General features: G+C 72.7%; 43 protein-coding genes and 2 pseudogenes (2 of these 45 only partly in view). 19 read left to right on the forward strand and 26 right to left on the reverse strand.

Annotated elements, in window-relative coordinates:
• The 13 genes from AC6I72_RS20760 to AC6I72_RS20820 all read right to left on the reverse strand — a co-directional run.
• On the reverse strand, positions 1-139 hold the start of the coding sequence (locus tag AC6I72_RS20760; RefSeq protein WP_498002607.1) for a vWA domain-containing protein. Its footprint begins 1,208 nt before the window's first position; the window shows 139 of its 1,347 coding nt (coding positions 1-139); the start codon lies at positions 137-139; its stop codon lies beyond the left edge, outside the window.
• Positions 140-431: 292 nt separating this feature from the next.
• Entirely contained in the window at positions 432-1,937 is a 1,506-nt protein-coding gene (locus AC6I72_RS20765; RefSeq protein WP_498002608.1) for a PP2C family protein-serine/threonine phosphatase, read from the reverse strand.
• A gap of 3 nt (positions 1,938-1,940) precedes the next feature.
• Positions 1,941-4,544: a serine/threonine-protein kinase gene (locus tag AC6I72_RS20770; RefSeq protein ID WP_498002611.1), complete on the reverse strand. Its 2,604-nt coding sequence runs from the start codon at positions 4,542-4,544 to the stop codon at positions 1,941-1,943.
• Positions 4,541-5,872: a hypothetical protein gene (locus tag AC6I72_RS20775; protein ID WP_498002613.1), complete on the reverse strand. Its 1,332-nt coding sequence runs from the start codon at positions 5,870-5,872 to the stop codon at positions 4,541-4,543. Before AC6I72_RS20775 ends, AC6I72_RS20770 begins: the two co-directional genes overlap by 4 nt.
• A gap of 90 nt (positions 5,873-5,962) precedes the next feature.
• Positions 5,963-6,982 carry a glutamate ABC transporter substrate-binding protein gene (locus tag AC6I72_RS20780; RefSeq protein WP_498002614.1) on the reverse strand — a complete coding sequence of 340 codons (1,020 nt, stop codon included), beginning with the start codon at positions 6,980-6,982 and terminating at the stop codon, positions 5,963-5,965.
• Between the two features lie 35 nt (positions 6,983-7,017).
• Complete coding sequence (locus tag AC6I72_RS20785; protein ID WP_498002615.1) at positions 7,018-8,469, reverse strand: GlnX family signal transduction membrane protein; 1,452 nt, start codon at positions 8,467-8,469, stop codon at positions 7,018-7,020.
• A gap of 296 nt (positions 8,470-8,765) precedes the next feature.
• Positions 8,766-9,737, reverse strand: a complete 972-nt coding sequence (locus tag AC6I72_RS20790; RefSeq protein ID WP_498002617.1) for an N-acetylglucosamine kinase — start codon at positions 9,735-9,737, stop codon at positions 8,766-8,768.
• Positions 9,728-10,993: a 6-phospho-beta-glucosidase gene (locus tag AC6I72_RS20795; RefSeq protein ID WP_498002619.1), complete on the reverse strand. Its 1,266-nt coding sequence runs from the start codon at positions 10,991-10,993 to the stop codon at positions 9,728-9,730. Before AC6I72_RS20795 ends, AC6I72_RS20790 begins: the two co-directional genes overlap by 10 nt.
• Before the next feature lie 5 nt (positions 10,994-10,998).
• Complete coding sequence (locus AC6I72_RS20800) at positions 10,999-11,895, reverse strand: carbohydrate ABC transporter permease (protein WP_498002620.1); 897 nt, start codon at positions 11,893-11,895, stop codon at positions 10,999-11,001.
• A gap of 2 nt (positions 11,896-11,897) precedes the next feature.
• Entirely contained in the window at positions 11,898-12,839 is a 942-nt protein-coding gene (locus AC6I72_RS20805) for a carbohydrate ABC transporter permease (RefSeq protein ID WP_498002621.1), read from the reverse strand.
• Between the two features lie 7 nt (positions 12,840-12,846).
• Entirely contained in the window at positions 12,847-14,184 is a 1,338-nt protein-coding gene (locus AC6I72_RS20810) for an ABC transporter substrate-binding protein (RefSeq protein WP_498002622.1), read from the reverse strand.
• 97 nt (positions 14,185-14,281) lie between these two features.
• Positions 14,282-15,493, reverse strand: a complete 1,212-nt coding sequence (locus AC6I72_RS20815; protein WP_498002623.1) for an ROK family transcriptional regulator — start codon at positions 15,491-15,493, stop codon at positions 14,282-14,284.
• A 371-nt stretch (positions 15,494-15,864) separates the two neighbouring features.
• Entirely contained in the window at positions 15,865-16,968 is a 1,104-nt protein-coding gene (locus AC6I72_RS20820) for a mechanosensitive ion channel family protein (protein WP_498002625.1), read from the reverse strand.
• A gap of 347 nt (positions 16,969-17,315) precedes the next feature.
• On the opposite strand from AC6I72_RS20820, the gene AC6I72_RS20825 reads away from it, so the two are divergent.
• The 4 genes from AC6I72_RS20825 (at position 17,316) to AC6I72_RS20840 (ending at position 21,085) form a co-directional block, all read left to right on the forward strand.
• Positions 17,316-17,852, forward strand: coding sequence for an HNH endonuclease (locus AC6I72_RS20825; RefSeq protein WP_498002626.1), 537 nt, complete (start codon positions 17,316-17,318; stop codon positions 17,850-17,852).
• 364 nt (positions 17,853-18,216) lie between these two features.
• On the forward strand, positions 18,217-18,495 hold the full coding sequence (locus AC6I72_RS20830; RefSeq protein WP_498004756.1) for a hypothetical protein: 279 nt from the start codon (positions 18,217-18,219) through the stop codon (positions 18,493-18,495).
• Positions 18,496-20,742: a 4-alpha-glucanotransferase gene (malQ, locus tag AC6I72_RS20835; RefSeq protein ID WP_498002627.1), complete on the forward strand. Its 2,247-nt coding sequence runs from the start codon at positions 18,496-18,498 to the stop codon at positions 20,740-20,742. It abuts the gene before it with no gap.
• Positions 20,743-20,824: 82 nt separating this feature from the next.
• Positions 20,825-21,085, forward strand: a complete 261-nt coding sequence (locus tag AC6I72_RS20840; protein WP_498002629.1) for a hypothetical protein — start codon at positions 20,825-20,827, stop codon at positions 21,083-21,085.
• Positions 21,086-21,243: 158 nt separating this feature from the next.
• Here the strand turns inward: AC6I72_RS20840 and AC6I72_RS20845 are convergent, their stop codons facing one another.
• A complete protein-coding gene (locus AC6I72_RS20845) occupies positions 21,244-21,891 on the reverse strand; it encodes a TetR/AcrR family transcriptional regulator (RefSeq protein ID WP_498002630.1) in 648 nt (215 codons plus the stop codon).
• Between the two features lie 592 nt (positions 21,892-22,483).
• On the opposite strand from AC6I72_RS20845, the gene AC6I72_RS20850 reads away from it, so the two are divergent.
• From AC6I72_RS20850 to AC6I72_RS20860, 3 genes are all read left to right on the forward strand, one after another.
• Positions 22,484-24,010, forward strand: a complete 1,527-nt coding sequence (locus AC6I72_RS20850; RefSeq protein ID WP_498002632.1) for an FAD-dependent monooxygenase — start codon at positions 22,484-22,486, stop codon at positions 24,008-24,010.
• 401 nt (positions 24,011-24,411) lie between these two features.
• Positions 24,412-25,236 carry a DMT family transporter gene (locus AC6I72_RS20855; protein WP_498004757.1) on the forward strand — a complete coding sequence of 275 codons (825 nt, stop codon included), beginning with the start codon at positions 24,412-24,414 and terminating at the stop codon, positions 25,234-25,236.
• Positions 25,237-25,285: 49 nt separating this feature from the next.
• A complete protein-coding gene (locus AC6I72_RS20860) occupies positions 25,286-26,206 on the forward strand; it encodes a LysR family transcriptional regulator (RefSeq protein ID WP_498002633.1) in 921 nt (306 codons plus the stop codon).
• A 336-nt stretch (positions 26,207-26,542) separates the two neighbouring features.
• Here AC6I72_RS20860 and pepN (AC6I72_RS20865) read toward each other — a convergent pair whose 3' ends face one another.
• Entirely contained in the window at positions 26,543-29,122 is a 2,580-nt protein-coding gene (gene pepN, locus AC6I72_RS20865; RefSeq protein ID WP_498002634.1) for an aminopeptidase N, read from the reverse strand.
• 112 nt (positions 29,123-29,234) lie between these two features.
• Here pepN (AC6I72_RS20865) and AC6I72_RS20870 point away from each other — a divergent pair, with 112 nt between their 5' ends.
• The gene (locus AC6I72_RS20870; protein ID WP_498002635.1) at positions 29,235-29,795 is read left to right on the forward strand and encodes a DUF1203 domain-containing protein; all 561 of its coding nucleotides are present in this window, start codon (positions 29,235-29,237) and stop codon (positions 29,793-29,795) included.
• A gap of 26 nt (positions 29,796-29,821) precedes the next feature.
• Here AC6I72_RS20870 and AC6I72_RS20875 read toward each other — a convergent pair whose 3' ends face one another.
• Both AC6I72_RS20875 and AC6I72_RS20880 read right to left on the reverse strand, forming a co-directional pair.
• Positions 29,822-30,838 (reverse strand): aspartate-semialdehyde dehydrogenase, encoded by a 1,017-nt coding sequence (locus tag AC6I72_RS20875; RefSeq protein WP_498002636.1) that lies wholly within the window; start codon positions 30,836-30,838, stop codon positions 29,822-29,824.
• 552 nt (positions 30,839-31,390) lie between these two features.
• On the reverse strand, positions 31,391-34,708 hold the full coding sequence (locus AC6I72_RS20880; protein ID WP_498002637.1) for a S8 family serine peptidase: 3,318 nt from the start codon (positions 34,706-34,708) through the stop codon (positions 31,391-31,393).
• 487 nt (positions 34,709-35,195) lie between these two features.
• Here AC6I72_RS20880 and AC6I72_RS20885 point away from each other — a divergent pair, with 487 nt between their 5' ends.
• Together AC6I72_RS20885 and AC6I72_RS20890 are read left to right on the forward strand one after the other, a co-directional pair.
• Complete coding sequence (locus AC6I72_RS20885; RefSeq protein WP_498002638.1) at positions 35,196-35,663, forward strand: NUDIX hydrolase; 468 nt, start codon at positions 35,196-35,198, stop codon at positions 35,661-35,663.
• A gap of 100 nt (positions 35,664-35,763) precedes the next feature.
• Positions 35,764-36,909: a serine hydrolase domain-containing protein gene (locus tag AC6I72_RS20890; protein ID WP_498002639.1), complete on the forward strand. Its 1,146-nt coding sequence runs from the start codon at positions 35,764-35,766 to the stop codon at positions 36,907-36,909.
• 81 nt (positions 36,910-36,990) lie between these two features.
• Here AC6I72_RS20890 and AC6I72_RS20895 read toward each other — a convergent pair whose 3' ends face one another.
• Together AC6I72_RS20895 and pepN (AC6I72_RS20900) are read right to left on the reverse strand one after the other, a co-directional pair.
• A complete protein-coding gene (locus AC6I72_RS20895) occupies positions 36,991-38,049 on the reverse strand; it encodes a hypothetical protein (protein ID WP_498002640.1) in 1,059 nt (352 codons plus the stop codon).
• Positions 38,050-38,255: 206 nt separating this feature from the next.
• Complete coding sequence (gene pepN / locus AC6I72_RS20900; protein WP_498002642.1) at positions 38,256-40,841, reverse strand: aminopeptidase N; 2,586 nt, start codon at positions 40,839-40,841, stop codon at positions 38,256-38,258.
• Positions 40,842-41,005: 164 nt separating this feature from the next.
• On the opposite strand from pepN (AC6I72_RS20900), the gene AC6I72_RS20905 reads away from it, so the two are divergent.
• On the forward strand, positions 41,006-41,677 hold the full coding sequence (locus AC6I72_RS20905; protein WP_498002643.1) for a mycothiol-dependent nitroreductase Rv2466c family protein: 672 nt from the start codon (positions 41,006-41,008) through the stop codon (positions 41,675-41,677).
• 173 nt (positions 41,678-41,850) lie between these two features.
• Here the strand turns inward: AC6I72_RS20905 and AC6I72_RS20910 are convergent, their stop codons facing one another.
• From AC6I72_RS20910 to AC6I72_RS20930, 5 genes and pseudogenes are all read right to left on the reverse strand, one after another.
• Positions 41,851-42,492: a superoxide dismutase gene (locus tag AC6I72_RS20910; protein WP_498002645.1), complete on the reverse strand. Its 642-nt coding sequence runs from the start codon at positions 42,490-42,492 to the stop codon at positions 41,851-41,853.
• Positions 42,493-42,732: 240 nt separating this feature from the next.
• Entirely contained in the window at positions 42,733-44,130 is a 1,398-nt protein-coding gene (locus tag AC6I72_RS20915) for an amino acid permease (protein ID WP_498002647.1), read from the reverse strand.
• A gap of 123 nt (positions 44,131-44,253) precedes the next feature.
• Entirely contained in the window at positions 44,254-45,159 is a 906-nt protein-coding gene (locus tag AC6I72_RS20920) for a TauD/TfdA dioxygenase family protein (RefSeq protein ID WP_498002648.1), read from the reverse strand.
• Between the two features lie 79 nt (positions 45,160-45,238).
• Positions 45,239-45,721: pseudogene (locus AC6I72_RS20925) on the reverse strand (type 2 periplasmic-binding domain-containing protein); the annotation flags it as partial.
• A gap of 283 nt (positions 45,722-46,004) precedes the next feature.
• Positions 46,005-46,472: pseudogene (locus tag AC6I72_RS20930) on the reverse strand (sugar kinase); the annotation flags it as partial.
• A 773-nt stretch (positions 46,473-47,245) separates the two neighbouring features.
• On the opposite strand from AC6I72_RS20930, the gene AC6I72_RS20935 reads away from it, so the two are divergent.
• Positions 47,246-47,827 (forward strand): biotin transporter BioY, encoded by a 582-nt coding sequence (locus AC6I72_RS20935; RefSeq protein ID WP_366728768.1) that lies wholly within the window; start codon positions 47,246-47,248, stop codon positions 47,825-47,827.
• 82 nt (positions 47,828-47,909) lie between these two features.
• Here AC6I72_RS20935 and AC6I72_RS20940 read toward each other — a convergent pair whose 3' ends face one another.
• Positions 47,910-49,388 (reverse strand): amino acid permease, encoded by a 1,479-nt coding sequence (locus tag AC6I72_RS20940; RefSeq protein ID WP_498002649.1) that lies wholly within the window; start codon positions 49,386-49,388, stop codon positions 47,910-47,912.
• A gap of 293 nt (positions 49,389-49,681) precedes the next feature.
• Between AC6I72_RS20940 and AC6I72_RS20945 the strand changes: the two genes are divergently transcribed.
• Together AC6I72_RS20945 and AC6I72_RS20950 are read left to right on the forward strand one after the other, a co-directional pair.
• Positions 49,682-50,167 (forward strand): ribose-5-phosphate isomerase, encoded by a 486-nt coding sequence (locus AC6I72_RS20945; RefSeq protein WP_366728766.1) that lies wholly within the window; start codon positions 49,682-49,684, stop codon positions 50,165-50,167.
• Positions 50,168-50,706: 539 nt separating this feature from the next.
• Entirely contained in the window at positions 50,707-51,516 is an 810-nt protein-coding gene (locus tag AC6I72_RS20950) for an Fpg/Nei family DNA glycosylase (RefSeq protein ID WP_498002650.1), read from the forward strand.
• A gap of 39 nt (positions 51,517-51,555) precedes the next feature.
• Here the strand turns inward: AC6I72_RS20950 and AC6I72_RS20955 are convergent, their stop codons facing one another.
• The gene (locus tag AC6I72_RS20955) at positions 51,556-52,797 is read right to left on the reverse strand and encodes a GNAT family N-acetyltransferase (RefSeq protein ID WP_498002651.1); all 1,242 of its coding nucleotides are present in this window, start codon (positions 52,795-52,797) and stop codon (positions 51,556-51,558) included.
• 162 nt (positions 52,798-52,959) lie between these two features.
• Here AC6I72_RS20955 and AC6I72_RS20960 point away from each other — a divergent pair, with 162 nt between their 5' ends.
• The 5 genes from AC6I72_RS20960 to AC6I72_RS20980 all read left to right on the forward strand — a co-directional run.
• The gene (locus AC6I72_RS20960) at positions 52,960-54,135 is read left to right on the forward strand and encodes a SpoIIE family protein phosphatase (protein ID WP_498002652.1); all 1,176 of its coding nucleotides are present in this window, start codon (positions 52,960-52,962) and stop codon (positions 54,133-54,135) included.
• 177 nt (positions 54,136-54,312) lie between these two features.
• Positions 54,313-54,639, forward strand: coding sequence for a hypothetical protein (locus tag AC6I72_RS20965; RefSeq protein ID WP_498002534.1), 327 nt, complete (start codon positions 54,313-54,315; stop codon positions 54,637-54,639).
• 75 nt (positions 54,640-54,714) lie between these two features.
• On the forward strand, positions 54,715-55,029 hold the full coding sequence (locus tag AC6I72_RS20970) for a pore-forming ESAT-6 family protein (RefSeq protein WP_498004754.1): 315 nt from the start codon (positions 54,715-54,717) through the stop codon (positions 55,027-55,029).
• 195 nt (positions 55,030-55,224) lie between these two features.
• The gene (locus AC6I72_RS20975) at positions 55,225-55,620 is read left to right on the forward strand and encodes a DUF6507 family protein (RefSeq protein ID WP_498002654.1); all 396 of its coding nucleotides are present in this window, start codon (positions 55,225-55,227) and stop codon (positions 55,618-55,620) included.
• Positions 55,617-57,671: the 5' portion of an ADP-ribosyltransferase gene (locus tag AC6I72_RS20980; RefSeq protein ID WP_498002655.1), read on the forward strand. Its footprint extends 519 nt past the window's final position; 2,055 of the gene's 2,574 nt are visible here — the first part of the coding sequence; its start codon is at positions 55,617-55,619; the stop codon falls past the right edge of the window. The genes AC6I72_RS20975 and AC6I72_RS20980 overlap by 4 nt, the downstream gene beginning before the upstream one ends.

Consider the following 57,671-nt stretch of genomic DNA (forward strand, 5'->3'; position numbering starts at 1 on the left):
CCGGGCTCCCCAGGGTGCCGCCGCCGGTCGCCGTCACCGTGACGATGGCGTTGACCTCCCGGCCGCCCTGGGGCAGGTACTCGTTCTGGTACACGTCCACCGAGAAGCGCGGCACGCTGGACTTCGAGAAATTGGCCATGTCTTCCCAGATCCCCCTCTGGGCCCCGCGAGCGGGGCTGACGACTGTACGGCTCTGCCGGGCCGGCCCCCCTGCCGCCCCCTCCGGCCCTGCGGTCCTCCGGCCCGGTGCGGCCGTCGGGACTCCCCGGGACTCCGGCTCTTCCGTTCACCGGCTGCCGGTCCTTCGCCCCTTGACCCTCGGGCCCTTGACCCTTGGGCCCTTGACCCTTGGGCCCTTGACCCTCGGGCCCGCCCGTGCGGAGGCACCGGACCGGGCGCGCCCCGTCGCGCGGTCCGGTCGGTCCCGTGTCTCAGCTCGATCCTGCCCCCTGCGGCGGCGCCGGGAACGGCACGAGCGCCACTGTTACGTTGTCGTGGCCCCCGCCGTCGAGCGCGTGGCCGACCAGGACCCGGGCGCCGTGCAGCGGGCGCACGGCCGCGTCCAGGGGCAGCACCTCGGCCATCTCCTGGGCCGTCTCGGCGTAGTTCCACAGGCCGTCCGTGCAGACCACGACCACGCCGGCCCGGTCCGGCTTGAACGAGGCGGTGTGCGGCTCCAGTTCGTAGGCGTCCGCGCCGAGCCAGCCGGTGATCGCGTGGGCGCGCTCGTCGGCGTACGCCTGTGCCTCGCTCATCAGGCCCGCGGCGACCATCTGCGCGGCCCACGAGTCGTCCTCGGTGAGCCGGGCCGGCGGTGCCGTGCGGTCCACCGGCACCCAGTAGACGCGGCTGTCGCCGACCCAGCCGACGATCAGCAGCCCGGCGGTGACCACCGCGCCGACGAGCGTGCAGGCGGGGGAGTTCTGCTGGGGGGCGTGCTCGCGGGCGCCCGCCGGCTCCTCGGCGAGCGCGTCGACCGCCCGCGCGGCGGCGACGATGGCGTCGTGCATGGCCCGCTGCGGGTGCGTGCCCTGCGGCAGGGCGGCCAGCAGGCTGTCGATCGCCGCCCGGGACGCGGCGAGGGAGGCCTCGTCTGGACGGGTCGCGGAGGACACGCCGTCGCAGACGACGGCCACCGACGCGGCCGAGCCGTCGGGCAGGACCGCGTTGCCGACCGCGAAGGCGTCCTCGTTGCGGTGGTGGCGCCGGCCCCGGTCGCTGACCGCGGCGACCGGACCCGACTCCCGCTCCATGTGGTCGCGTTCCCGGGGCTGGGCGTGCCCGCAGTTCTCGCAGTACCCGTCGCTGTCGACCCGTCCCGCCCGGCAGGCCACGCAGACGGCGGCGGCCCCTGCGGGTGCGGCGCTCCCGCCTGGCACGGAGACCTCGCCGGGCCCCCCGGCGACCGCCGCCGGGCCACCGTACGCGACCGCACCACCGGCCGCGGCGCCCCCGGCGCCCTCAGCACCGGGCACGTCCGCCGCACCGGTCACGCCGTCCGCACCGGCCGAGTCCTCGCCGGCGGCGGCCGATCGCGGGTCCGGGGCCTGCAGCGGGTACTCCTCGGGCTCCGCCGCCGGACCGGGCCCCGCGCCCGGGGCCGGTGGCGCCGGTTCCGGTTGCCGGCCCTGCGCGGGCAGCGGCGCGCCGCCCGGTCCGGTGCCCGCGACGTCCGCGGGGCGTTGCCCGCGCGCGGCTCCGGGACCGTCCGGCTGGGGGGCGAGCGGCCATGCGCCGCCCCCCGCAGCGCTCTCGGCCGGTGCGGAGGGGCGCGGCACGGCGCCGCCGTTCATCTGGACCGTCGGCGTGTCGTGCGCGGGCGCGACGGCCACGGACAGGTCGTATCCGCAGGCGCCGCAGAAACGGTCACCCGACTCAAGCGGCTCCGCGCAGCTCGGGCAGTTCGACAAGGCGGCCTGCTGGGGCATCTGCGACATCAACTACACCCATGTCCGGGGGCGGTAACGGTTGGCACGTTCCACCAGGTCGATCCTCTCCTCGCCGCCGGGCGCCAGCCGGGCCAGCGTGCGGTACGTACGCTCCAGGCCGAAGCGGAGTCCCCGCTCGTCCAGGTCGCTGCCGAGCAGCACCCGCCGCGAGGACGGGTCGGTGGCCCGGCCCCCGGAGAGTACCCAGTCCAGCGCGCAGCCGAGTACCTCCGCCGACAGCAGCTCGCGCCGCGCCGGGTCCAGACCGTACGCCCGCAGCGCCTCCACCTGCCCGGCGGCGGCCGTCAGATCCTCCAGGAACGGCGTGTCGGAGGCGAGCGCCGAACGGTGGCGCAGCCGCGCACGGACCGCCGCCACCCGGGCCGCCGTGTAGTGGATGGAGGCCTCCGGGACCGACTCCAGGGTCCGCACCGCCGCCCGGCGGTCGCCGCCGGCGAGCTGGACCCGGGCCAGCCCGAAGGCCGCGCTGACGTGGCTGGGGTCGGTCGCCCAGACCAGCCGGTAGTACTCGGCCGCGTTGTCGAGCTGGCCGAGGACCTCCGCGCACAGGCCGAGCGCCAGCTTCGGCGCGATCTCGCCCGGGAAGGCGTCGTAGATCGCGTCGAAGGCGAGCGCCGCCTCCTCGTGGTCGGCGGTGACCAGGGACGCCAGGCCCCGGTACCAGACGACCCGCCAGTCGTCGGGGTGCTGCTCCTCCAGCGCGCGCAGCACCCGCAGGGCGGTCGCCGTCTCGCCGGTCTCCAGCCGGGCGCGGACCTCGCGCAGCCGGGTCTCGGCCGACCGGGCGGGCGCGGCGGCCAGGGCGTGGATCAGCTCGGCGGGCGCGGAGGCCAGCAGGCCCGCCAGGAAACCCGCGTCGGGGTCGGCGGGGTCGACGTGCGGGACGGGCAGGGCGAGCGCCGCCGCCGGCGCACCGGCCGGCTTGACGGGCACCGGCACGGCGGCCGGGGCGCCGGCGGGTGCGGCAGGGACGTGCGCGGGCACGGGCGCCGGGCCGGGAGCGCCGACGGCGGCGAGGGCTGCGGCCGGGCCGGGAGGCGCGGTGCCGGGTGCGGGCGCCGAAGCGGCGGCCGGGGCCCCGCGGCCGCGCCGGGCCCGCGTCCCCAGCCGGGACACGTCCCCCTCCAGCGGCGGGAACAACTCCGTGTCCGTGACCTTGGTCTCGGGACCGAAGAGCGTGGACAGCGCCGGACGCGCCCGGCCCGTCTGCAGCGACACCACCTCCCGCAGCACACCTGTCAACTGCTCGGCCATCTCCTGCGCGGAGGCGAACCTGCGGTCCGGATCGGGGTCGGTGGCGCGCACCAGCAGCCGGTAGAAGGACTCGTAGCGGCGGAACACCTCGACGGTGTCCGGGTCGGGCAGGCAGTCCACGAAGACGTTCGTGTAGCCCTGGAAGTCGAAGGTGAGCACGGCGAGCGTACGGCCCACCGTGTACAGGTCGCTGGCCACCGACGGGCCGGTCTCGGCGACCTCGGGCGCCTGGTAGCCGACCGTGCCGTAGATGGCCGACTCCTCGTCGTCCGTGCGGCGCACCGCGCCCATGTCGATCAGCTTCAGCTCGTCCTCGGTCTGGATCGCGTTGTCGACCTTGAAGTCGCAGTACAGCAGGTTGCGGCTGTGCAGGTGGGCGAGCGCCTCCAGGGCCTCGATGCCGTACGCGCACGCCTGCTCCACGGGCAGCGGATCGCGTCTGCCGTCGGCGGTGCGGCGGGCGTTGGCGATCTCCTTGAGCGACTTGCCGCCGACGTACTCCATGACGATGTAGCCGTCGAGGGACCCGGTGCGCTGGTCCAGGTGCTCCACGAAGTTGTAGATCCGCACGATGTTGGCGTGCTCGATCTCCGCGAGGAAGCGCCGCTCGGAGATGGCCGCCGCCATCGCGTCCTGGTCGCCGGTGTCCAGCAGGCCCTTGAGGACCACCCACCGGTCGGACACGGCCCGGTCCACGGCCAGGTAGATCCAGCCCAGACCGCCGTGCGCGAGGCAGCCCACGACCTCGTACTGGCCGTGCACCACGTCCCCGGCCTTCAGCTTGGGCACGAAGGAGTACGGGTGCCCGCACTTGGTGCAGAAGCCCTCCGTACGGCCCGGCCGCTCACCGCGGGCCCGGCCCACCGGCGCCCCGCAGTCCGCACGCGAGCAGAACCGCTTGCGCTCGGGCACCTCGGGGCCGGCCAGCACCATCGACCGCGGGTCGGGGCGCGGCACCTGCGGCACCTGGACGAGACCGGCCCCCAGCCGGTTGCGGCCGGAGGAGTTCGCCGCCGAACCGGAACCGCGCACCGACACCGAGCGGCTGGTGGACCGGCCCGACAGGGAACGCGAGAGCCGCCCGGACACGGAGCGGCGCGACTTCGAGGACTGCGACGACGTGCCCGCGCCGCGGCCACCGCCCGCGCCGGTGCCCGAACTCCCGCTGCCCGCCGACCCCCTGCCGCCACCGGCGACCCCGGTGGGCGCCGAGGCGACCATGCCGGTCGCCGACACCACCGGCGCCAGACCGCACGTGTCGCAGTACAGCTCGCCGCCGCCCACGTCCTCGTACGCGCCGCCGCAGGCCGGCCGCTGGCAGGTCTGCCCCGCCTGGCTCATGACTCCCCCCTGTCCTCGTCGTCGCGCGGGCCGCCCTGGCGGGGCACCCGCGCCGCGGCGAGCAGTTCGGCCGCCGCCCGCTGGTAGCGCAGCACCGCCTGCTCGGCCACCCGCAGGTCGCAGGGCGCGCTCCACAGCATGCGGCGCGCCGCGTCGTACCGCTCGACCAGCAGCGGGTCCTCCGCCAGACCGCTGTGCGCCACCTTCGCCCGGTACGCGTCCAGCCGGCCGCGCAGCTCGGCGCGGACCGCCAGCGGCGCGGTCACCGCCGTCAACGACTCGCGAGCCCGCAGCAGTTCGTCCTCCGCCTTCTGCTCCAGTGCCTCCAGGAGCGGCGACAGGCGGTGCCACTGGGCCTGCCTGCGGTACTCGGCGGCCGTAGCCAACTGCTCCTGCAGCGCGGTCGGCGGGCCGCTGACCACCGGCACCTCGGTGGCGGCGATCTTCGCCAGCACCTCACCGCGCGCGGTGCGTGCCTCGGCGAGCGTGCGGTCCGCGCGCGAGAGCACGTCCCGCAGCCGGATCAGCCGCTGCTCGGCGTCCTGCCGCACCCCGAGCACGGCGTCGATCTCCCGGCGCACCTCCTCCAGCGCGCGTGCCTCCCGGTCGTACACCGTGGTGTCCGGCCGGCCGCCGCCCGGCGCCGAACTGCCCTGCGCGGGCACCCAGTGGGCGAGCGGGTCGCTGATCACCTGCTCGCGCAGGGCGGTGAGGGTGCGGGTGATGTGTTCCAGGTCGTCGCCCGCCGGGTGTTCGCCGGGGCGGACGCCGACCGAGTGCGCCAGGCGGCGGGTGCGCTGCAGTTCGGCGGCGAGCAGATCGATCCGGGCGGGCAGCGCCGACCACACGGCGTCGGCGGCGACCACCGTGTCCAGGCTGCTCGCGTACAGCTCGTTCATCCGGTCCACCAGCGCGGCCAGCGAGAAGCTGTGGCTGAGCCGGCCCGGACCCGCCGGGCCCTGCGCGTTCGCCGCGGCGGTGGCCGAGCCGGGGACCGTGACGGACTCGCCGCGCAGCAGCTCGGTCAGTTCCACCAGGTCCTCGCGACTGGACCAGCGGCGCCGGGAGCGGATCTCCCGTGCGGTGCGCAGCGCTGCCGTGTAGGCGTCGAAGTACGCCCACAGCAGCGTGATCGACGCCTCCGCCGCCGCCCAGCGCTCCTGGGTGACGCCGGTGAGCCGGGCGCCTTCGAGGAGTCTGCGGCCCGCGTGGTCCTGCAGGGCGAGGAGGGAGGTCTCGATCGCCTCGTGCTCCGCGCCGAGCCGCGCCAGCGCACGGTCCACCTCGTCCCGGTCCAGCACCGGCCCGGCGGGGTCCGCGCCGCCCATCGATCACCTCTCGCTGCTCTTCGTGTTCCGTCGGTCGTACGCCGTCCGGTGGCGTCCCCGGTCATCGCCCGTGCGGGCGCCGGGTGCCGGTCACCGGTGGCCGGCCGTCGGCGGAGTCGCCGACTCCGAATCCTTACCCAGCGTGCGGGACAGCCAGTGGTCGTACGCCTGCTTCCAGCCCCCGTCCTTGCGGTAGTCCTCCAGTATCCGGTTGACCTGACGTACCAGATCGTCGGCGCCCCGCTTCATCGCCACGCCGTAGTACTCCTTGGTGAAGGTGGGGCCCTTCAGCTCCACCGCCGGGTCCTGCGCGGCCTGGCTGGCGGCGAGGGCGCCGTCGGTCACCACCGCGTCCACCTCGCCGAGTTGCAGCCGCACCAGGCAGTCCAGCTGGTTGGGCACGGTGGTGGAGATGTCGGTGGAGGCGGGCAGGGTGCCGTTCTCCTTGTCGGCGGCCAGGTGGTCGTAGGCCGTCGAACCGGTCGCGGAGCAGACCTTCTTCCCGGCGAGCGACTTGTCGTAGCCGGTGACCGGGGACGTGCGCGGCGCGAGGACCTGCTGCCCGGTCAGGAAGTACGGGGCGGAGAACGCCACCTTCTCCAGACGCTTGCAGGTGATGGTCATGGTGCGGACCACCATGTCGACCCGGCCGGAGTCGACCGCGTGCTCGCGCTCGTTGGTGGGGATGGCCCGGAACGTGATCTTCCCCGCGTCGCCGAGGAGTTCCCTGGCGATGCGGCGGGCCAGGGCGATGTCGAAGCCGTCCAGGTCGTCGGAGGCGTCGTTCGGGTTGCGGTAGCCCCAGCCGTAGCTGTTCTGGTCGACGCCGACCACGAGGGTGCCGCGCTTCCTGATCGCGCTGACGGCGGGGCCGTCGGTGTCCGCGGGCGGCAGGCTGAGGTTCTGGGCGTCGCCGTCCACGCAGTCCCCGGCCCTGGCCTGCACGCCCTGGGCGGTCCGCGCGGCGCCGGCGGCCCGGGGGGTGCGGCGGCCGTGCGTCTGGGTGCTGGGCAGCACCAGGGCGAACGCCAGCGCCAGGACGCAGACGACGGCCATCGCGCCGACCCCGCCCCAGCCCTCGAGACCGGACCGCAGTTGCCGCACTCGCATCCGCACGCCTCCTTCCACCCCTGTCCCGCCCTCTCTCACCGGTACTCCGACAGCCGCCGCCCGATGCCCAGCAGAGCACCGGCGGCGCCGAGCAGGGCGAGCACCGCGGAGCCGGCCGGCAGGTAGCTCATCGCGTCCAGCCCGTCCTTGGCGGCGCTCTCGAACTCCTGTGTCTCGTGGGCGAGCGCCGTCGCGAGGGAGGCGTCGACGTCGTCGAAGCACTCGCCCGTCGCCTGCGCCGTCGCGCCCGTGCCGATGACCCGGTCGCGGGCGGCCCGGTAGTCCCCGGCGTCGTCCGCCTTGCGGGCCAGCGCGTGGCGGGACCTCCAGACCTTCACCGACTCGCTCGCCGCCCGCACCGGATCGCGGCCCGCCGGCTCGTCGGCGAGCGACTCCGCCCGCGCCAGGGTCCTGGCGAGGTCGCCGATCTCCTGGTCGTACTTCCAGTCGTAGGCGTCCATGACCGTGCCGTCCGGCAGGGTCCGGGTCTCCGCGCCGCGGCTGACCAGGGTGAGGTTCTCGTCGCCGCGGGCCTTGAGGGAGGCGATCCGGGCGTCGTGCAGCACGTTGAGCGACTCCACGCCGTGCCGGGAGTCGTCGAGGCCCGCGCGGGCGACGCCGTGGCCGACGACCAGCCACAGCAGGACGACGGCGGTCGCCGCCGCGGCGGCCACCAGGCCCTGGTTCAGCACCCGGTTGGTCCGCCGGTAGTCGCGGTGCTGGGCCCAGCCGAGGGCGGCCAGGGCGAGCACCCCGAGGGCGATGGCCGCCCACGGGTAGGGGGTCGCGTCACCGTAGTCCGCGCTGCGCTGCCTGTTCTCCGTGCGGTACAGCGTCTCGGCGGCCGGGAGCATCCGGTCCTGCATCGTGGTGTTGGCGGCCCGCAGGTAGGCGCCGCCGACCGGGAAGCCCTGGCGGTTGTTGGCGCGGGCCGACTCGACCAGGCCCTTGTAGCGCGGCAGCAGCTCGTTGAGGTCGCCGATGGTCTTCGCGGAGGGTGAGCCGGGTGCGGAGTTGGCGGCGGCGGTGACCAGGCCCTGGGCGGCGGTGCGGATGTCCGCCTCGTAGCGCTCGCGGGTGGCGCGCGTCTCCTGGATACCCGCCAGGTACCCGCTGCTCGCCATGGTGTTGGCGTCGGCGAGGGAGCGGAAGATCGCGGCGGCCTCGGAGCTGAGGGGCTGGCTGTGGTGCAGCACGTCGTCGGCGGCCGACTGCCGGCTGGTGCTCTGCCAGGCGGCGACGGCGCCGAACGCGACGACCAGCAGCGCCAGCAGCGCGCCGATCAGACGCAGCCGGCCGGGCTCGGTGACGGCGGCGGCGCGCAGCCGGTCGACGCCCTCGGCGAACGCCGTGCGGCGCGGCGGCGCGGGGACCGGAGCCGCCGGCGCGTTCGGCCGGACGGGTGCGGAGGGCTGCGGCGGCACGGCGGGCAGCACGGGCGCGCCGGGGCCCGGTGGCGCCGCGCTGCTGTTCGGCGAGTGTGTCACTGCTGACCCCCCGTGGTCATCGGTCGCCGCAAGTATCCCTTCCCGGACCGGCATCCGCACCGGCCTTCACTGGATCTTGATCCGATCGCGGCGGGGTCGCCCGGCCGCGCCCACGACGAACGCCCCGCACCACCCCCTGCCCATGAATACGCGGCCCGGGCCGGTCCGGTTCCCGCGCGCGGCGGCCGTGACCCGCCCGGGCCGGGCGCGGCACGCGTGACGGGCAGGACCCCTCGTGGTGTCCTGCCCGTCCCACGCGCCGCGCGTACGCGGTCCGTTCGGCCTTCTGGGCGCGCTCAGCGTTCGAAGTACGCCCGTACCCTTTCCTGGACCTCTGCCGGTGCCCCCACGTGGTCCAGGCCCAGCAGGGCCGCGCCGAGCACCGGGCGGGCCGTGACCACCTGCGGGACGGCCTTCGGAGCGCGGGCGGCCAGGCGTTCGCGCAGGGCCGCGTCGAGCTGCGGGTGGCGGGCGGCCAGGACGCTGCCGCCCAGGAGCACGGGCGTCTCCTCCCCGAGGAGGTCGAGACGGGTCAGCGCGACCGCCGCCATGGCCACGACCTCGTCCGCCAGGCGTTCCACGATCGAGCGGGCGATCGGGTCGCCCCCGGCGGCCGTCGCGAACAGGACGGGTGTCAGTTCGTGACGGCGGTCCTGGTCGACGTGGTCGAGGTGCAACGCCTCGATCAGGGCGTACATGGACGTGAGCCCGAAGTGGCCGGGCAGCGTGCGGGCCAGCGCGGTCGGCTCGCCGCGGCCGTCCTCCGCGCGCGCGGCGAACCACAGCGCCTCCTCCGCCAGGCCCCACCCGCCGCCCCAGTCGCCGGAGATGCGGCCTATCGCCGGGAAGCGGGCCGTACGGCCGTCCGGGCGCATGCCGACGCAGTTGATGCCCGCGCCGCAGACCACCGCCACTCCGCGCGGCTCGGCCACGCCCGCGCGCAGGACGGCGAACGTGTCGTTGCGGACCTCCACCGTCGTGCCCCACGCGCGCGCGTGCAGGGCCGACGCGAGCTGTTCCTCCTCCACGGGCAGGTCGGCGTTGGCCAGACAGGCCGAGACGTGCGCGACCGAGGTGACGCCGGCCTCGGCGAAGGCGCGTCCGACGGCGTCCGCGAGGACGTCCACCGCCGTCCGGACGCCCACGGCCGGCGGCCGGAACCCGCCGCCGCGGGCCGTGGCGAGGACGTTCCCGTCGGCCGCCACGACCGCGACGTCGGTCTTGCTGTTGCCCGCGTCGATGGCGAGGACGCTTGCGGTCAGGCCCACGCGAGGTGCTCCCGGTTGTGTGCGATCAGCTGGTCGGTGAGGGTTTCGGCGTAGGCGTACTGGCCGATCAGGGGGTGGGCGAGGAGCGCGCGGAAGACGCGGTCCCGGCCGCCGTGCAGCGCCGCCCGCAGGGCCAGCTCCTCGTACGCCGTCACGTTCGCCACCAGACCCGCGTACAGCGGGTCCACGGGGGCCACGGGCAGCGGGGTGGCGCCCTTGGGGCCGACCGCCGCCTGCACCTCGATGACGGCGTCGTCGGGCAGGAACGGCAGCGTGCCCCGGTTGCGGGTGTTGACGACCTGGTACGGGCTGCCGCCGCCGCCCAGCAGCGCGGCGGCCAGGTCCACGGCCGCCTCCGAGTAGTAGGCGCCGCCGCGCTTGGCGAGCAGGGCCGGCTTCTCGTCCAGCGCCGGGTCGCCGTACATCGCGAGCAGTTCGCGCTCCATGGCGGCCACCTCGGCGGCCCGGGACGGCTTGGTGCGCAGCTCGTCGACGACCTGGTCGTGCGCGTAGTAGTAGCGCAGGTAGTAGGACGGGACGACGCCGAGGCGGTCCAGGACCTGGCGGGGCAGGCGCAGGTCGGCGGCGACGGCGTCGCCGTGCTCGGCCAGCAGCCGGGGGAGCACGTCCGCGCCCTCGGGGCCGCCCAGGCGCACCCCGGTCTCCCAGGTGAGGTGGTTCAGGCCCACGTGGTCCAGGTGGACGTCGTGGGGCGCCACGTCCAGCAGCGCGGCGAACTTCCGCTGGAAGCCGATCGCCACGTTGCACAGGCCGACGGCGCGGTGCCCGGCCTCCAGCAGGGCGCGGGTGACGATGCCGACCGGGTTGGTGAAGTCGATGATCCAGGCGTCGGGGTTGGCGCGCCGTACGCGCTCGGCGATGTCCAGGACGACCGGGACCGTGCGCAGCGCCTTGGCGAGGCCGCCGGCGCCGGTCGTCTCCTGGCCGACGCAGCCGCACTCCAGCGGCCAGGTCTCGTCCTGCTGCCGGGCGGCCTGCCCGCCGACGCGCAGCTGGAGCAGGACGGCGTCGGCGCCCTCCACGCCCGCGTCCAGGTCGGAGGTGGTGACGATCCGGCCGGGGTGGTCCTGCTTGGCGAAGATGCGGCGGGCCAGGCCGCCCACCAGCTCCAGGCGGTCGGCCGCGGGGTCGACCAGGACCAGTTCCTCGACCGGCAGGGTGTCCCTGAGCCGGGCGAATCCGTCGATGAGTTCGGGGGTGTAGGTCGAACCGCCGCCGACCACGGTGAGTTTCATGTGTGTCAACCCTTTACTCCGGTGAGCGTGACGCCCTCGACGAACGCCTTCTGGGCGAAGAAGAACACGAGGATCACGGGGGCCATGACCAGCACGGTGGCGGCCATGGTGAGGTTCCAGTCGGTGTGGCGGGCGCCCTTGAAGGACTCCAGGCCGTAGGACAGGGTCCAGGCGGCCGGGTTCTCCGAGGCGTAGATCTGCGGGCCGAAGTAGTCGTTCCAGGCGTAGAAGAACTGGAAGAGGGCGACGGCCGCGATGCCCGGCCTGGCCATCGGCAGCACCACCCGCACCAGGGTGCGCAGGTCGCCGCAGCCGTCGACCTTCGCCGCGTCCAGGTACTCGTTCGGGATGGTCATGAGGAACTGCCGCAGCAGGAAGATGGAGAACGCGTCGCCGAACGCCATCGGGATGATCAGCGGCCACAGCGTGCCGGACAGGTCCAGCTGCTTCGCCCAGAACAGGTACATCGGGATGATGACCACCTGCGGGGGCAGCATCATCATCGAGATCACCAGCATGAGCGACAGGTTGCGGCCCCGGAAGCGGAACTTGGCCAGCGCGTAGGCCACCGGGATCGAGGACACGACGGTGAGGACGGTGCCCAGGCCGGCGTACAGGAGCGTGTTCTTCCACCAGGTGAGGAAGCCCGGGGTGTCGAAGACCTTCTGGTAGTTGCCCCACTCCCAGGTGTGCGGGATCAGGTCGCGGCTGAGTGCCTGGCTGTCGCTCATCAGCGAGGTCAGGAACACGAACACGAAGGGCAGCACGAAGAAGAGGGCGGTGGCCACGCCGAGCGCGTGGACGGCGATCCACTCCAGGAGCGCCTTGCGGCGGGCGGTGCGTCCGGCCGGGGAGGCGGGGGCCTTCTTCAGGGCGGCCGGGTGGTCCAGGACCTGCGTCATCGTCAGTCACCTGCCTGCATGAGACCGCCGCGGCGCCGCATCAGGAGTGCGGTGAACGCCATGGACAGGACGAACAGCACCAGCGCCACCACACAGGCCGAGCCGTAGTCGAAACGCTGGAAGCCGAGGTTGTACACGAGCTGGGGGAGGGTCAGCGTGGACTTGTCGGGGTAGCCGGGCTCGAACATCGTGCCGGCGCCCTGGATCACGCCCGAGGCGACCTTCCCGGCGATCAGTGGCTGGGTGTAGTACTGCATCGTCTGGATCACGCCCGTGACCACGGCGAACATCACGATCGGCGAGATGTTCGGCAGGGTGACGTAACGGAAGCGCTGCCAGGGTGAGGCGCCGTCCAGCTCGGCGGCCTCGTACTGCTCGGTGGGCACGTCGAGGAGCGCGGCCATGAAGATGACCATCAGGTCGCCGATGCCCCACAGGGCGAGCAGGGTCAGGGCCGGCTTGGACCAGGTGGGGTCGTTGAACCAGCCGGGCGCGGGGATGCCGGTCTTCTCCAGCAGGGAGTTGACCGGGCCGGTGCCGGGGTTGAGCAGGAAGGCGAAGGCCATGGTCGCCGCGACCGGCGGGGCCAGGTAGGGCAGGTAGAACAGGGTGCGGAAGACGCCCGTGGCCGTCTTGATCTTGGTGATCAGCAGGCCCACGCCGAGCCCGAACGCGACCCGCAGGGTGACCATGATCACCACCAGCCACAGGGTGTTGCGCAGGGCCGGCCAGAACAGCGGGTAGTTCTCGAAGACGTACGTCCAGTTCTTCGTGCCGCTGAACGTAGGCGCGTTGAAACCGTCGTAGTGCATGAACGAGAAATAGACGGTGGAGATCAGCGGATACGCGAAGAAGACCGCGAATCCGATCAGCCAGGGCGACATGAACGCGAGGGTCTTCAGTGCCGCGCGGCGGCGTTTGGACGCCAGGGTGAGGGTGGTCATCGCTTTCCTACTCCGCCTGCGCGATGTCCGTGTCGATCTGGTGGGCCGCCTTCTCCAGGCCGGCCTTCAGGTCGTTCTGCTTGCCGCTCTCGTAGTCGTAGCCGAGCTGCTGGATCGTGACCAGGTACTGGCCGCCGTTGATGGAGGCGGGCGTGGACGTCGAGTTCGGGTCGCCCGCGATGTCCAGGAACGTCTTGAAGCGCGGGTCGTACTTCAGCTTCGGGGACTTCAGGGCGGCGAGGGTGGAGGGCACGTTGTGGATGTCGTTGGCGAACCCGACCACCGCGTCGGTGTCCGTGGAGATGTACTTCACGAATTCCCAGGCCGCGTTCTGCTTGTGGCTGGTGGCGGCGATACCGGTGATGGTGCCGGTGATGTAGCCCTTGCCGTACTGGCTCTCCTGGTCGTCCGGGACGGGCAGCGGGGCCACGCCGACCTCGAACTTCGGCTTGGCCTCCTCGGCCATGCCCAGGCGCCACTCGCCGTCGAGCTGCATGGCCACCTGGCCGGTGTGGAAGGGGTGCTTGGGGCCCCACTCGTCACCGAGGGTGGCGCGGAACTTCTCCAGCTTCTGGAACCCGCCGAGTTCGTCGACGAGTTTCTTCTGGAAGGTGTAACCCTTTTCGAAGGCGGGGTCCTTGGCGACGTTCGACTTGCCGTCCGCGTCGAAGTACTCGGGTGAGAACTGCGCGAAGAGGTGCTCGGTCGTGGACTCCCAGCCGTGGTAGGTCGGCATGAAACCGAGCTGCTTGTAGCCGTCCCCGTCGGGGACCGTCAGCTTCTTGGCGTCCGCCTCGAACTCGGACCAGGTCTTCGGCGCCCTCTTGATCCCCGCCCTGTCGAACGCCGTCTTGTTGTAGTAGAGCCCGTAGGCGTCGCCCAGCAGCGGCGCCGTGCAGCGCTTGCCGTCGAACTGCGTGTACTCGTTCATCGCCTTCGGGAAGGTCTTCTCCGGGTCGACGCCCGCCTTCTTGAAGAAGGGGTTGAGGTCGACCAGCGCGCCCGAGGAACAGAACTTGCCGACGTTGTTGGTGGTGAAGGAGGAGATCACGTCCGGCGCCTTGTCGCCGCCGGTGCGCAGCGCCTGGTTCATCTTGTCGTCGGTCATGTTGCCGACGACGTTGACGTGGATGTTGGGGTGCGCCTTCTCGAAGCCGTCGATCAGCGACTGGACGGCCTTCACCTCGTTCGGCGCGCTCCAGGCGTGCCAGAAGTTGATCGTCGTGTCTTTCGAGGCGTCGTCGTTCGCACCGGCGTCCGGCTGGCCCGTGCAGGCGGTGGCGAACAGTGCGATGGAGGCGGAGGCGGCGAGCGCGAGGGCCGCTTTCCGGGACACTTCGGGCATGGCTGGATCTCCCTGGGACGGGCGGGGGCGGTGAGGAAGGGGGGGAAGGAACGTAAGTACGGGGAACGGGGGGAACGACGGCAGGGGGCGCGGGGGTTCAGCGTGAGGTGTCGAAGACCTCGTCACGGGTGGCCGCGAGCGCGCTCTCCAGCGCGCCGCGCAGCACGGGGCGTTCTCGTACGTCACCCACGACCAGGTGGGGCCGGGAGGCGGCCAGTTCCTCCAGCTCGGCCTGGACCAGGGCGCGCAGCACCTCGCCGCCGGCGGTGAGCGCGCTGCCGCTGAGCACCACCAGCTCGGGGTCGAGGACGGACACCAGGGAGGCCAGACCGGTGGCGAGCCGGGTCGCGTACTCCGTCAGGAGTTCCCGGTGCAGGCCGCCCGCGTGGTCGGCGGCGCGGGCGACGAGTTCGGCGGCGGCCTCGGCGTACGGGCCGGAGGGCAGGTCCTCGATGCCGAGCCGGCGGGCCAGCTTCGGCACGACCTGCGAACCGGCCAGGTCCTGGAAGCCACCGCTGTTGGCCTTGGTGACCTGGCGGAACAGGGGCGCGCCGGGAACCGGCAGGAAGCCGACCTCGCCGGCGCCGCCGGTCCAGCCGCGGTGCAGCCGGCCGCCCAGGACCAGGGCGGCACCGAGGCCCTCCTGGTTCCACAGCAGCACGAAGTCCTGGTGGCCGCGGGCCGCGCCCAGGCGCTGCTCGGCGATGGCGACGAGGTTGACGTCGTTCTCGTACTCCACCGGCATCGGCAGCGCGGCGGCCAGCTCGTCGAGGATCGTGGGGGAGTGCCAGCCGGGCAGGTGGGAGGCGTAGCGCAGGCGGCCGGTGTTGGGGTCGAAGGCGCCGGGCGTGCCGATGACGAGGCGGTGGACGTCGGCGCGGGCCACGCCCGCCGCCTTCACCGCGCCGTCCAGCGCGTCGGTGACCTGCCGTACGACCGGCTGGGAGGGGTGCCGTCCGGGGGTCGGCAGGTGGAACTCGCCGACGGTGCGGCCGGTGACGTCGGCGACCGCGGCGCGGATGCGGTGCGGGTTGACGTCGAGCCCGGCCGCGTACGCGGCGGCCGGGTTGACCGAGTACAGCTGCGCGTTCGGCCCCGGCCGGCCCTCGCTGGTGCCGGTCGCCAGGACCAGCCCGGCGGCCTCGAGGCGCGCCAGGAGCTGCGAGGCGGTCGGCTTGGACAGCCCGGTGAGCTTGCCGATGCGGGTGCGCGACAGCGGCCCGTGCTCCAGCAGCAGGTCGAGGGCGGCCCGGTCGTTCATGGCGCGCAGGACACGCGGGGTGCCCGGTGTGCCGGTGGTCCCTGCCATGCGTCTCGCCCCCTGCACTGGAAGATCACCGAGGATCATTGTTAGGAAAGTTTACTGTTCGAGTGCCAGGAACCTAAGCCCGGGATGAAGGGGGCGTCAAGAGTGGGCGGACGGGAGGCAACGGACTCGTTATGTGCGGGGGCTTCGGGGGCGGTTGCGGGGGTGGCACCCGGGGGCTCTCGGGGAGGGCCCCCGGCAGCGGCTGCGGACGGTCCGGGGCTGCGGCTGCGGTTGCGGACGGCCCGGGGCTGCGGCTGCGGAGGACCGGGCCGCCTCTTGGGCTTCTGCCCGCCCGTCCGAACCCGCCGGACCCGCCTCTTGGACCCGCCCCCGCCGGACCCGCCCCTGGTCCCGCCCCCGCGGCCGTGCCCCTACTTGCCGGCCGCCGTCTGCTGCGGCGGGACCGGTGCGGCCGTCCTGGTCTCCGAGGACGCCGGTTCGGAGTGCACCGACGGGGCGGCGACCGCCGCCATCGGGTCGGGGGCCGACTCCTCGTCCACCGGGGCCGTCGCACCGCCCACGATGCGGATGTCGGCCGCGTCGAAGGCGCGCTTGATGCGCCAGCGCAGCTCCCGCTCGACGGCCGTCGACTTGCCCGGCATCGTCTTGGCCGAGACCCGCACCACCATGGAGTCGATCAGCACGCTGTCCAGGCCGAGCACCTCGATCGGGCTCCACAGCAGCTCGTTCCAGGGCTCCTCCTTGCCCATCTTCTCCGCGACCTCGCTCAGCGTCGCCTTGAGCCGGTCCAGGTCCTCGCTCGCCCTGACGGTCACGTCCACACCCGCCGTCGCCCAGCCCTGGGACAGGTTGCCGATGCGCTTGACCTCGCCGTTGCGGACGTACCAGATCTCACCGTTGTCGCCGCGCAGCTTGGTCACGCGCAGACCGACCTCGATCACCTCGCCGGAGGCGACGCCCGCGTCGATCGTGTCCCCGACGCCGTACTGGTCCTCGAGGATCATGAAGACACCGGAGAGGAAGTCGGTGACCAGGTTCCGCGCGCCGAAACCGACCGCGACACCCGCCACACCGGCGGACGCCAGCAGCGGGGCCAGGTTGATCTGGAACGCGGACAGCACCATCAGCGCGGCCGTGCCCATGATCAGGAAGCTCGCCACCGAACGCAGTACCGAACCGATCGCGGCGGAGCGCTGCCTGCGCCGCTCCGCGTTCACCAGCAGACCGCCCAGCGCGGTGCCGCTCGCCTGCTGCGCGGTGCGGTTCATCCGTTCGATCAGCTTGGTGATGGCCCGCCGGACCACCACGCGCAGCACGCTCGCCACCACCAGGATCAGCACGACCCGCATGCCGATCGCCAGCCACGTGGACCAGTTCTGCTCGACCCAGCTCGCGGCCTGGTTCGCGCTCTCCTGGGCGTCCTGGAGCGTGGGCACCGTCACCGAGGGTGACCCCGAGGGGGACGGCGACGGCGACGAACCGGCGGCGGCCGGCAGGACGGCGGACAAGGACACGGCAGGTACCTCCAGGTGCGTCCGCCCGTCGGCGCCGCGATCCGAACGCGGCAGTCGATATCGTCTGGGTCACGAAGAGGTCACCGGACGGGCAGGGCAACCACACTAACGGGGCACGGTGTGCGGGTTCCCGTGAAGTTTCGAGGAGGATCCCGTGGGCAGGGCGCGCACCCCGCTCTGATCAGGCCGTGTGGGCGAACCGTGATCCGGGGGATGTATGAGGTGTGGTCGAAAACACTCCCAGCCCGTTACCGGGACATGGTGGCGCGTTCACCAGGCATGAGGGGAGACTGACTGCAGATCGTCCCGGCGCGAGCCACGCGCCGCCGGCGTACAAGGAGGCCCCTGTGCCGCATGTCCTGGTCCTCAACGCGTCGTACGAGCCCCTCGGCGTCGTACCGCTCCGCCGCGCGCTCGTCCTCGTGCTGGAGAACAAGGCAGTCTGCATCGAGGAGTCCGGCGCCCATCTGCACAGCGCGACCGTCACCGTCCCCGCACCCAGCGTGGTCCGGCTCAAGCGCTTCGTGCGGGTTCCCTACCGGGGGCCCGTTCCACTGACCCGCAGGGCGCTGTTCGCGCGCGACGGCGGCCGGTGCATGTACTGCGGCGGCGTCGCCACCAGCGTCGACCACGTCATCCCGCGCTCCCGCGGCGGCCAGCACGCCTGGGACAACGTGGTGGCCTCCTGCCGCCGCTGCAACCACGTCAAGGCCGACCGCCACCTCGTCGAACTGGGCTGGCGCCTGCGGCACAAGCCGGCCCCGCCCACCGGTCTGGCCTGGCGCATCATCGGCACCGGACACCGCGACCCGCGCTGGCTGCCCTACTTGCAGCCCTACGGCGCGGACGACGCCCTGGCCCGGATCGACGGCATCTCCGCCTGACGAGCCGGGCCTTCGCGGTCATATCGGAGGGCGCCCGGCTCGGGCGGGGCAGCTCACGCCGGCCGCGCCCTCGGTGAACAGCCGCCCGCCGACCGCCGGGGCGGGCCCCGGGCCCGAGGATGAAAGCCGGGCAGGGAATGGTGGCTCTATGCCGGGTTTGCCCGGGCAAGGGTGGCGGGGAATGTGACCAGGAGCACGTAGTTCGCATTGGTGCGCCTGCCCTCGCGCGCACTGGGTAGGGCTGCGGTAATCCGCTCGATGCCGCACCTCGAACAAGGAGACACCCGTGACCGCACCGGCCCATCTTCTGCTCCCGGCCCTGTCCGACACCGCCCTGTCCGATCCGGCCGGGCCGGAGGCCGCCCTGCCCAAACCCGGGGCGGGTCCGGCCCCCGAGCACCGGCCGCCCGCCGACCACCGCCCGGACGCGTCCACCCCCGACGGCCTCCACCTCGACGAGCCGCAGACGGACGCCTTCACCGACGTCTTCACCTCGGAGGCCGCCTACGCCGAGGCCCCCCTCACCAGCGAGCCGCCGCTGCCCGACGCCGAACCGCTGACCAGTGAGCCGCCCTTCGCCGAGGCCGCGCCGCTGACCAGCGAGTCCACCGCCGACACCGACCCCTGCGGCGCGGAGCGGTAGATGACAGCGCCACGGCCGGCCGAGCCCTCCGGGGACGACGACCTCACCCGGCTCGCAGCGCTGCACGGCGTCGCCACCTCCTACAGCCCCTCACCGGGGCGCACGGTGGCCGCCTCGACCACCGCCGTCGTCGCGGCGCTGGCCGCCCTGGACGTCGACGCGAGCAGCCCCGCGGCGGCCCGCGCCGCGCTCACCGCCCGCACGCGCGAACTGCGGGAACGCCTGCTGCCCCGCACCGTCGTCTCCTGGAGCGACAGCGGCCCCGCGCAGGCCCTCGCCGCGCTGCCGGCCGGCACCCGCCTCGCCGTCGTCACCGAGCAGGGCGAGCCCCGCCGCACCGCCGACGGCCTCCCCCCGGGCGTCCACCGCCTCACCGCCACCGCCCCCGACGGCCGCACCGGCGAGTCCCACCTGATCGTCGCCCCGCCCCGGCTCCCCACCCCGCCCGAACGCTCCTACGGACTGCTCGTCCAGCTCTACTCCCTGCTCTCACGGCGCTCCTGGGGCATGGGCGACCTGGGCGACCTCGCCGAGCTGAGCGGCTGGGCCGGACGGGCACTCGGAGCCGGTTTCGTGCAGGTCAACCCGCTGCACGCGGCCGTCCCCGGCACCCCCACCGACCCCTCGCCCTACCGCCCCTCCTCCCGCCGCTTCCCCGACCCCGTGCACCTGCGCGTCGAGGACGTCCCCGAGTTCCCCTACGCCGCCGGCCAGACCGACCGCGACCGGCTGTGCGCCCTGCGGGAACAGGCCGAACGGCTGCGCGCCGACGTCCTCGACAAGGGCGCCCTGATCGACCGGGACGCGGTGTGGGACCTCAAACGCCAGGCCCTGGAAGTGCTGCACCGGGTACCACTGGGCCCCGGCCGCGCCGCCGCCTACGACGCCTTCCGCGCCCGCGAGGGCCGGGCACTGCAGGACCACGCCACCTGGTGCGCGCTCGCCGAGGTGCACGGCCCCGACTGGAGCCGCTGGCCCGAGGGACTCAGGGACCCCCGCTCGGCCGACACCGCCCGCGCCCGCGCCGAACTGTCCGACCGCGTCGACTTCCACGCCCGCCTCGCCTGGCTCACCGACGAGCAGCTCACCGCCGCCCAGCGCACCGCCCGCGAGGCGGGCATGCCGATCGGGATCGTGCACGACCTCGCCGTGGGCGTGCACCCCGGCGGGGCCGACGCCTGGGCGCAGCAGGACCACTTCGCCGCGGGCATGTCCATCGGCGCGCCCCCCGACGCCTTCAACGCGCGCGGTCAGGACTGGGGCCTTCCGCCGTGGCGCCCCGACCGTCTCGCCGCCTCCGGCTACGCCCCGTTCCGCCGCCTGCTGCGCGCCCTGTTCCGCTCCGCCGGCGCCCTGCGCATCGACCACGTCATGGGCCTGTTCCGGCTGTGGTGGGTCCCGCAGGGCCGCCCGCCCACGGAGGGCACGTACGTCCGCTACGACGCCGAGGCGATGCTCGCGACCCTGGTGCTGGAGGCCTCGCGGGCGGGGGCCGTGGTGATCGGGGAGGATCTCGGCACCGTCGAGCCCGGCGTGCGCGAGACCCTGGACCGGCGGGGCGTGCTCGGCACCTCCGTGCTGTGGTTCGAACGGGACTGGGACGGCGACGGCCGACCCCTGCCGCCCGGGCGCTGGCGGGCCGACTGCCTGGCGACGGCCACCACGCACGACCTGCCGCCCACCGCCGCCCGCCTCACCGGCGAGCACGTCGCACTGCGCCACCGACTCGGCCTGCTCACCCGCTCCCTGGAGGAGGAACGCGCGGAGGCGGCGGCCGATGCGGAGGAGTGGCTGGCGCTGCTGGGCGAACTGGGCCTGCTCGAGGAGGCCGAGCAGGACGGTCACCGGGCCGGCGACCAGGCGGACCAGGCGGGTCACCACGCCGGGGACCGGGTCGGTGACCGGGGCGGTGCGGCGGAGGAGGCCGGGGCGGAGGCCCGTATCGAGGCCGGGATCCGGGCCGTGCACCGCTTCCTGCTGCGTACCCCCGCCCGGATGGTCGGCCTCTGGCTGCCCGACGCCGTCGGCGACCGGCGCCCGCAGAACCTTCCCGGCACCTGGTACGAGTACCCGAACTGGCGGCTGCCCGTGGCCGACGCCGAGGGCCGGCCCGTGACGCTGGAGGACTTCGCCGCCGCACCCCGCCTGCACGCGCTGACGGACGTGCTGCGCGCCGGGACCACGGGCACGGGAGCAGGCACGGGAGCGGACGGGGGAGCGCGTGGTACGGCGGGGGCGGAGGGGTGAGCGCGGGGGCGCGCGGACAGCTGCCGCGTCCATACGGCACCCCGGACGCGCGCCCCGTTCCGGCGTTCGCTACTTTTGCATCGTGGACAAGAAGAACGCCCTGCGCGCCGGCACCCTGGCGGCCGGTACGACGCTGATGATGCTGCTCATGTCGTCCCCCGCGCTCGCGGTGACCCGCGACGACGGTGACGACCCCGGCAAGGGTCTGGGCGTCGCCGAGACGCTGGGCCTCTTCGTCGGTATCCCGCTCGCCCTGTTCGTGATCATCGCGGGTCTGGTCATGGTGCTGGACAAGTCCCACAAGCAGCAGAGCACCAGCCGGAACGTGGACGTCAAGGCCTGACACCCACTTCCGGCCACGGTCCGCCCGGGACCTGCTGGTCTCCCACCGAGGGCGCCCGTCCCGCCCCGCGTACGCAACGCCGTACCGGGGCGGAACGGGCGCCCTCCGTGCGTTCTTCCGCCTGCCGTCAGGGGCGGGGAGCCGGCGGGGGCGAGCCGTCAGGGGCTGGGAGCCGTCAGGTACCGCTGGACGGTGGGCGCCAGCCACGCCAGGACCTCCTCGCGCGCCAGTGCGACCGCCGCGGGGATGCGCAGGACGTAGCGGGTGAGGGCCAGTCCGAGCAGTTGCGACGCGCACAGGGCCGCCCGCGCGGGCACCTGCTCGGGATCCGGGCACAGCGCGCGGGCGACCGGCAGCAACTGCTCCCGGAACACACGCTGCAACCGCTCGGCCCCGGCGGTGTTCGTGACCCCGACCCGCAGGATCGCCGTCAGTTCGCCGTTCTCCTCCCACAGGGCCAGGAAGTGGGAGACGAGCGCGTGGCCGGCCTCGTCGCGGTGCAGCGCCGACGGGTCCGGCAGCCGCAGGTCGACGGAGACGGCCGCCGCGAACAGGCCCTCCTTGTTGCCGTAGTAGCGCATGACCATGGACGGATCGATCCGCGCGTCCTTGGCGATCGCCCGGATGGTGGCCCGCTCGTACCCGTCCGTCGCGAACCGCGTCCGCGCGGCGGTGAGGATGGCGGCACGGGTGGCATCGGACCGGCGGGCGGGGGCGGGGGCGGGAGCCGCCGGTGTGGGCGGGGTGCCTGGGGCGGGGGCGGGCGAAGAGGCGGAGGTGGGGCCGGGTGAGGCTTGGCTAGGCATGCCAACAACCGTAGGCCAACGGGCGTATTGTCAACAAGCGCAGGCCAATGCTCGTGTGTCAACGAGTGCTGGCCCAGCTGTGCAGGCCAACGGTCGTGTGTCAACGAGTGGTGGCCCACCTGTGCAGGCCAACGGTCGTGTGTCAACGAGTGGTGGCCCACCTGTGCAGGCCAACGGTCGTGTGTCAACGAGTGCTGGCCCACCTGTGCAGGCCAACGGTCGTGTGTCAACGAGTGCTGGCTCGCCTGTGCAGGCCACCGGGTGTGCATCAACGGGCGTTGGTCTCCGTGCGGAGGTCAACGCTTGCGCGCGTGCCCACAAATGTTGGTCGGTATGCGTAGACCTACGGATGTCCGCCCGCGGCCGTTGGTCAGCAAGCACTGGCCAACGGCCGTGGGCCTACGGGTGCGGGCCAGTAAGCGCAGGCCACCCGCCATGCACCAACGAGCGTTGACCCGTAGGCGGAGGCCGACAGCCGTACGCCCACGCGCGTATGCCAACAACCGTTGACGCGCTCCCGCCCCGGAGTTACCTTGGCAGTGGACGTTGGTCAACAACTGTTGGCTTATGCGTAGCCTTCGAGGAGGCCCCGATGACCCCTCCTGCCTCTGCCACCTCTCAAACCTCTCAGACCTCTCACACCCCTCAGACCTCTGAGGCTTCGCCTGCCCCTCCGGCCTCTCCCGTGAGCGCTCCCGTGATCGTCGTAGGCGCCGGCCCCACCGGGCTGCTGCTGGCCGGCGACCTCGCCGCCGCCGGGGTGCCCGTCACCCTCGTCGAGAAGCGCCCGCACCGGATCAGCAACCTCTCCCGCGCGTTCGTCCTGCACGCCCGCACCCTCGAAATGCTCGACGCCCGCGGCCTGGCCGACCGCCTGGAGGCCGTCGGCCGCCCCCTGGACCGGCTGGAGCTCTTCGGCCGGCTCGCCATCGACCTCACCGCTCTGCCCTCCCGTTACCGTCACGTCCTCGTCCTGCCGCAGTACGAGGTGGAGGAGGTGCTGGAGCGGCGCGCGGCCGAGAACGGGGTGGACTTCCGCTACGAGACCGAGGTGACCGGGCTGTCCCAGGACGCGGACGGCGTCACCGTGGAGGTGCGGGGCGCCGACGGGCGGACCGGGGCGCTGCGGGCGGCGTACGCGGTCGGCGCGGACGGGATGCGAAGCGCGGTGCGGGCGGGGATCGGGCTGCCGTTCCCGGGGCGGTCGGTGATCCGTTCCGTCGTCCTGGCGGACGTACGGCTGGCCGAGCCGCTCGAGACGCTGCTGACCGTCAACGCGGTCGGGAACGCGTTCGCCTTCCTCGCGCCGTTCGGCGACGGCTACCACCGCGTCATCTGCTGGCGCCGCGACCGTGACGTGCCCGACGACACGCCCGTCGGGCTCGACGAGGTCAAGGAGATCACCCGGCTCGCCCTGGGCCGCGACTTCGGCATGCACGACGCCCGCTGGACGTCCCGTTTCCACAGCGACGAGCGCCAGGCGCCCGCCTACCGCGTCGGCCGGGTCCTCCTCGCCGGGGACGCCGCCCACGTGCACAGCCCCGCCGGCGGACAGGGCATGAACACCGGCCTGCAGGACGCGGCCAATCTCAGCTGGAAGCTCGCCCAGGTCGTCACCGGCCGCGCACCCGACGCGCTCCTGGACACCTACCAGGCCGAACGCCATCCGGTCGGCAGGGCCGTGCTGCGCAGCAGCGGTGGCATCGTGCGGCTCGCCATGGCCAGGCGTCCCTGGACCCGGGCGCTGCGCGCCGCGCTCGTCGCCGTTCTCGACGTCTTCCCGCCGGCCCGCCGGCTGGCCGCCGGTCAGGTCACCGGGATCGCCTACCGGTACCGCGCGCCGCGCGGCTCGCACCGGCTCGTCGGTGTCCGGGCCCCGGACGTGGCGCTCGCCGGGGGCGGCCGGCTCTACGAGGCGCTGCGCGGCGGCCGCTTCGCCCTCGTGACACCTGACGCCCACGAGGCGGGGGAGAGCCGCGCCGGGCGGCTGGCCGTCGCACGCTGGGCGAGCGGGCGCCGTACGGCCCTGCTGGTCCGCCCCGACGGCTACGTGGCCTGGGCGGCGGACACGGCCGACCCGGCCGCGATCGAGGCGGCGCTCGCCAGGCACGTGGGCTGACCGGCAGAGGCGTCGCAACGGCGCTGCCCCTCACCCGCCCCTTCCCGCACCTTTCAGGTGGGCTGAAAGGAATGCTCGAAAAGATTCGATGGACCTGACAGGTCGGTCGCTGTCACGGTGGGCTCGTCGTCCCGCCCCCGCACAGCGAAAGGACCCACGTGGCCGAAGCCCTGCACCGGACCACACCCACCCCCACCCCCGCGCCCAGCAACCCCGGCCCCAGCGCCCCCGCCTCCGGCCCCCCGGCCCCCGCGTCCAACGCCCCCGCCTCCAACGCCCCAGCTCCCACTCCCGGCACCCCCGCCTCCGGCGCTCCCGCCTCCGGCACCCCCGCCCCGCCCTCCGGTGTCCGCGCCCCCCGGCCGGCCGCACTCGGCCTCGCGCTCGCCGCCCTCGCCACCGTGGTCTGGGCGGGCAGCTTCGTCACCTCCCGGGCGCTGCACGACAGCGTGCCGCCTGTGCAGCACGCCTTCTGGCGCTGGGTCGTGGCGCTCGTCGCCGTGGCCCCCTTCGGTGCCCGCGCCGCCTGGCGGCAGCGCGCACTGGTCCGCCGCCACCTGCGCTTCGTGCTGCTGGCCTCCCTGCTCGGCGTCACCGTCTACAACACCCTGGTCAACCAGGCCGGACTGACCACCCCGGCCGCCAACATGGGCATGATCATGGCAGCCTCCCCGGTGCTGATGGCGGTCCTCGAACGGGCGGGCGGCGTACGGCTCGGCGCGCGCCGGGTCACCGGCCTGCTGACCGCCTGCGCGGGTGTGGTGCTGCTCATCGGCAAAGGAGGCGCGGCGTCGTTCTCCGCCGGGGACCTGTGGATGATCGCGGCGGCCTGCTCGTTCGGTTCCTACAGCGCCCTGCTGCGCCGCCGCCCCGCCGAACTGGCCGGAGCCGCCTTCCTGTTCACCACGTTCCTGTTCGGCACCGTCATGCTGCTGCCCGTGCAGGTGGCCAGCGTCGCGGTCCAGGGCGGTTTCGACGTCCGGCCCGGCACGGTCCTGCCCCTCCTCTACGTCGGCGTGCTGTCCTCCGCCGTCGCCTTCTTCTCCTGGAACAAGGCGATCTCCCTCGTCGGACCCACCCGCGCCGGACTGGTGTACTACCTCCAGCCGGTCTGCGTGGCCCTGCTCTCCTGGGCGCTGCTCGGCGAGGCGGTCGGCCCGCTGCAGGCGCTGTGCATGGCGCTGATCCTCGGCGGTGTCGTCCTCGGGACCGCCTCGCGCCGCTGAGGCCCGCGGTGGCGCCGCCCGCCCCGGCCGCGGCGTATAGGTTGCCGCCATGGCCGAGTGGGAGATCCGGAAGCTGCGCATCCTGCGGACGCTGGGGGAGCGGGGGACCGTGACCGCGACGGCCGAGGCGCTGCACATGACCCCGTCCGCCGTCTCCCAGCAGCTGACCAACCTGGCGGCCCAGCTCGGAGTGCCCCTGCTGGAGGCGCAGGGACGGCGGGTGCGGCTCACGGACGCGGCCCGGCTCGTGCTGCGGCACGCGGAGGCGGTGTTCGAGCAACTGGAGCGCGCGGAGGCCGAACTGTCCGCGTACGCGCACGGAGAGACCGGCGAGGTGCGGGTCGGGGCCTTCTCGACCGCGGTGCCCGCCCTCGTCGTGCCGGCCGCGCGGGCACTGCGGGCGACGCACCCGGGGGTGACCGTGCGGGTGCGGGAGGCGGAGGCGGGCGAGGCGTACGACCTGCTGGCCGCCGGTGAGGTGGACCTCGCGCTGTCGCTGGCCGCGCACGCGCCGACCCCGGTGGACCCGGGCTTCACGCGGGTGCCGCTGCTGGCCGACCCGCTCGACCTCGCCCTCCCGCCGGACCACGCGCTGGCCGCGGCGCCCCGGGTGCGCCTGGCAGACCTCGCGGCCGAGGCGTGGATCTTCGGCGGCAGCGGTCCCTGGTCGGACATCACGCGGACGGCCTGCGAGGCCGCCGGGTTCAGCCCGTACCAGGGGCACTCGGCGGCCGGGTGGACCGCGATCCTGGCGATGGTGGAGGCGGGCATGGGCGTGGCCCTCGTGCCCCGCATGGCGGCCGTGCGCCGGGACGGGGTCGTGATGCGCGCCCTGGGCGCGGACCGCCCGTACCGGCACGTGGTCGCGGCCCTGCGGAAGGGAGCGCGGGACGCGCCCGCGCGCAGGACGGTCCTGGCGGCCCTGCGGACGGCGGCCGCCGGCCTCACCGGCCAGGAACAGCCGGCCTGACCCCCGGACGCCCGCGGCCCCGGCCGGTACGGGACGCCGCGCCGGCGGGGGGACCCGGCCGAGACCGGCGCCGCACCGGCACGTGGGGCGCCCGACGGTACCGGGCGTCACACCGGCAGGGGCACCCGGCCGGGACCGGGCGCCGCGCAGGAAGGCCGGCCAGGGACCGGGCGTCGCCCAGGGGCACCCGGGCCGGACCGGGCGTCGCACTGGCAAGGGAGCCCCGGCCCAGACCGGGCGCCGTACCCGCAAGGGGGGCGCCCCGCCGAGACCGGGCGCCCCCCCCCACATGCCGTGCCGCGCGTACGGCGCGCCACCGCGCCTGTCGCGCCGCCGCTACTTCGCCGCCGCGTCCGCCGCCTGGGCCTTCAGCGAGCGCTCGACACCCGCGCGCGACTCGGAGACCAGCCGGCGCAGGGCCGCGTTCGGGGCGGCGGAGGCCAGCCACTCGTCGGTGCGGCGCAGCGTGTCCTCCTCGACCTGGACCGCCGGGTACAGGCCGACCGCGATCTGCTGGGCCATCTCGTGGGAGCGGGAGGCCCAGATGTCCTTGAGCACCTCGAAGTACCGCTCGGTGTACGGCGCCAGCAGCTCGCGCTGGTCGGTCTGGACGAAGCCCGCGATGACCGCCTCCTGGACGGCGTTGGGGAGCTTGTCGGAGTCGACGACCGACGCCCAGGCCTCCGCCTTGGCCTCCTCGGTCGGCCGGGCGGCGCGGGCGGTGGCCGCGTGCCGCTCACCGGCGGCGGTCCTGTCCCGCTCGTACTCGCCGGCGATCTCCGCCTCGTCGAACCGGCCCACCGCCGCGAGCCGCTGCACGAACGCCCAGCGCAGCTCCGTGTCGACGGCCAGGCCCTCGATGGTCTGCGTGCCCTCCAGCAGGGCGTTGAGCAGATCGAGCTGCTCGGGGGTGCGGGCGGTCGCCGCGAAGGCGCGCGCCCACGCGAGCTGGTGGTCGCTGCCCGCCTCGGCGGCGCGCAGGTGGGCCAGCGTGGCGTCGGTCCAGCGGGTGAGCAGGGCATCACGGGCGGCCGGGTCGGCGTACAGGTCGATGGCCAGCTTCACCTGGCGGTGCAGCGACTGCACCACGCCGATGTCGGACTCCTTGCCGATCCCGGACAGCACCAGGGACAGGTAGTCGCGGGTGGCCAGCTCGCCGTCGCGGGTCATGTCCCAGGCGGAGGCCCAGCACAGGGCGCGCGGCAGCGAGGACGCGAAGTCGCCGAGGTGCTCGGTGACGAACGCCAGCGACTGCTCGTCCAGGCGGACCTTGGCGTAGGACAGGTCGTCGTCGTTGAGCAGGACGACCGCCGGACGGCGCCGGCCGGCCAGCTGCGGTACGGCGGTCAGTTCGCCGTCCACGTCCAGCTCGATCCGGCCGTCCTCGGCGCGCACCAGCTTGCCGCTCGCCTCGTCGAGGTCGTACAGGCCGATCGCGATGCGGTGCGGGCGCAGCACCGGCTCGCCCTTGGCGCCCGCGGGCAGGGCGGGGGCCTCCTGGCGGACGGCGAAGGAGGTGATGACCCCGTCGGCGTCCGTCTCGATCCGCGGGCGCAGGATGTTGATCCCGGCCGTCTCCAGCCACTTCTTCGACCAGGTCTTCAGGTCACGCCCGGAGGTCTCCTCCAGGGCGCCCAGCAGGTCGGACAGGCGCGTGTTGCCGTAGGCGTGCCGCTTGAAGTACGCCTGCACGCCGCGGAAGAACTCGTCCATGCCGACGTACGCCACCAGCTGCTTGAGGACGCTGGCGCCCTTGGCGTAGGTGATGCCGTCGAAGTTGACGAGGACGTCGTCCAGGTCGTTGATGTCCGCCATGATCGGGTGGGTGGAGGGCAGCTGGTCCTGCCGGTAGGCCCACGTCTTCATGGAGTTGGCGAAGGTCGTCCACGAGTGCGGCCAGCGCGAGCCGGGGGCGTGCGCCTGGCAGGCGATGGAGGTGTAGGTGGCGAACGACTCGTTCAGCCACAGGTCGTTCCACCACTCCATGGTGACCAGGTCGCCGAACCACATGTGGGCCAGCTCGTGCAGGATCGTCTCCGCCCGCACCTCGTACGCCGCGTCGGTCACCTTGGACCGGAAGACGTACTGGTCGCGGATGGTGACCGCGCCCGCGTTCTCCATCGCGCCCGCGTTGAACTCGGGCACGAAGAGCTGGTCGTACTTGGCGAACGGGTAGGCGTAGTCGAACTTCTCCTGGAACCAGTCGAAGCCCTGCCGGGTGACCTCGAAGATCGCGTCCGCGTCGAGGAACTCGGCGAGCGAGGGCCGGCAGTAGATGCCCAGCGGCACGGACTGCCCGTCCTTCTCGTACGTGCTGTGCACGCTGTGGTACGGGCCGACGATCAGCGCGGTGATGTACGTCGAGATGCGCGGCGTCGGCTCGAACACCCAGACGTTGTCCTGCGGTTCGGGGGTGGGCGAGTTGGACACGACGGTCCAGCCCTCGGGCGCCTTCACGGTGAACTGGAAGGTGGCCTTCAGGTCCGGCTGCTCGAAGGAGGCGAAGACCCGGCGGGCGTCCGGCACCTCGAACTGCGTGTACAGGTACGCCTGGTCGTCGACCGGGTCGACGAAGCGGTGCAGGCCCTCACCGGTGTTGGTGTAGGCGCAGTCGGCGACGACCCGCAGGACGTTGCGGCCCTGGAGCAGGCCGGGCAGGGCGATGCGGGAGTCCTTGAAGACCTCCGCCGGCTCCAGCGCGTCGCCGTTGAGGGTCACCTCGTGGACGGCCGGGGCGATCAGGTCGATGAAGGACTCGGCGCGGTCCTCGGCGACGTCGAAGCGCACCGTGGTCACGGACCGGTAGGTACCGCCCTCCTGCGCGCCGGAGAGGTCGAGATCGATCTCGTACGAGTCAACGGTGAGCAGCTTCGCCCGCTGCTGCGCCTCTTCGCGAGTCAGGTTTGTGCCAGGCACGCGGTCATCTCCTCGTGATGTGTGGATTGCGTCATCCTTCCATGCGACCCGCGCCCGACGCGACGACCGATTTCCGCCGGTGGACGGCGTTCGAACAGGCGAGCCTGGAGGCATGACGACAGCGGAAGCGATGCGAGAAGTGGAAGAGCGGTCGGCCGGCCGCGCCCGTGCCATCGGCCCGGCCGTGCTGGCGGAACTGCGGGAGCGGGACGACGCCGGACGCCCGGCGGCGCCGTTCACCGACGAGGAGGGCGGCGCGCCGCTGCGGTGCTGCCTGCGCAGGAGCGAGCCGGGCGAGGTGATCGCGCTGGTCAGCTACGCGCCGCTGCGGCGCTGGGCGGCCGAGACGGGCGCCGCGCCGGGGGCGTACGACGAGCAGGGGCCCGTCTTCGTCCACGGGCGGGAGTGCGCGGGGCCGCGGGGGGCTGGGCCGGAGGGCGCGGGGCCGGGCAGCGCGGGGCCGGAGGGCGCGGGCCTTCCCTTCACGAACGCGCACCGGGTGGTGCGCCGCTACTCGGCCGCGGGACGCATCCTGGGCGGGCGGCTGGTGGAGCCGGGCACCGCCCACCTCGCCACTGCCCTCGCGCAGGCGTTCGACGACCCGGACGTGGCACTGGTCCACGTCCGGGCCGTCGAGTACGGCTGTTTCCTCTACGAGGTGCGCAGGCCCTGACGCCGGGGCGGGCGGCGGCCGGCGGGTCAGCCCTTCAGCTCGGCCGCCACCAGCTCCGCGATCTGCACCGCGTTCAGGGCCGCGCCCTTGCGCAGGTTGTCGTTGGAGACGAACAGCGCCAGGCCGTTGCCCGCCGTCTCGTCGCGGCGGATGCGGCCGACGTAGGACGGGTCCTGGCCGGCGGCCTGGAGCGGGGTGGGGATGTCGGAGAGGGCGACGCCCGGGGCGCCGGCCAGCAGCTCGGTGGCGCGCTCCACGCTGATCGGGCGGGCGAAACGCGCGTTGACCTGAAGGGAGTGGCCGGAGAAGACGGGTACGCGCACGCAGGTGCCGGAGACCTTCAGCTCCGGGATCTCCAGGATCTTGCGGGACTCGTGGCGGAGCTTCTGCTCCTCGTCGGTCTCGTTCAGGCCGTCGTCGACGAGGTTGCCGGCGAAGGGCAGCACGTTGAAGGCGATCGGGCGCTTGTAGACGGCCGGCTCGGGGAAGTCCACGGCCGCGCCGTCGTGGGTCAGCTTGTCGGCGTCCGCGACGACCTTCTGGGTCTGGCCGTGCAGCTCGGCCACGCCCGCGAGGCCCGAGCCGGACACCGCCTGGTAGGTGGCGACGACCAGGCCCTGAAGCCCCGCCTCGGCGTGCAGCGGCTTCAGCACGGGCATCGCGGCCATGGTCGTGCAGTTCGGGTTGGCGATGATGCCCTTGGGGCGGTCCGCGACGGCGTGCGGGTTCACCTCGGAGACCACCAGCGGCACGTCCGGGTCGCGGCGCCAGGCCGAGGAGTTGTCGATCACCACGGCGCCCTGCGCGGCGACCTTCTCGGCCAGTGCCTTGGAGGTGGCGCCGCCCGCCGAGAACAGCACGATGTCCAGGCCGGTGTAGTCGGCGGTCGACGCGTCCTCCACCGTCACGCCGTCCAGGACCGTCCCCGCCGAGCGGGCCGAGGCGAACAGGCGCAGCTCCGTGAGCGGGAAGTCGCGCTCCGTGAGGATCCTGCGCATGACCGTGCCGACCTGACCGGTGGCTCCGACGATTCCGACCCTCACGGTGTCTCCCTTGGCGTGTGCTGTACGTGCGTGTGCCGTGCGTGTCGCCCGGCCGCGGCCTTTCCATCATGCGGCCGACCCCGGCCCGGGTGTCCACTTCTTTGCGCCGCGTGCCCGCCGGCGTCCCGCAGAAAGGGACGAGTCCGGCAGCCGCGCGGTTGCGGTTCTGCGGCGGGCACCCCGGGTGAGCTGCAGAAATTCGCCCGCCCGGGCGCGCCGACCGCAAGCTGTGCTGCTCGGTGCCTGCCCGTGCGATCCGGCCGTATACGGCGATGTGACGTACGCAACGACACGGGCGGCGGAGGGCGGGCGGCCGGGCGGCCGGGGTGGCCGGGTGTGGCGAAGGGCGGCGGCGACCGGGAACGGCGAAGGGCGGGCGCCCGCACGGACGCCCGCCCCCGACCGGTCTCACCGGTCTCACCGGTCTCACCGGTCTCACCGGTCTCACCGGTCTCACCGGTCCCACCGGTCACACCGGTCCCACCGGTCCCGCCGGTCCCGCCGGTCCGACCGGTGCCGGTGGCCGTGGCGGCCACCGGCCGGTCGCCGTGGTTACGGCAGGACCTTGCCGATCTTCACGCTGCCGGTGCCCGCCACGGTGCCCCGCGCGTTCACCAGCTGCACCTGCCCGAAGAACTCGCGTCCCTCGGGCGCCTGGGCCGCGGCGGTGACCTGGCCGGTCACCGTCGCCGACGCCCCGGTGCCCAGCTTGACCGCCGCCGACTCGTCCACCGACACGGTGCCGAGCGCGGCGGAGAAGAACACGTCCCGGTAGTCGTACGCCGTGGAACCGGAGGGTACCGAGTACGCGGTGACCTCCACGGTGTACGTGCCGGCCGCCGGCGAGGCGATCGACACCGATTCCTCGGAGTCGCCGTCCGCGGACTTCGCGGCCTCCTTGCCGTTCGCGTCGTAGACCACCAGGTCCAGGTCGGCCGACTTGTCCGAGACCCCGCCGATGGCGACATCGAGCGACTTGGCGCCCTCGGGGACGGTCACGGTCGTGGTCTGCTTCTCACCGTTGCGCACGGTGGGCCGGTCCGACTTGGCGGAACCCAGCGGACCGCCGACCAGCTTGCCGTCCAGGGCGGCGTAGGCGTTGGTCACCTTCCAGGAGGCGGTGACCGGCGTGCCGGCCTTCGCCTCGGGCACGGTCACGGTCTGCGGGTCGAAGGACGCGCCCAGCACGGCGACGTCCAGCCGGTAGGGGTTGTCGAGCAGCGGCGAGGTGCGGCGCGCCTCGACCTCGACCTCCCACACGCCCGGCTGCGGGTCGGCGTAGGAGCGGACGTCGGGCTTGCAGCCGTTGCCGTCCAGGTAGTTGTTGTAGCAGTACGGCGTCGAGGTGTTGTCGACCGGGACGCCGTAGGGGTGGACGGCGATGAAGCGGGTCTGGCTCTTGTCCTTCAGCCCGCCGATCGCGACCTCCAGCGACTTGGCGCCCTCGGGCACGGTCAGGAAGTAGGAGCGGGTGCTGTTGCGCTCCACCGAGGACGTGTCGGAGTAGGTGTACCGGACCGGGTCCGCGACCACGACGGTGGTGAGGATCTGCTGGTCGACGCCGGTGGTGAAGGGGTCGTCGACCTCCAGGATCGCGCTCTTGAGGCCCGCCGAGCGGGGAGCGGCCTGCACCTTGACGGTCACCGGCTCGTTCAGCGGCAGCCGCACCAGGGGCGAACCGACGACACGGAAGGTGTGGCCGGTGTTGTTCGCGATGCGCAGTGTGTGCCACACCGCCCGGTCCGGGCCGGAGGTGCGGGTGACCGTGATGTCGTAGGTCTTCTTCTGGCCCGCCTTCAGGCCGCCCTCGCGGTCGTAGAGGCCGGTGCCGTAGCCGGGGGTCTTCAGGGCGTAGTCGATCGCGGTGTCGACGGGGGCCCGGACCGTGTACTCGTGGGCGGCGGCGCCGCGGCGGATCGCGTTCCAGGCGTCCACGACGTCGATCCGGCCGGCGCCCTCCTCGTAGGCCTGGGCGCCCGGGATGTGGTGGGCGGTCGAGGTGAGCGCGGTGCGCAGCTTCGCCGGGGTCAGGTCGATGTGCTGCTGCCTGGCGGCGCTCAGCAGCAGCGCGGAGGCGCCGGTGGCCTGCGGGGAGGCCATCGAGGTGCCCTGGAGCATCGAGTAGCCGGCCGGCAGCGAGTAGCCCGCCTCGGCGACCGGGGAGCCCGGCAGCCAGGTCTGGGTGGTGTTGATCGCCGCGCCGGGGGCGACCAGCGTGGGCGTGAAGCCGCCGTCCTCACGCGGGCCGCGCGAGGAGAACGGCATCATCGCGTACTGCGTCCGCACGGCGGAGCCGTAGTTCGCGGCCCAGGTCTCCTTGGAGATGCCGGCGCCGACCGAGATCACCTTGTCGGCCAGGCCCGGGTCGCCGATGGTGTTGGCGCCGGGGCCGGAGTTGCCCGCGGAGATGACGAGCTGGACGCCGTAGGTGTCGATCAGGCGGGTGTACAGCTCGGCGCGCGCGTTGTTGCCGTCGTTGAGGGCCGGCAGGCCGCCGATGGACATGTTGACGATGTCGACGCCGCGGTTCGCGACGAGGTCGATCATGCCCTCGGTGAGCGCCACGTTGGTGCAGCCGCCGCTCCAGGTGCAGGCGCGCGAGGAGACGATCTTCGCGCCGGGGGCCGCGCCGTTCATCTTCCCGCCGAACAGGCCGTTGGCGGCGGTGATGCCGGCGACGTGGGTGCCGTGCTCGGACTCGATGACGCCGATGTTGACGAAGTCGGCCTTCTTGCCGGTCCAGGACCCGCCGTAGGGGTCCATCGGCACGTCCTTGCGGATCTGCACGACGAACGGCTGCCGCTCGACGACGTCCGTCTTCGGGTCGTCGGTGCCGAAGTAGCCGACCTGGAAACCGTCCTTGTACGGCTTCATCGGCGTGTCGTCGGTGAAGTCGTTGTTGTTGTTCAGGTCGACGCGGACGGTGCCGGCCGCCGGGTCGTACAGGACGCCCCAGGAGTCGGTGGTGTCGCCGTCGCGGTTGGCGTCGCCCTTGGCGTCGCCGCCCGCGGTCGCGGACTCCTTGAAGGTGCTGATCTCGTACGATCCCGCCGGGGCCTTCCAGCTCTGGCCGCCGTAGGTGAAGGCCGGCCCGGAGACCGGGTTGACCATCGGGCGCCAGGTGGCGTCGCCGTCGATGATCGGGTCGGTCGCGGTCACCCAGTCGACGATCTTGCGTTCGCCGGTGGTGGTCCGCTGGAGCGCCGGGTGACCGAGGTCCACACCGGAGTCGAGGATGCCGATGGTGACGCCCCGGCCGTCCGCCTGCGCGTCGCGGCGCACGAAGTCGACGGCGCCCGTCTCGAAGGACGGGTTGTACGGGTTGGCCGCGGGCGTGTTCCTGCCGGGCGCGGGGTAGGCGGCGCTGTCGCCCTTGCCCCGCGCGCTCTTGCCCTGCGCGTTCTCGGAGGTGCCCGCGTCGGGTGCCGGGTCGTCGAGCGGTATCTCCTGGCGCAGGTCGATGGCGTGCACCGAGGACAGCTTCTCGGCCGCGCTGATCACCGAGTCGGCCGCGGCGGTCGGCACGGTGGCGCGGACGTAGCCGAGCCCGTCGTGGGTGAGGCCGACCGAGCCGCCCCTGACCGCGTCCAGTTGCCGGGTGACCTGCTCGGTCTTCCCGGGCGCGGTCGCGATCATCATCGTGACGTTCTTGGCGCCGTCGGCCTTGGCCGTGGCGAGCAGACCGGCGTCGTCGGCGCCGAGTTTCGCGCTCGCCGGCCGGACGGCCGGGCCGGAGGGGACGGGACCGCCCTCGGCGGCGGCGGCCAGGGGCAGCGGTCCGGCCGCGCAGAGCGCGGCCACCACGCCGGTGGCCGCGGCGATGCGGGCCAGGCGTCTGGCGCCCGGGGCGCGGGGGGAGTCGGAGGTCATCGGCATCCCTTGTCGGTGGAGGAACCAGGCGAGGCGCGACCGGTTGTGATCGCGATCGTCCGGAAATCGGTGCTGGACGATCGCTCAGCTTTACCCAAGAGAACAATGTTTGGGGAGAGTTGACCGAGGCGGGATGGACGCATGGCGCAATTCCGCCATGCGTCACGGGGGACACCAGGCGGCAAAGCGCCCTTTTCCGCCACATGTCGAGGGCGGGTGAACGCGCATGGTGGCGGCCCGCGTTCGCAGGGTGCCCGCCGGAGGGGCCCGCGCGCTCGGCCCCCTGCCGTTCCTCGACGGTCCCGGCAGGCGCGCCGCGCCGCCCGGGCGCCCCCCGCAACCTCTTGGCCGCCCCCCGGCAACCGCCCCGCCACCGGCCCGCACCCACGTCGTCACCGGCCCGCGCCCGCCCCCGCGCCCGCCCCGCCGTGCCCGAACGGCTCCCGAACGCCCCCCGGCCGCCCGCCCGCTGCCGTAACGTCTCCCCATGCGTGAGGAGTTGCGGGTGGCGGCCTACGCCGTGTGTGTGCGGGACGGACGGATGCTGCTGGCCCGCTGGGTCGCGCGGGACGGCGCCCGCCGGTGGACCCTGCCCGGCGGCGGCATGGAACACGGCGAGGACCCCTACGACACCGTGATCCGCGAGGCCGAGGAGGAGACCGGGTACGCCGTCGAGCCGGTCGCCCTGCTCGGCCTCGACTCCATCCGGCGCACCTACCCGCGGCCCCTGGGCAGCCACGCCGACTTCCACGGGCTGCGCATCGTCTACGAGGCCCGGGTCACCGGCGGCGACCTGCGCCACGAGACCGGCGGCTCCACGGACATGGCGGCCTGGCACGACCTGGAGGCGGTGCCGGGGCTGGAGCGGGTCGGCCTGGTCGACGTCGGACTGCGGCTGTGGCGGGAGCGGCCGGCCGTGGGACGCGTGGCACCGGAACCGTCCGGCGGGGCGTGAACGGCCGGATGTCACTCAACCGGGTCACCGTCCGGCAACCCTTCCGTCCGGTCCCCGGTCCTTGAGCGCGAACCGGTCGGACGGCGGAGAGGGGAAGACGATGGGGGTACGGGCGAGCCTGGCGGGGACGGCGGCCCTGGTGCTGGCGGCGGTGGTGGCGGGGCCCGCGGTGGGGGCGCCGGCCGCGCCGGACGGCCACGGCCGGCACGAGGCGACCCGCGCGGCGGTCCGGGCCGCGGTCGCGGACGGCGTGCCCGGCGTGACGGCGACCGCGCGGGACCGCTCGGGCACCCGGAACATCACCGAGGGCGTCGGCGACCTGCGCACCGGCGCCCCGCGCGGGGCGCACGACCGCTACCGGGTGGGCAGCATCACCAAGACCTTCACGGCCACGGTGCTGCTCCAACTGGAGGCGGAGGGACGGCTCTCGCTGGACGACACGGTGGACCGGTGGCTGCCCGGCGTGGTGCGCGGCCACGGCCACGACGGCCGCCGCATCACCCTGCGGCAGCTGCTCAACCACACGAGCGGCGTCTACAGCTACACGGCCGACGAAGGCTTCGGCCGTAGCTATTTCCTCAAGGACGGCTTCTTCGCGCACCGTTACGACACGCTGCGGCCCGAGGACCTGGTGCGGATCGCCATGGCCCACCGGCCCGACTTCGCCCCCGGCACCTCCTGGCAGTACTCCAACACCAACTACGTCCTGGCCGGGATGGTGATCGAGCGGGTGACGGGACACTCCTACGCCCACGAGATCCGCGAGCGCATCCTGCGGCCCCTGCACCTGACGGCCACGTCACTGCCCGGCACCCGGGTCACCGTCGCGCACCCGAGCGGCCGCGCCTATTCCAAGCTGTCGGACAAGACGACGGGACCGGTGTACGACGTCACCGAACTCAACCCGTCCCTCGCCTCCTCGGCGGGTGAGATGATCTCCGACTCCGCCGACCTGAACCGCTTCTACACGGCCCTGCTGCGGGGGCGGCTGCTGCCGCCGCGGCAGCTCGCGGAGATGCGGACGACGGTGCGCACCGGCAGTCCCGGCATCGGTTACGGCCTCGGTCTGATGGACCACCGGCTCTCCTGCGGCGTGCACGTGTGGGGCCACGACGGCGGCATCCACGGCTCGTCCTCGGCGGCGACGGCCACCGCCGACGGCCGCCACGCCCTGGCCTTCAACTTCAACGGCGACTGGGCGGGCGACGCCGACGCGGTCGTGGAGGCGGAGTACTGCGGCCGCTGAGCGGTCCCGGCGCCGGCGCGGCGGGGTCCCGGACGCCGTCCGGGACCCCGCTCTCCGCACCTGCGCCGCCGCCCCCACGGCCTACCGCGGCAGCACCACCACGTAAGCGGCCGGATCGCGGCCGGCCGCCGCCATCAGGGCCGTGCGCACCACCGTCGCCTGCTGCTCCATCGCGTCACGCAGCTTCCTGGGCGTGATGTGGACGACCGTGATGCCCAGGCGCTCCAGGTGCTCGCGCTTGCGGGCGTACTCCGACCAGAGGGAGTCCTCGTCGGGCCGGCCCTGGAGCGGCGCGCGGGTGTCCAGTTCCAGGGCGACCGCCTGATCGGGCCAGTACGCGTCCAGGCCGCCCAGGTGCGGGCCGCCGGGCAGGCGCAGGTCCACGTTCCACACCGGGTCGGGCAGCCCGTGCTCCTCGACCATCCGGTACAGCCGGTCCTCGGCGATCGAGCGGCCCTCGGCGAGCAGCGAGTCCACCGCGTCGACCACGTACGGGCGGGTCAGCAGCCGCGCGGCGGTCAGGGCGCGGACCACCGCGGCCGGCTCGCAGTGCCCGCCGCGCACCGCCTCCGTCAGCAGCCGCTGCACCGCGGCCGCGTCCCGCGACTGCGCCACCGCGTCCGCCAGGGCGCGCGGCACCGGCGCCACGGGGACGCCCGTGACCACCTCCGGGTCGGGCGGCTCGGCCGTCCGGACCACCCGCGCGCAGCCCGTCGAGCGCAGCCGCCGCAGCCGCGGCACCAGCACGTCGATCTTCTCCAGCGCGAGCAGGGCGGGCGCGGCCGAGAAGCCGTGCAGGGTGAGGGCGGCCAGGCCGGTGATCATCACGTCCGGGTGGGCGGGGCGGTGCGGTTGCTGCGCGGTCGGCTGGGCCGGCACGCCGGGCGCCAGGCGCGGCACGGGTCCGCGCGTCGCGTACAGGAGCACGGCGCGCAGGCGTTCCTCGCCGGTCGGCGGCCCCGGATGGAGCAGGTAGACGCCCGGCAGGTACTGCTGCCAGGGCCCGCCGGCCCGGCACCGCGCGGTCGTCTCGGCCGCCGACACGCCGTGGGCGCGGAGCTGGGCGGTGGTCAGGACCCGGCGGTGCGCCTCGGCAAGGTGGCTCAGGGGGCGGGGGGAGAGCGGGGTGTCGTGGTTCATGTCCCGGGACGTTCCCGTACCCGGCCCGCCCGCTAACCGCTGTTACACACCCGTCGACAAATGAGGACAACCCTGCCCTAAAGGACGCATGTTCGGATGCCGAAAACCCCTGGTCCGTCCAGGGACGGGCCAGGGGTTACGGGAACTTTGTAACGGTTACTCCACGCCTGAGCCGTGGCCAGAGCTGCGGCTGTCCGGGTGACGGCTCAGCCGGCGGATCCGGCCGCCGCGTCGCACGCCTGCCCGCGCAGCGCACGGGCCAGGTCGTCGCGCGCCTCCAGGACCAGCCGGCGCAGCGCGGGCGCGGACCCCTCGTGCGCGGCGAGCCACGCGTCCGCCGTGTCCAGCGTCTCGCGCGAGTCCCGCAGCGACGGGAACAGTCCGCGGACCACGTCCATCCCGATCTGGATCGACCGCTCCTGCCACACGCGCTCGATCACCGCGAAGTACCGCTGTGCGTACGGCGCCAGCAGCTCCCGCTGCGAGGGCCGCACGAAGCCCGCGATGGTCGCCTCCACCAGCGCGTTCGACAGCGCGTCCGACTCCACCACCTGCGTCCACGCCCGCTCCTTGACGGCGGCGGAGGGACGCGCGGCCAGGCAGCGCACCTGGTGCCGCTTGCCGGAGGCGGTGTCGTCGCGGGCCAGCTCGTCGCCGAGCGCCTTCTCGTCGGCCGCCCCGTACGTCGCCAGCGGCTCGAGGAACGCCCAGCGCAGCTCCTGGTCCACCTCCAGCCCGGTGATCTCCTCGGTGCCGTCCAGCAGGGCCTTCAGCAGTTCCAGGTCGGCGGGTGCCGACGCCAGCGACGCGAAGAAACGCGCCCAGGCCAGCTGGTGCTCGCTGCCCGGCTCGGCCTGCCGCAGCTCGGCCAGCGCACCCTCGGCCAGCGCCCGCCCGCCCGTCTCGCGCCACGCGGGCGCCACGTAGTGCACCAGCGCCGACTGCGCCCACGCGTGCAGCATCTGGAGCACGCCGATGTCGCTCTCGCGGCCCGCGAACCGCAGCACCAGAGCGATGAAGTCGCGCGCGGGCAGCAGCGCGTCCCGGGTCAGGTTCCACAGCGCCGACCAGCACAGCGCCCGGGCGAGCGGATCGGTGAGCGCGCCCAGGTGCTCGCGCAGGGTGGCCAGCGACGTCTCGTCGAAGCGGATCTTGCAGTAGGTGAGGTCGTCGTCGTTGACCAGCACCAGGTCGGGCGCGTCCTGCCCGGCCAGCTCCGCGATGACGGTACGGGCACCGTCCACGTCCACCTCGGCACGCGCGTACCGCTCCAGCGCGCCGACCTCCGAGCGCTGGTACAGGCCCACCGCCACCCGGTGCGGGCGCAGCTCGGGGTGCGACTCGGCCGCCTCCTGCACCACCGCAAGCTCCTGGATCCGCCCGTCGGGGTCCAGCACCACCTGCGGGGTCAGCGCGTTGACGCCGGCCGTCTGGAGCCAGGACCGCGCCCACGCGCCCATGTCCCGGCCGCTGGTCTCCTCCAGGACCGCCAGCAGGTCGCCCAGCCGGGTGTTGCCGTACGCGTGCCGCTTGAAGTAGCGGCGGGCGCCCTCCAGGAACGCCTCCCGGCCGACGTACGCCACCAGCTGCTTGAGCACCGAGGCGCCCTTCGCGTAGGTGATGCCGTCGAAGTTCAGCTTGGCGTCCTGCAGGTCACGGATGTCCGCGGTGACCGGATGCGTGGAGGGCAGCTGGTCCGCGCGGTACGCCCACGCCTTGCGGCGGTTGGCGAAGGTGATCCAGCCGTCGGTGAACCGGGTCGCGCCCACCAGCGAGAACGAGCCCATGAAGTCCGCGAAGGACTCCTTCAGCCACAGGTCGTCCCACCACTCCATGGTGACCAGGTCGCCGAACCACATGTGCGCCATCTCGTGCAGGATGACGTTGGCCCGCGCCTCGTAGGACGCCTGCGTCACCTTGCCGCGGAAGATGTACTCCTCCCGGAACGTGACCAGACCCGGGTTCTCCATCGCGCCCAGGTTGTACTCCGGCACGAACGCCTGGTCGTACTTGCCGAACGGGTACGGGTAGTCGAAGTTGTCGTGGAAGAAGTCCAGGCCCTGCTTGGTGACGAGGAAGACGTCGTCGGCGTCGAAGTGCTTGGCCAGCCCCTTGCGGCACAGCGCGCCCAGCGGGATCTCCAGGCGCGTCCCGTCCTCCAGCACCCGCTCGTAGGAGTCCGTCACGTAGTGGTACGGGCCCGCCACCACGCACGTGATGTACGTCGAGATCGGCTTGGTCTCGGCGAACCGCCACACACCGTCGTGCCGCTCGCCCACCCCGTTGCTCCACACCGTCCACTCCTCGGGCGCCCGCACCTCGAAGCGGAACGGCGCCTTGAGGTCCGGCTGCTCGAAGTTCGCGAAGACGCGCCGCGAGTCGGCCGGCTCGTACTGGGTGTAGAGGTAGACCTCGCCGTCCTCCGGGTCGACGAAGCGGTGCAGGCCCTCACCGGTGCGCGAGTAGGCGCACTGCGCGTCGACGACCAGCTCGTTGTCGGCGGCCAGGTCCTCCAGGAGGATCCGCGAGCCGTCGAAGACCTCGCTCGGGTCGAGGTCCCTGCCGTTGAGGGAGACGGCCGTGACGCTCGGTGCGATCAGGTCCGCGAAGCTCGACGCGCCGGGCTCGTTGCAGCGGAACCGGATCGTGGTGACGGACCGGAACGTGCGCGGCCCCGTGCCCTTCCCGGCGCCGGCCGCCGACCGCACGTCGAGGGACACCTCGTACCCGTCGACGGACAGCAGGGCGGCCCGCTCCCGGGCCTCGTCGCGGGACAGATTCTCACCGGGCACAGACGGCACTCCCTCGGATGTGTTCAGGATGCGGACAGCACCGATCCTGCCATGCGGTCCAGATCCGCGACATCAGGGAATTCCCTGCGCGGCGGTCGATGTTCCCGTTGCGAGGACCCCGCCGGGTCCGTCCCGTACGCGCACACCCCGTACCGAGGAGAGCCATGTCCCAGACCGCCCCCGCGGCGACCCCCTCCGGCAAGACCCCCGTCGACTTCTGGTTCGACCCGCTGTGCCCGTGGGCCTGGATGACCTCCCGCTGGGTGCTGGAGGTGGAGAAGCAGCGCGACATCGAGATCCGCTGGCACATCATGAGCCTCGCCGTCCTCAACGAGCCGAAGCTGGACGAGCTGCCCGAGGAGTACCGCGAGCTGCTCACCACCAAGGCGTGGGCGCCGGTCCGGGTGGTGACCGCGGCCTGGCAGAAGCACGGCGACGACATCCTCGGCCCGCTCTACACCGCGCTCGGTACCCGCTTCCACAACCAGGGCCAGGGCCCCACCCGGGAGGCGATCGCCGACGCGCTGGCGGAGGTGGGCCTGCCCGCCGACCTGATCGACTACGCCGACCAGGAGGACTTCGAGTTCGACGCCGAGCTGCGCGCCTCCCACAAGGAGGGCATCGACAAGGTCGGCCAGGACGTCGGCACCCCGGTCATCGCGCTGCCCGGCGCCGACGGCGAGCAGATCGCCTTCTTCGGCCCGGTCGTCACCCCGGTGCCCCAGGGCGAGGAGGCGCTGCGCCTGTGGGACGGCACCATCGCCGTCGCCTCGGTCCCCGGCTTCTACGAGATCAAGCGGACCCGGACGGCGGCCCCGGACTTCAGCAACCTGTAGGCCCCCGCTGCAAGCCTCCCCTGCGGGAAGACCCCCGCGAGTGTTCGCCCCAGGCTCTTCGAGCAGGGGGACCCCCGCTCGCGGGGGTCCCCCTTTTTTCTTTTCCTTTTCTTTCCGCCCGCCCGCGTGAAAGGTGAGAAGACGATCACGAGGAGGGACGACCGGGGGGCGCGTCAGGGCGCGAGCAGCAGCACGTTCGCGCGTTCCTTGGCGGCGGCGTGGCGCCGGGCGACGTCCTGCCAGTTGACCACCTGCCACATGGCCTCGATGAAGTCGACCTTCTGGTTCTTGTACTGGAGGTAGAAGGCGTGCTCCCAGGCGTCGAAGACGAGGATCGGGGTCGAGCCCTGACCGACGTTGCCCTGGTGGTCGTAGACCTGCTCGACGACCAGGCGCCCGCTGAGCGGTTCGTAGGCGAGCACGCCCCAGCCCGAGCCCTGGGTGGTGGCCGCCGCCTTGGACAGCTGGGCCTTGAAACCGGCGAAGGAGCCGAAGGACTCGGCGATGGCGTCGGCCAGCTCGCCCACGCCGTCCTTCTCCAGCGGCTCGCCACCGCCCTCGCCCGTCATGTTCTGCCAGTAGATGGAGTGCAGGATGTGGCCGGACAGATGGAAGGCCAGGTTCTTCTCCAGGCCGTTGACCGCACCCCACGACTCCTTGTCCCGCGCCTCCGCGAGCTGCTCCAGGGTGTCGTTGGCGCCCTTCACATAGGCCGCGTGGTGCTTGTCGTGGTGCAGCTCGATGATCTCGGGGCTGATCACCGGCGCGAGCGCCGAGTAGTCGTACGGCAGTTCAGGCAGCGTGTAGACGGGCATGGCAGATCCCCTCCGGCAGTTATTGCAAAGAGCTTGCAACTACAAACTATCAACAACAAGGCGGGCGCGGGTAACAGGAAGGCCCCCACGTGTCACGTGGGGGCCTCGCCGTACCGGATGCGCCTTGCCGGCCGCGTCCTGCCGGATGCGCCTGCCGGATGCTCCGTGCCCGGCCGCGTTCTGTCGGATGCGCCGTGCCCGGCCGCGTCCTGCCGGATGCGCCGTGCCGGGCGCGCCGCGTCAGCTCCGGGCGCGGGTCCGCTGCCAGAGGTAGCCGGCCGCCGCCAGGACCAGCGTCATCCCGCCGGTCGAGTACAGCTGCACCCGCGTGTCCGGCTCCCGCGCCATCAGCACGAAGACCGCCGCCATGCCGGCCAGCGCCACCCAGGTCAGCACTGGGAAAGCCCACATGCGCACCACCAGCTTCTGCGGCGTCTCGCGCTCCAGGGCGCGCCGCAGCCGCAGCTGCGAGACGGCGATGAAGATCCACACGACGAGGATCACCGCGCCGATCATGTTCAGCAGCCAGGGGAAGACGTCGTCGGGCCGCCAGTAGCTGAGCAGGACGCACAGGAAACCGAAGACGCTCGACACCAGCACCGCGATCCGCGGCACACCGCCGAAGACCCGGGCCAGGGCCCGCGGGCCCAGACCGCGCTGCACCAGCGAGTAGGCGATGCGCGAGGACCCGTAGATGTTGGCGTTCATCGCGCTCAGCAGCGCGACCAGCACCACCACGTTCATCAGCTGGCCCGCGCCGGGGATGCCGAGCCGGTCCAGCGCGGCGACGTAGGGACCCTTCTCGACGACCTCCGGCGCGTTCCACGGGACGAGGGTGACGATGACCGCCATGGAGCCGACGTAGAACAGCGCGATGCGCCACATCGCCGTGCGGACCGCGCTCGCCACACCGCGCACCGGGTCCTGCGACTCGGCCGCCGCGATGGTGACCGTCTCCAGACCGCCGTAGGCGAACACCGAGGCGAGCAGGCCGACGATCAGGCCCTGGCCGCCGTGCGGCAGGAAGTCGTTCAGGTGCGAGGCGCCCGGCGAGTCGGTGCCCGGCAGGACCCCGGCGACGGCCAGCACGCCCAGCACCAGGAACAGGGTGATCGCGCCGACCTTCAGCGCGGCGAACCAGAACTCGAACTCGCCGAAGTTCTTCACCGCGGCCAGGTTGGTGCCGCAGAACACCACCATGAACAGCGCCACCCACATCCACTGCGGGGTGCCCGGCAGCCAGCCGGTGACGATCTTCGCGGCGCCCATGCCCTCCAGGCCGACCGCCGTGCACAGCAGCACCCAGAACGACCAGCCGGCGGTGAAACCGGCCCACGGGCCGAACGCCCGCTCGGCGTGCGCCGAGAACGAGCCCGACGACGGGTACGCTGCCGACATCTCGCCCAGCATCCGCATCACCAGCATCACGAGGAGGCCGGAGAGGGCGTAGGCGACGACGATCGACGGCCCGGCGGCGGCGATGCCCGCGCCGGAACCGACGAACAGTCCGGCACCGATCACCCCGCCGAGGGCGATCATCGACAGATGGCGCTGCTTGAGGCCGTGGGACAGGGGGGCCGCCTCCGCCGCCGGGGTCGTCCCGGCGGCGGTGCTGGCGCGGGTGCTGCTGCTGGGCATGGGGCGCGCTCGTCCAGTGGGGGGAGAGGGGGCAAAAGTTCCCACAGTCTGGGCAGCCCGTCCGCTCCGGGGAAGCCGCTGCCCACCATCCGGACACCTACCCTACGCAGCGTGCACGGTGCGCTACGCGGCGACGGGTACCGGCGCGAGGGGCGTGTAGTGCGAGGCGTCCCCCTCCAGGGAGTGGCTCTCCTTGCCCTCGACACCGACCGGGACCTCCCCGGCCACCGTCACGCGGTTCAGCCGGCGGGGCAGGCCGTCGTAGTTGTCGATGGCGTAGTGCTGCGTGATCCGGTTGTCGAACAGCACCAGCTGGTGCTCCGACCAGCGCCAGCGCAGCACGTTCTCCGGACGGGTGACGTAGGCCTGGAGCAGGTCCAGGATCTTGCGGGACTCCGGCACCGAAAGACCCACGATCCGCTGGGCGAACCCGCCGATGAACAGCCCGCGCTCGCCGGTCAGCGGGTGCACCCGGACCACCGGGTGCGCGGTGCGGTACCGGATCGAGGTGAACTGGGCGCGCCGGTCCGCCTCGGCCGTGTCGACCGCCTCGTCGGGGACCGCGTAGTCGTAGTCGTTGGTGTGCTCCGCCCACAGCGTGTCGGCCAGGCGCCGCAGCGGCTCGGGCAGGTCCCGGTAGGCCGTGGCGGCGTTGGCGATCAGCGTCTCGCCCCCGTACGGCGGCACGGTGATGCTGCGCAGGGTGCTGGCCTGCGGCGGGTTCAGCACGAACGTCACGTCGGTGTGCCAGTGGTTGGCGCGGCCCCGCTCGCTGTCCACGGGGAGCACGTTCGGGGCGCCCTCGACGGCCGGCACGGTCGGATGGGCGGTGGTGAGGTCCCCGAAGTGGCGGGCGAAGGCCTCCTGGCCCGCGTCGTCCAGCCGCACGTCGTCGAAGACGAGCGCCTTGTGGACGTTCAGCGCCTCCCGGAGCGCGGCGACGGTCCCGGTGCCGAGCGGCCGGGACAGGTCGACGCCGGTGACCTGGGCGCCGATGCGCGCGGTGACCTTGCGGATCTCGATGGACATGGGGGTTCCCTTCTGGACGGACGGACGGACAGACGGACAGACGGTCAGACGGAAAGAAGGGGGGAAGGAGAGAAAGGGGGGAGCAGGCGAGCCTGCGCCCCTTGAAGCCGGCGGTGGTACGGATGTCGCTGCCCGGCCTGGTGGCGAACAGGTAATTCGGTCTACAGGTGAGGCCGCTGGCGACGATCCGCGCGTCGTAACCCTGGTGGTGCGCCTGGATCGGCGGAATTCCGGCGTTGGTGGAGGCGACCGGGGAATGCGCGCGGAAGGCGTTGATGGCGTCCGGTCCGGCACCGATGTTCAGCCAGTCCGACACGGTGAACGGAAGCTTGGGGAACTTCCGCAGCCTGAACTGGAGTTGCTGGGCGTCCTGATAGGAGGCGATCTTCAGGCTGGTGCCCGGCGGCACCGTGCCGGCCAGCGGGGCGGACAGGTCGGCGGCCGAACCGGAGGCGGCACGGGAATCGGCGCAGCCGCTCAGCCCCGTCGTCGCGGCGGCGGCACCGAGCAGGGAGGAGAGGAACAGGCGCCGGTCGAATCCGGACACCGGTGCGGAAGGCATGGCAGAACTCCGTGGGTTCACAGGGGCGGCAGACGTGCGCGATTCCGGGCGGCGGAACACGGAAGGCGAACGGGAAGGCGAGCGGGAAGGCAGGCAGGGCCGGGCGACGCCAAGGGAATTCACGCACGGGGGAGCGGTGCGCGGCACGCGAGGAGAACCGGAGGCAATGCGCTCCGGGGCGCGTCAACGGGTCAGCAACAAAGAGTGCGACAGCTCGTGAGCGGGCTCATGGATGAATGCTCCCGGCCCCGCGCAACCCCTGTCAACATTCGGAGATTCTGAATCAATGAACGTCATGTGACACGCTCAGCGGATCCCGGTAGAGCACGTCCAGGGCCACCGAACCGCCCGCCACCGCGAGCACGGAATCCGTGAAACCGGTCGGCACCACGACATGCGCCCGCCCCGCCCCGACGGCGTCCCTGAGCGCCGCCAGGCAGTCCTCCCGGCACATCGCGCCCACCTCGGTGACCACCCCCGTCTCGGGGTTGAGCACGTCGAGCAGCAGCCCCACCGCGCGCCCGGTCAGCCGGGACCGCTCCACCAGCAGCCGTACGGCCACCGGGTCGCCGGCGCCGGCCGCGGCCACCACGTGCGTCGGGTCGCCCCCGCCGGCCACGCCCGCGGCCCGCGCCCGCCGGCGCAGCGTCCGCTCGCTCAACTTCCGCTCGCTCAACTCCGCGCACCGGCCCGTGTTCCAGCATCGAACGCAGCACACCGCTGGCGTGGGTACGGCGCCGGTCGGGATCGGCGACGCGGGCGGCGGAGGGGGCCGGAGCGGCAGGGCGAGCGGAGGACGTCGGGCGAGCGGAGGAGTTCTGGGGAACGGAGGAGTTCGGGGGAGCGGAGGACGTCGGGGCGGATGCCGCGGCACGGGGCATGGGGAGTCTCCCGGGGCTGAACGGGGAAGGGGATCCGGCACTGCGCCGTCCGGGAAGGGGGCGTGCCGGAACCCGCCCCTACCCGGAGCGGCGACAGGTGGCCGGGCCCTGGCGTCGCAGGTCGACGTAGCGACGCGAGGAGAAGTACCGGGCCTGGGCAACCATGCGTGCGAAGCTAGCAAAACGGTCCCGGGCTGCCCAGACGGCGACTGACGGACGAGACGGAAGCGGTGGGCGCCGCCGCCGGTCTGACGGTGGCTTCCCTGGACCGTCGGGCGTCGCTGCCGCTCTGACGGTGGCTTCCCTCGGATCGTCGGGCTCCGCCGCCGGTCTGACGGTGGCTTCCCTCGGACCGGCGGGCTCCGCTGCCGCTCTGACGGTGGCTCCTCTCGGATCGTCGGGCGCCGCCGCCGGTTTGGCGGGACCTTACAGAAGGACGGGGCCCCCGTCCGCCGTCCCGGTGCAGGGAAGACCACCCCACCTCAGTGACCGGCGTCACGCCGGACCGGGTGTAAGCGGCGGTCTTTGTCCGGAGCCGACCAAGCCCGCGTTCCACCCTTTGTCGAGCGCAGACGGTGATCGGCTCGAGCACGCTGGGATAGCGTCGCGGTGTTCCCGACTGCCCTCACCCCGCGGAGTCCCCATGAGCACCGCTGCCGCCCCCGTCCGCACCGGCCAGGTCCTCGCCGACCTCCTGCCCTCCTCCCGAGTCCGGGACGCCGCCCTCGTCCTCGGCGGCGCCGCCCTCACCGGGATCGCCGCCCAGATCGCCGTGCCCGTGCCCGGCTCCCCGGTGCCGGTGACCGGCCAGACCTTCGCCGCCCTGCTGGTCGGCACCGCGCTCGGCGCCCGCCGCGGTCTGCTCTCCCTCATGCTGTACGCGCTCGCCGGCGTCGCGGGCGTGCCGTGGTTCGCGGAGGGCGGCTCGGGCGCGGGCGCCCCCTCCTTCGGCTACGTCCTCGGCATGCTGATCGCCTCCGCCGTCGTCGGCGAGCTGGCCCGCCGCGGCGCCGACCGCACGGCCTGGCGCATGGCCGGCACGATGATCCTCGGTGAAGCGGTCATCTACGCCGTCGGCGTCCCGTACCTGGCCCTGTCCACCGGCATGTCCGCCTCCGCCGCCGTCGCCGCGGGCCTCACCCCGTTCCTGATCGGCGACGCCCTCAAGGCCGCTCTGGCGATGGGCGCGCTGCCGGCCGCCTGGAAGTTCGCCGGCCGGCGCTGACAGCGCGTACCGGAAAGCGGAAAGCGGGGGAGCCCCAAGGAGGCTCCCCCGCTTTCCGCATTTCCAGGACCGCCCCGGCGGGTCAGCCGGCCGGGATCTGCTCGGTCCCGGCGGCTTCCTCGGCCGCCGCCCCGTGGGCGTGGCCGCCTGCCAGCTTCTGCTTGACCACGGCGATCACCAGCACGACCGCCGCCACCAGCAGCGACAGCAGCACGGTCTCCCGGCCGTCGTGCTCGGTGTCGGTGAGCATGTACCCGAGGACGAACACGATCAGCAGGGCCGCAGCCCAGGTCAGGTACGGGTACAGCCACATCCTGACGACCAGCTTCTCCGGCGCCTCGCGCTGGATGATCCGCCGCATGCGCAGCTGCGAGAAGCAGATCACCAGCCAGACGAACAGGGCGACCGCGCCGGAGGAGTTCACGAGGAAGAGGAAGACGGTGTCCGGGAACTTGTAGTTGAAGAACACGGCCACGAATCCGAAGGCGACCGAGACGAGGATCGCGGTCCTCGGCACACCGCGGCCGGTGGTCCGGGCGAACACCTTCGGCGCGTCCCCGCGCTGACCGAGCGAGAAGGCCATGCGGGAGGCGGTGTAGAGACCGGAGTTCAGGCATGACAGCACCGAGGTCAGCACGATGAAGTTCATGATCTGGCCGGCGTGCGCGATGCCCAGGGAGTCGAGGGCGGCGACGTAGGAGCCCTTGTCCGTGATCGCCTTGTCGTTCCAGGGGATCAGGGAGACGACGACGAGGATCGAACCGAGGTAGAACACGGCGATGCGCCAGATGATGCTGTTGGTCGCCTTGGTGACAGCGCTCTGCGGGTCCTCGGACTCACCGGCCGCCAGCGTGGCGATCTCGCTGCCCATGAACGAGAAGACGACGAGCAGCACGCCCGTGAGGATGGAGCCGGGGCCGTGCGGCAGGAAGCCGCCGTGGCCGGTCAGGTTGGAGAAGGAGGCCTGGTCGGCGTGGACGCCGGGCAGCACGCCGAAGACGGCCAGCAGACCGACGACGATGAACGCGGCGATGGCGACGACCTTGATCCCGGCGAACCAGAACTCGAACTCGCCGTAGGAGCCGACGGAGACCAGGTTGGTCGCGGTCAGCACCAGCATGACGATGAGCGCCCAGCCCCACTGCGGGACGGCCGGTATCCAGTCGGAGAGGATCTTGGCGCCGGCCGTGGACTCCACGGCGAGCACGACCACCCAGAAGAACCAGTACAGCCAGCCGATGGAGAAGCCGGCCCAGCTGCCGAGCGCGCGGTCGGCGTGCGCGGAGAAGGAGCCGGAGGTGGGGTTGGCGGCGGACATCTCCCCGAGCATGCGCATGACGAGGACGACGAGGGTGCCGACGAGGGCGTAGGAGAGGAGAATGCCGGGTCCGGCGGTGGCGATGCCGGAGCTGGAGCCGACGAAGAGTCCGGCACCGATGACGCCGCCGATGGCGATCATGGTGAGATGGCGGTTCTTGAGTCCGGCCTGGAGCCCGGAACCGTGTCCGTCCGGGTTCACTGGGCCACTTCCAGACTGCTGCAGGGTCGGCTGCGAGGTCATGGGGGATTCCTTTTGCGCCGGTGTGCGGTTACGCGTGCGAGCGGTGCACGAGTCGGTCCAGTGAATCCGAGGTGACGGAATTCGTGAACCTTCGAAACGTAATCGTTACTTGAGCTTTCCTTGAGGTTTGTAGCCCGGCCCGGATATCCCTCGGCGGTATTGCGCACACGACGCGTACGCGTCGGGTAACCGGTTCCGGATAAGTTCCGGCCACTTCCCCCGTGCCGCCGGGAGGGGCCGCCGCCCCCCGACCCGAGCCGCCCGCCCCGCACCCGCCGTGTCACACTCGGACCATGCGCGTGTATCTCGGCTCGGACCATGCGGGCTTCGAACTCAAGAACCACCTCGTCGAATGGGTCAAGGCGGCCGGCCACGAGGCCGTCGACTGCGGACCGCACATCTACGACGCCCAGGACGACTACCCGCCCTTCTGCCTCCGCGCCGCCGAGCGCACGGCGGGCGACCCCGGCTCCCTCGGCATCGTGATCGGCGGCTCGGGCAACGGCGAGCAGATCGCGGCCAACAAGGTCAAGGGCGTACGGGCCGCCCTCGCCTGGAGCGAGGAGACCGCCTCCCTCGGCCGCCAGCACAACGACGCCAACGTCGTCGCCGTGGGTGCGCGCATGCACTCGGTGGAGGAGGCGACGAAGTTCGTCGAGACCTTCCTCAACACGCCCTTCTCCGGTGACGAGCGGCACATCCGCCGCATCGACATGCTGTCGGCGTACGAGACGACCGGAGAACTCCCGCCGATCCCGGCGCACCACCCGCAGCAGTAGGACATGACCGGCTCCGCCGTCCCCCCCCCCCCACGCTGGGGAGGCGGCGGAGGCGGAGCCCGGTGGGCAGGGACGAGAGCCGGAGCCCGGTGGGCGCAGGGACGAGAGTCGGGGCCCGTGGGCAGGGGCGAGGCCCCCGCGCGGGGTGCAGGGGCGAGGGCTCCGTGCGGGGGTGACAGGGGCGAGGCCCCCGTGCCGCGGTGCAGGAGCAAGGCCCCCGCAACGGGGTGCAGAGGCGAGGTCCCGGGCCGGGGTGCAGGGGCGGAGCCCCGCTGGGGGCGCCGGGGGCGAAGCCCCCGCACGGGGTCCGGGGCGGAGCCCCGGGAGGGTGCCTTCTCAGCTCGCCCAGTCGGGTGGGTGGGAGACCGGGGTCCGGGGCGCAGCCCCGCGGGGTGCCTTCTCAGCTCACCGAGTCGGGTGGGCGGGCGGGCGGGAGACCGGGGGCTCCGGGCCGCAGCCCCGGGAGGCCGGCCTCCCCACCTCGAGCCGAAACAGCGGGCCCGGGACGGGCCGACAACCGCAGGGAAGGACACCGCACCGTGCCAGAGGGGCACACCATCCACCGGCTGGCCCAGGACTACGCCACCCGCTTCGCCGACACCCCCACCCGCGTCACCAGCCCGCAGGGCAAGTTCACCGACGCCGCCGCCCTCCTCACCGGAGCGGAGCTCACCCGCACCGAGGCCCACGGCAAACACCTCTTCCTCCGCTTCCGCGCCGCCGACTGGATCCACATCCACCTCGGCCTCTTCGGCAAGGTCACCTTCGGCGACTCCCCCGCGCCCCCGCCCACGGACACCGTCCGCCTCCGCCTCGCCAACGCGACGTCGTACGTCGACCTCCGCGGCCCCACGACCTGCGCCCTGATCACCGGCGCCGAGAAGCAGGCGATACACGACCGCCTCGGCCCCGACCCGCTGCGTCCCGACGCCGACCCGGCCGCCGCCTACGCCCGCGTGAGCCGCAGCCGTACGACGATCGCGGCGCTGCTGATGGACCAGAAGGTCATCGCGGGCGTCGGCAACGTCTACCGCGCCGAGGTCCTCTTCCGGCACGGCATCGACCCGTACCGCGCGGGCAGGGACATCACCCCGGCCGAGTGGGACGCGATCTGGACGGACCTCGTCGCCCTCATGCGCGAGGGCGTCCGCAACAACCGCATCGACACGGTCCGCCCCGAGCACACCCCGCACGCCATGGGCCGGCCGCCGCGCGTGGACGACCACGGCGGCGAGGTCTACGTCTACCGCCGGGCGACCCTGCCCTGCCACGTCTGCACCACGGAGATCCGCACCGCGGACCTGGCCGCCCGCAACCTCTTCTGGTGCCCCACCTGCCAGAACCGGTGACCCCGGCCACAGGAACGCCGCCGGAAGGCGACAACACACCTAGAACCCGTGCGGCAGCCAGGGCGCGACAGCGGACCCGAACGCCACGGACGCCTCCGCCAGCGCCCCGCCGCGCAGCTCCCGCACCCGCCCGGCCGCGGCCAGCGCCGTCAACGGCACGCCCCCGAGGTACGCCGCCCCCAGCTCACGTACCGACAGCGCCAGGTCCGCCGCGTCGGACGTCCGCTCGCAGACCGCGCCCTTCGCGTCCCCGCTCAGCCGCCACCGCCCGGTGTTCCAGCCGCAGAACGCGTCCTCGACCTCCAGGACGACGTCCACCGGCGCCTGGTACGTCCGCGCGGCCAGCGCCGCCCCGACGTCGACGGGCCGCACGTAGAGCGCGTCCTGCAGCCGCGGCAGGCACCGCCGGATGTCGGACACCAGGTACTGCCAGGCGTCGTCGACCGGCCGGTTCCCGGCGGACAGCTTCGACGTCAGGTCGATGTCGAAGAGGAACCGCCACAGCGCCGCGTCGGTCGCCGGATCGAGCGCGTCCAGGGCGTCCAGCACCACCGTGCCCTCGGGTGTGCCGGCCTGCCAGCCGGGCTTGACCCGGTAGCGGGCGTACCCCGTGACCTCCCCGTCGCGCTCGGCGACCACGCACTGCAGCGGTGAGGCGCCCTCGCGCAGGGTCTCCGGGTCGAGCAGCCCCAGCTGCTCCCAGCCGGGCCGCCGGGCCAGCATCCCGGGCCGGCCGGGCACCAGCCGCGCGTACACCGCCTCACACGCGTCGAGCACGTCGGCGGGCGCCGCGTACCGCAGCCGTACGCCGTCCGCGCCGGCCGGAACGGACAGGACGGCCCGGCTCGTGTCGATCTCCGCGCTCAGCTGGAAGCTGGCCGCTCCGTACCCGAACCGTCCGTAGATGCCGGGTTCCGAGGCCGTCAGCACCGCCAGCGGCTCGCCCCAGGTCCGTACGTCGTCCAACTGCCGCCGCATCATCGACGTCAGCACACCGCGCCGCCGGTGCGTGGCGGCCACGCCGACCATCGTCACGCCCGCCGCGGGCACCAGGGCGCCGCCGGGCACGGTCATCCGGAAGCTGAACGCCCCCGCCGAGCCCACGCACGCCTGCCCGTCCCAGACGCCCAGCGACCGGTCGTACTCGGTGAGGCTCCGGTACAGCTCCTGCTCCTCGGCCGGCTCCGGGACCCCGCCGAAGGCACGCATCAGGTGGCCGTACCACGTGTCCCACTCGTCCGGTCGCAGCACTCTCAGCTCGGTCGCAAGGTCAGTCGCCATAGGCCATCCCTACCAGCGGCCCGAGCCCCGGTCGAACAGATTTCGCCGGAGTGGCGGCGCGGTTGCTCACCGTGAAGTTCACTGGGAAGTCGAGCCCCGGACGGGGGATAAGTCGGACCTCCCGTGCCAACCGGCGGCTGCGATGGATAGGGTCCCGAACTAATGGCAGCAGGACGAGGGCGGCGCGCGGAAGCCGATACGTTCACGGCCCGGTGGAAGATGCAGTGGCACCGGGTCCGCGTCGGCGTGCGCAGAGCCGCCGTCGACTACTTCCGTGGCGACGGTTCGGACTGGATCGCGCTCGGCGGCCTGCTGCTGACCATCCCGGTGATCGCGGCGCTCACCCTCGTCGACTCGGTCTGGTTCTCGCCGGTCGCGCTCGTGCTGCCCATCGTCGCCGGCGGCCTCCTGCTGCGCCCGGCCAGCCTGCTCGGCCTGTACGCGGCGGCGGCCACCGCCCTGATCGTGGAGTCGGTACGGCTCGGCCCCTACACCGAAGGTCCCTCCCGGGTGACCCCGGGCGTGGTGCTGGTGGTCGCCGCCTGCGGCTTCTTCGGGCTGCTGATCGCCCAGTTCCGCAGCCGGGTGGGCGTGCCGTGGCGGCGCGGCGGCACCATGCTCTTCGACCTGCGCGAACGCATCCGCGTGCAGAGCCAGCTGCCCCAACTCCCCGGAGGCTGGCACCACGAGATGGCGCTGCGCCCGGCCGGCGGCCAGTCCTTCTCCGGTGACTTCGTGGTCGCCGCCCGTACCAACGGCGGCCGGACCCTGGAGGTCGTCCTCACCGACGTCTCCGGCAAGGGCATGGACGCCGGTTCGCGGGCCCTGCTGCTCTCGGGTGCGTTCGGCGGGCTGCTCGGCAGCCTGCCCCCGCACGCCTTCCTGCCCGCCGCCAACGGCTACCTGCTGCGCCAGGACTGGGAGGAGGGCTTCGCCACCTCCATCCACCTGGTCCTCGACCTCGACTCCGGCGACTACGAGCTGTACTCCGCCGGGCACCCGCCGGGACTCCAGCTCAGCGCGGGCACCGGCCGCTGGGAGGAGAAGGCCGCCGAGGGTCCCCTCCTCGGCGTGTACGACGGCGCGCAGTTCGACTCCGTCAAGGGCTCCCTGCGCCCCGGCGACGTCCTGATGCTGTTCACCGACGGCCTGGTGGAGACCGCCGAACGCGACATCGCGGAGGGTATCGACCGCCTCACGGGAGAGGCCGACCGCTATGTCGCCGGCGGCTTCCACGGTGCCACCTGGCACCTGATCGAGGCGGTGGCCAAGGACGTCAACGACGACCGTGCCCTGCTGTTGATCTGCCGTGAGGGCCCGACCGCCGCGGTCCGCTGAGGACTGGCCACCCTGGCCGGTTTGTAATGCATCTGTGTACATCGTGACCCCGGACTGCCCTGCCGCGGCGTGAGTTGGTAGAGATGGAACCCGGCTGTGCCGTGGCTCCGGACCCCGCCGGGCCGGATCCGCGGTGAGCATGAGTCCTGGTGTGCTGATGGGGGAGGCGAGTTCGGCGTGAAGTTCGACATGGGTGCGCAGACGTTGTCGACGTTGATGCGTGATTCGCGGGGGTCGAGTGATGATCTGGGGTCGTTGATCCGGCAGTTGGTGCAGGCGGTGGAGCCGTTGGAGGGGAAGTTCAATGGTGCGGGCCGTCGGATGTTCGATGAGTTCAAGGGTCGTGCGGATGGGATCGCGCGTGAGTTGAATGCGTCGTTGGGGGCGATTTTGGGTGGTCAGTCGGGGATGGAGGGTGCGTTTTCCTCGGGTGATCAGGAGCAGGGTGAGAATGCGCGGCAGCAGATGGGTGCGGCGAATTTCGATGCGGCGCGTTTCCGCTGAGGTGTTGTTCTGTTCCGGGTTTTCTGCCGGGTTGGTTGTCGGGTTGGTTGGTTGTTTCACGGGGAGTGGTGTGTGATGGCGGGTTCGGGTTCGGATCGTCGGTCGTATGACGTGGGTGCGTCGGGGGATGTGCAGGGGAGTCTGCAGGGGGTGGTGGCGCGGTTGGAGGAGGTGATCGCGCAGCGGGATCGTCAGGTGAAGGCGGCGATGGCTGATTTCACGGCTGATGGGGTGGCGGATGAGTATCACGGTAAGGAGCAGCGGTGGAACCGGGCTTCGCATGAGGTGCGGAACATCATCGGTCTGGTGAAGTCGACGTTGGAGAAGAACGACGCGACGGCGCATTCGACGTTGGCGAAGGCGAAGTCGGCGGTGGACGGCATCGGCTGAGCGGCTGGTGGCCCGGCCGGCGGGTCGGCCGGGTTCGCTCGCTGCTCGCTTTTCGCTGCTTGCGGTCTGCGGTCTGCGGTCTGCGGTCTGCGGTCTGCGGTCTGCGGTCTGCGGTCGGCGGTCTGCTGTTCGCTGCGCGCTGTCTGCGCTCTGCTGTTGGCTGTTTGTTGTTGGTGTGTGTTCGGGGGTTGTTGGGTGTCTGGCTGGGATTTGAAGCCGCAGGGTATTTCGGGTGTGCTGAAGTCGGTGGGTGAGTCGGCTTCTCGTCTGCAGTCGTGTGCGACGGCGTTCGGGGAGCATTTGACGTCGGCGGCGTCGTCTGCGGGGACGGTCTCGGCGGATGCGGGTGCTGCCGGTGGCGGTGGTGGGGGTAAGGCGCAGGGGGGTCTGGTGGCGTTGGCGTTGTCGCAGTATGCGGAGCATGCGTCGAAGGATCTTCAGTTCGTGGGTGCGCGGGCGGGTAAGTCGTTGCAGGGTGTGGTGGATGCGACGACGGCGTATCTGAAGGGTGATGAGGAGATGGCGGCGCGGGCGCAGCATGCTGCGTTGGGTGCGCCGCGGCTGGATGCGCCCGGGGTGGGCGGGAAGTGATCGAGCCGGGGGAGATTCCGCAGTTCACGGGTGATCTGGGGCTGCTGGAGAAGGCGTGTGGGGATCTGAAGGCGGACGCGGGTGGTGTCCGGGATGCGGGTGGGGAGGTTCATTCCCGGTTCCAGGGGTTGTCGGCGTATTACCGGGCTCCGGAGGCGGAGCAGTTGTTCGCGTCGACGAAGCCGGTGAAGGAGCGTGCGGACTCGTTCGCCACGGGTCTGGAGTCGGTGTCGGGCGCGTTGTCGGGGTATGCCGCGGAGATTCGTCCGCTGGTGAAGAAGCTGGCTGATCTGAAGGAGGAGGCGACGGCGTTCGTCGCCTCGGTGAAGGGTGATGACGACTGGGAGTACGACGGGGGGAAGGTCGCGCATCACAACCGGATCCGGGATGAGGTCACGCGGGCGGTGGCGGCGTTCTGGGCGGCGGAGCGTACGTGTCACAACAAGATCACCGCGTTGTTCCACGGGACGCAGATGGTGGCGGGGGACGGGTCGGACCGCAAGGACCAGTACGGGTTCGACGCGGAGGATCTGAAGAACGCGAAGCTTCCCTGGGGTGACCCGGTGGAGGAGAAGCATCATGTGTGGGAGGTGGGGCACTGGATCAAGTCGTTCGTGTGGGACGGGTTGATCGTTGATGGTGTGTGGGGGACGGTCAAGGGTCTGGGCACGCTGGTGGGTTTCGGCGGCTGGGAGGCGATGGGCCAGGCGTGGAAGGGTCTGGCGCAGTTGGCGACCGGTCTGGTGATCTCGTCGCTGCCGGGGGTGGGGACGCTGTTCTGGGCGTTGCCGGACGACAAGCTGCCTTCCTGGTTCCGTGATTCGCGCAGGGCGATGAAGGAGACGGGCAAGGCGCTGGTGGCGTGGGACGAGTGGGGGAAGAACCCGGCGCGTGCGGCGGGTGCGGTGACGTTCAATGTGGTGACGACGGTGTTCACCGGTGGTGCGGGTGGTGCGGCGTCGGGTGCGGGGAAGGCGGGTGCGGTCGCGAAGGCGTTGTCGGTGGCGGGGAAGGCGGGCAGGGTCATCGATCCGATGACGTATGTCGCCAAGGGTGCCGGCGCGGGGTTGTCGAAGATCGGGGACATCTCCAAGGCCCTGAAGGGCATGGGCAAGATCGACATGCCGACCCTGCCGGACGGTTCGGTCCACCTGCCCGACGGGCGCCTGCTGGACCCGCACGGCAACATCATGACGCCCGACGGCGTCGTCGACACGACGCCGATCCCGCACGAGGTCGCCCCCAACCTTCCGAAGGTCCCGAACCTCCCGGAGCACTGGACGATCCAGGGCCAGCAGCCGGTCTACGCCGGCGCTCACACGGGCGCCGACGGCGTGACCCACACGACCGACGCGGCCGTGCGCCACGACCCTCCGGTCCCCTCGTCCTCGTACGACCACCCGGTGGCCCAGTCGCCCTACGGCCACACTCCGACCTCGTACGACCACGTTCCGGCCTCCTACGACCACACTCCGACCTCCTACGACCACACTCCGACCTCGTACGACCACACGGCGACCCCGTACTCGCACGAGCACACCCCCGCGGGCACGCCCGCCCACGACGTCCCCGGCAGCGGTGGCCACGGCAGCGGTGGGCACGGCAACGGTCACGATTACGGCGGCGTGCACGGTCCCGCCCACGACACACCCGGCGGCCACAGCGGCGGCTCCTCCCACGGGCCGGAGCACGACCACCACGAAAGCGGCCACCCGGACCACAGCGGTGACCACCCCACCGACCACGCAGGTCACACGGACGAGCCCCTGCATGGGGGCACTTCCACGGACCTCGGTCACCACGCAGTGGACACCGCCGCTCACCACGGCACTCCGGGGCACGCTGGCACCGACGGGCCGGGCCACGGGACCGCTGGGGAGCCGTTCGAGTACAAGCCGCTCGTGTCCGACGCCGAGTGGGACAGGCTCACGCCCGCCCAGCAGCATCAGGTGGCGTACGCGGAGATTTCCGACGGCACGAGACCCTTCGCCGCCGACACCGATGCCGTCGAGTACGGCCAGGCCTATTGGAACCACTACGCCGAGAACATG

This window comes from Streptomyces sp. Xyl84 (assembly GCF_059731885.1).

What these genes read in the sequence shown, in the direction of transcription:
- AC6I72_RS20765 (WP_498002608.1), bottom strand. Translation starts at nt 1,937, where the DNA reads ATGTCGCAGATGCCCCAGCAGGCCGCCTTGTCGAACTGCCCGAGCTGC.
- AC6I72_RS20770 (WP_498002611.1), bottom strand. Translation starts at nt 4,544, where the DNA reads ATGAGCCAGGCGGGGCAGACCTGCCAGCGGCCGGCCTGCGGCGGCGCG.
- AC6I72_RS20775 (WP_498002613.1), bottom strand. Translation starts at nt 5,872, where the DNA reads ATGGGCGGCGCGGACCCCGCCGGGCCGGTGCTGGACCGGGACGAGGTG.
- AC6I72_RS20780 (WP_498002614.1), bottom strand. Translation starts at nt 6,982, where the DNA reads ATGCGAGTGCGGCAACTGCGGTCCGGTCTCGAGGGCTGGGGCGGGGTC.
- AC6I72_RS20795 (WP_498002619.1), bottom strand. Translation starts at nt 10,993, where the DNA reads ATGAAACTCACCGTGGTCGGCGGCGGTTCGACCTACACCCCCGAACTC.
- AC6I72_RS20800 (WP_498002620.1), bottom strand. Translation starts at nt 11,895, where the DNA reads ATGACGCAGGTCCTGGACCACCCGGCCGCCCTGAAGAAGGCCCCCGCC.
- AC6I72_RS20805 (WP_498002621.1), bottom strand. Translation starts at nt 12,839, where the DNA reads ATGACCACCCTCACCCTGGCGTCCAAACGCCGCCGCGCGGCACTGAAG.
- AC6I72_RS20810 (WP_498002622.1), bottom strand. Translation starts at nt 14,184, where the DNA reads ATGCCCGAAGTGTCCCGGAAAGCGGCCCTCGCGCTCGCCGCCTCCGCC.
- AC6I72_RS20815 (WP_498002623.1), bottom strand. Translation starts at nt 15,493, where the DNA reads ATGGCAGGGACCACCGGCACACCGGGCACCCCGCGTGTCCTGCGCGCC.
- malQ (WP_498002627.1), top strand. Translation starts at nt 18,496, where the DNA reads ATGACAGCGCCACGGCCGGCCGAGCCCTCCGGGGACGACGACCTCACC.
- AC6I72_RS20845 (WP_498002630.1), bottom strand. Translation starts at nt 21,891, where the DNA reads ATGCCTAGCCAAGCCTCACCCGGCCCCACCTCCGCCTCTTCGCCCGCC.
- AC6I72_RS20850 (WP_498002632.1), top strand. Translation starts at nt 22,484, where the DNA reads ATGACCCCTCCTGCCTCTGCCACCTCTCAAACCTCTCAGACCTCTCAC.
- AC6I72_RS20860 (WP_498002633.1), top strand. Translation starts at nt 25,286, where the DNA reads ATGGCCGAGTGGGAGATCCGGAAGCTGCGCATCCTGCGGACGCTGGGG.
- AC6I72_RS20870 (WP_498002635.1), top strand. Translation starts at nt 29,235, where the DNA reads ATGACGACAGCGGAAGCGATGCGAGAAGTGGAAGAGCGGTCGGCCGGC.
- AC6I72_RS20880 (WP_498002637.1), bottom strand. Translation starts at nt 34,708, where the DNA reads ATGACCTCCGACTCCCCCCGCGCCCCGGGCGCCAGACGCCTGGCCCGC.
- AC6I72_RS20885 (WP_498002638.1), top strand. Translation starts at nt 35,196, where the DNA reads ATGCGTGAGGAGTTGCGGGTGGCGGCCTACGCCGTGTGTGTGCGGGAC.
- AC6I72_RS20890 (WP_498002639.1), top strand. Translation starts at nt 35,764, where the DNA reads ATGGGGGTACGGGCGAGCCTGGCGGGGACGGCGGCCCTGGTGCTGGCG.
- AC6I72_RS20895 (WP_498002640.1), bottom strand. Translation starts at nt 38,049, where the DNA reads ATGAACCACGACACCCCGCTCTCCCCCCGCCCCCTGAGCCACCTTGCC.
- AC6I72_RS20905 (WP_498002643.1), top strand. Translation starts at nt 41,006, where the DNA reads ATGTCCCAGACCGCCCCCGCGGCGACCCCCTCCGGCAAGACCCCCGTC.
- AC6I72_RS20910 (WP_498002645.1), bottom strand. Translation starts at nt 42,492, where the DNA reads ATGCCCGTCTACACGCTGCCTGAACTGCCGTACGACTACTCGGCGCTC.
- AC6I72_RS20915 (WP_498002647.1), bottom strand. Translation starts at nt 44,130, where the DNA reads ATGCCCAGCAGCAGCACCCGCGCCAGCACCGCCGCCGGGACGACCCCG.
- AC6I72_RS20920 (WP_498002648.1), bottom strand. Translation starts at nt 45,159, where the DNA reads ATGTCCATCGAGATCCGCAAGGTCACCGCGCGCATCGGCGCCCAGGTC.
- AC6I72_RS20935 (WP_366728768.1), top strand. Translation starts at nt 47,246, where the DNA reads ATGAGCACCGCTGCCGCCCCCGTCCGCACCGGCCAGGTCCTCGCCGAC.
- AC6I72_RS20940 (WP_498002649.1), bottom strand. Translation starts at nt 49,388, where the DNA reads ATGACCTCGCAGCCGACCCTGCAGCAGTCTGGAAGTGGCCCAGTGAAC.
- AC6I72_RS20945 (WP_366728766.1), top strand. Translation starts at nt 49,682, where the DNA reads ATGCGCGTGTATCTCGGCTCGGACCATGCGGGCTTCGAACTCAAGAAC.
- AC6I72_RS20955 (WP_498002651.1), bottom strand. Translation starts at nt 52,797, where the DNA reads ATGGCGACTGACCTTGCGACCGAGCTGAGAGTGCTGCGACCGGACGAG.
- AC6I72_RS20960 (WP_498002652.1), top strand. Translation starts at nt 52,960, where the DNA reads ATGGCAGCAGGACGAGGGCGGCGCGCGGAAGCCGATACGTTCACGGCC.
- AC6I72_RS20970 (WP_498004754.1), top strand. Translation starts at nt 54,715, where the DNA reads ATGGCGGGTTCGGGTTCGGATCGTCGGTCGTATGACGTGGGTGCGTCG.